Annotated in this window: 43 protein-coding genes and 1 tRNA gene; 17 read left to right on the top strand and 27 right to left on the bottom strand. The window is 42.9% G+C overall.

All coding sequences use genetic code 11. The features are described 5' to 3' along the window. From DC082_RS09245 to DC082_RS09235, 3 genes are all read right to left on the bottom strand, one after another. Positions 1-2,670: ESPR-type extended signal peptide-containing protein (locus DC082_RS09245; protein ID WP_275665827.1), on the bottom strand; the 2,670-nt coding region annotated here is incomplete at its 3' end. Positions 2,671-2,764: 94 nt separating this feature from the next. Beyond that, entirely contained in the window at positions 2,765-8,614 is a 5,850-nt protein-coding gene (locus DC082_RS10855; RefSeq protein ID WP_157957453.1) for an Ig-like domain-containing protein, read from the bottom strand. A 1,017-nt stretch (positions 8,615-9,631) separates the two neighbouring features. Then, on the bottom strand, positions 9,632-11,035 hold the full coding sequence (locus DC082_RS09235) for an ATP-grasp domain-containing protein (protein WP_109236731.1): 1,404 nt from the start codon (positions 11,033-11,035) through the stop codon (positions 9,632-9,634). Between the two features lie 254 nt (positions 11,036-11,289). Here DC082_RS09235 and DC082_RS09230 point away from each other — a divergent pair, with 254 nt between their 5' ends. The 3 genes from DC082_RS09230 to DC082_RS09220 are packed head-to-tail and all read left to right on the top strand — an operon-like array spanning position 11,290 to position 14,341. Further along, entirely contained in the window at positions 11,290-11,499 is a 210-nt protein-coding gene (locus tag DC082_RS09230; protein ID WP_094568539.1) for a DUF1656 domain-containing protein, read from the top strand. A 2-nt stretch (positions 11,500-11,501) separates the two neighbouring features. After that, positions 11,502-12,392, top strand: a complete 891-nt coding sequence (locus tag DC082_RS09225; RefSeq protein WP_094568540.1) for an efflux RND transporter periplasmic adaptor subunit — start codon at positions 11,502-11,504, stop codon at positions 12,390-12,392. A gap of 2 nt (positions 12,393-12,394) precedes the next feature. Further along, positions 12,395-14,341: an FUSC family protein gene (locus DC082_RS09220; RefSeq protein ID WP_109236730.1), complete on the top strand. Its 1,947-nt coding sequence runs from the start codon at positions 12,395-12,397 to the stop codon at positions 14,339-14,341. A gap of 109 nt (positions 14,342-14,450) precedes the next feature. Here the strand turns inward: DC082_RS09220 and DC082_RS09215 are convergent. The 5 genes from DC082_RS09215 to artP all read right to left on the bottom strand — a co-directional run bounded on the left by DC082_RS09215 (position 14,451) and on the right by artP (position 17,847). Then, positions 14,451-14,541 (bottom strand) — tRNA-Ser (locus DC082_RS09215). 116 nt (positions 14,542-14,657) lie between these two features. Continuing rightward, positions 14,658-15,323, bottom strand: a complete 666-nt coding sequence (gene artM, locus DC082_RS09210) for an arginine ABC transporter permease ArtM (RefSeq protein WP_094568544.1) — start codon at positions 15,321-15,323, stop codon at positions 14,658-14,660. 9 nt (positions 15,324-15,332) lie between these two features. Next, positions 15,333-16,028: an ABC transporter permease subunit gene (locus tag DC082_RS09205; protein ID WP_109236734.1), complete on the bottom strand. Its 696-nt coding sequence runs from the start codon at positions 16,026-16,028 to the stop codon at positions 15,333-15,335. Positions 16,029-16,159: 131 nt separating this feature from the next. Next, entirely contained in the window at positions 16,160-16,903 is a 744-nt protein-coding gene (locus tag DC082_RS09200; protein WP_109236733.1) for a transporter substrate-binding domain-containing protein, read from the bottom strand. A gap of 218 nt (positions 16,904-17,121) precedes the next feature. Further along, the gene (gene artP / locus DC082_RS09195; protein WP_109236729.1) at positions 17,122-17,847 is read right to left on the bottom strand and encodes an arginine ABC transporter ATP-binding protein ArtP; all 726 of its coding nucleotides are present in this window, start codon (positions 17,845-17,847) and stop codon (positions 17,122-17,124) included. A gap of 569 nt (positions 17,848-18,416) precedes the next feature. Between artP and DC082_RS09190 the strand changes: the two genes are divergently transcribed. Next, positions 18,417-19,262 (top strand): hypothetical protein, encoded by an 846-nt coding sequence (locus tag DC082_RS09190; protein WP_109236728.1) that lies wholly within the window; start codon positions 18,417-18,419, stop codon positions 19,260-19,262. Continuing rightward, positions 19,252-19,659, top strand: a complete 408-nt coding sequence (locus DC082_RS09185) for an Mth938-like domain-containing protein (RefSeq protein ID WP_157957452.1) — start codon at positions 19,252-19,254, stop codon at positions 19,657-19,659. Before DC082_RS09190 ends, DC082_RS09185 begins: the two co-directional genes overlap by 11 nt. 62 nt (positions 19,660-19,721) lie before the next feature. Here the strand turns inward: DC082_RS09185 and DC082_RS10850 are convergent, their stop codons facing one another. After that, positions 19,722-19,880 (bottom strand): hypothetical protein, encoded by a 159-nt coding sequence (locus tag DC082_RS10850; RefSeq protein WP_157957451.1) that lies wholly within the window; start codon positions 19,878-19,880, stop codon positions 19,722-19,724. 297 nt (positions 19,881-20,177) lie between these two features. Between DC082_RS10850 and DC082_RS10845 the strand changes: the two genes are divergently transcribed. Further along, positions 20,178-20,339, top strand: a complete 162-nt coding sequence (locus DC082_RS10845) for a hypothetical protein (RefSeq protein ID WP_157957450.1) — start codon at positions 20,178-20,180, stop codon at positions 20,337-20,339. A 160-nt stretch (positions 20,340-20,499) separates the two neighbouring features. On the opposite strand, the gene DC082_RS09180 is transcribed toward DC082_RS10845, so the two are convergent. The 4 genes from DC082_RS09180 to DC082_RS10660 form a co-directional block, all read right to left on the bottom strand. Beyond that, entirely contained in the window at positions 20,500-23,637 is a 3,138-nt protein-coding gene (locus tag DC082_RS09180) for a molybdopterin dinucleotide binding domain-containing protein (protein WP_109236732.1), read from the bottom strand. 84 nt (positions 23,638-23,721) lie between these two features. Beyond that, positions 23,722-24,804, bottom strand: a complete 1,083-nt coding sequence (gene nrfD, locus DC082_RS09175) for an NrfD/PsrC family molybdoenzyme membrane anchor subunit (protein WP_109236727.1) — start codon at positions 24,802-24,804, stop codon at positions 23,722-23,724. Then, positions 24,801-25,541, bottom strand: coding sequence for a tetrathionate reductase subunit TtrB (gene ttrB / locus DC082_RS09170; protein ID WP_109202293.1), 741 nt, complete (start codon positions 25,539-25,541; stop codon positions 24,801-24,803). Before ttrB ends, nrfD begins: the two co-directional genes overlap by 4 nt. A gap of 621 nt (positions 25,542-26,162) precedes the next feature. Then, on the bottom strand, positions 26,163-26,363 hold the full coding sequence (locus DC082_RS10660; RefSeq protein WP_133243705.1) for a hypothetical protein: 201 nt from the start codon (positions 26,361-26,363) through the stop codon (positions 26,163-26,165). 878 nt (positions 26,364-27,241) lie between these two features. On the opposite strand from DC082_RS10660, the gene DC082_RS09165 reads away from it, so the two are divergent. Then, positions 27,242-29,050, top strand: a complete 1,809-nt coding sequence (locus DC082_RS09165; RefSeq protein WP_229821664.1) for a sensor histidine kinase — start codon at positions 27,242-27,244, stop codon at positions 29,048-29,050. Continuing rightward, positions 29,047-29,658 (top strand): response regulator transcription factor, encoded by a 612-nt coding sequence (locus DC082_RS09160; protein ID WP_109236725.1) that lies wholly within the window; start codon positions 29,047-29,049, stop codon positions 29,656-29,658. The genes DC082_RS09165 and DC082_RS09160 overlap by 4 nt, the downstream gene beginning before the upstream one ends. 6 nt (positions 29,659-29,664) lie before the next feature. On the opposite strand, the gene DC082_RS09155 is transcribed toward DC082_RS09160, so the two are convergent. Together DC082_RS09155 and DC082_RS10840 are read right to left on the bottom strand one after the other, a co-directional pair. After that, positions 29,665-29,970 carry a hypothetical protein gene (locus tag DC082_RS09155; RefSeq protein ID WP_109236724.1) on the bottom strand — a complete coding sequence of 102 codons (306 nt, stop codon included), beginning with the start codon at positions 29,968-29,970 and terminating at the stop codon, positions 29,665-29,667. 106 nt (positions 29,971-30,076) lie between these two features. Further along, the gene (locus tag DC082_RS10840; protein WP_157957449.1) at positions 30,077-30,229 is read right to left on the bottom strand and encodes a hypothetical protein; all 153 of its coding nucleotides are present in this window, start codon (positions 30,227-30,229) and stop codon (positions 30,077-30,079) included. Positions 30,230-30,600: 371 nt separating this feature from the next. Here DC082_RS10840 and recQ point away from each other — a divergent pair, with 371 nt between their 5' ends. Next, a complete protein-coding gene (gene recQ / locus DC082_RS09150) occupies positions 30,601-32,433 on the top strand; it encodes a DNA helicase RecQ (RefSeq protein WP_229821657.1) in 1,833 nt (610 codons plus the stop codon). Positions 32,434-32,483: 50 nt separating this feature from the next. Here the strand turns inward: recQ and DC082_RS09145 are convergent, their stop codons facing one another. The 4 genes from DC082_RS09145 to DC082_RS09130 all read right to left on the bottom strand — a co-directional run bounded on the left by DC082_RS09145 (position 32,484) and on the right by DC082_RS09130 (position 36,431). Next, positions 32,484-33,743: a class I SAM-dependent methyltransferase gene (locus tag DC082_RS09145; protein ID WP_109236722.1), complete on the bottom strand. Its 1,260-nt coding sequence runs from the start codon at positions 33,741-33,743 to the stop codon at positions 32,484-32,486. Between the two features lie 120 nt (positions 33,744-33,863). Beyond that, on the bottom strand, positions 33,864-34,133 hold the full coding sequence (locus DC082_RS09140) for a hypothetical protein (protein ID WP_133243704.1): 270 nt from the start codon (positions 34,131-34,133) through the stop codon (positions 33,864-33,866). Between the two features lie 107 nt (positions 34,134-34,240). Continuing rightward, positions 34,241-34,726 carry an aminoacyl-tRNA deacylase gene (locus DC082_RS09135; protein WP_109236720.1) on the bottom strand — a complete coding sequence of 162 codons (486 nt, stop codon included), beginning with the start codon at positions 34,724-34,726 and terminating at the stop codon, positions 34,241-34,243. Positions 34,727-34,850: 124 nt separating this feature from the next. Beyond that, positions 34,851-36,431: a DEAD/DEAH box helicase gene (locus DC082_RS09130; protein WP_109236719.1), complete on the bottom strand. Its 1,581-nt coding sequence runs from the start codon at positions 36,429-36,431 to the stop codon at positions 34,851-34,853. A gap of 208 nt (positions 36,432-36,639) precedes the next feature. Between DC082_RS09130 and trxA the strand changes: the two genes are divergently transcribed. The 7 genes from trxA to DC082_RS09095 all read left to right on the top strand — a co-directional run bounded on the left by trxA (position 36,640) and on the right by DC082_RS09095 (position 45,799). Further along, positions 36,640-36,963, top strand: a complete 324-nt coding sequence (gene trxA / locus DC082_RS09125; RefSeq protein ID WP_109236718.1) for a thioredoxin — start codon at positions 36,640-36,642, stop codon at positions 36,961-36,963. A gap of 941 nt (positions 36,964-37,904) precedes the next feature. Further along, positions 37,905-39,006 (top strand): peptide chain release factor 2 gene (prfB, locus tag DC082_RS09120; RefSeq protein ID WP_109236717.1). Its coding sequence is split into 2 segments (ribosomal slippage): positions 37,905-37,979 and positions 37,981-39,006, totalling 1,101 coding nucleotides; the frame shifts between segments, so codons are not numbered across the junction. Positions 39,007-39,329: 323 nt separating this feature from the next. Beyond that, positions 39,330-40,655 carry an MFS transporter gene (locus tag DC082_RS09115; RefSeq protein ID WP_109236716.1) on the top strand — a complete coding sequence of 442 codons (1,326 nt, stop codon included), beginning with the start codon at positions 39,330-39,332 and terminating at the stop codon, positions 40,653-40,655. 156 nt (positions 40,656-40,811) lie between these two features. Further along, a complete protein-coding gene (gene radA, locus DC082_RS09110) occupies positions 40,812-42,170 on the top strand; it encodes a DNA repair protein RadA (protein WP_109236715.1) in 1,359 nt (452 codons plus the stop codon). Positions 42,171-42,391: 221 nt separating this feature from the next. After that, positions 42,392-43,639, top strand: coding sequence for a sugar transporter (locus DC082_RS09105; protein WP_109236714.1), 1,248 nt, complete (start codon positions 42,392-42,394; stop codon positions 43,637-43,639). Positions 43,640-43,778: 139 nt separating this feature from the next. Continuing rightward, complete coding sequence (locus tag DC082_RS09100) at positions 43,779-44,405, top strand: LemA family protein (protein WP_109236713.1); 627 nt, start codon at positions 43,779-43,781, stop codon at positions 44,403-44,405. Positions 44,406-44,503: 98 nt separating this feature from the next. Beyond that, the gene (locus DC082_RS09095; RefSeq protein WP_189363324.1) at positions 44,504-45,799 is read left to right on the top strand and encodes a TPM domain-containing protein; all 1,296 of its coding nucleotides are present in this window, start codon (positions 44,504-44,506) and stop codon (positions 45,797-45,799) included. A 457-nt stretch (positions 45,800-46,256) separates the two neighbouring features. Here the strand turns inward: DC082_RS09095 and DC082_RS09090 are convergent, their stop codons facing one another. From DC082_RS09090 to DC082_RS09070, 5 genes are all read right to left on the bottom strand, one after another. Beyond that, on the bottom strand, positions 46,257-46,787 hold the full coding sequence (locus DC082_RS09090) for a hypothetical protein (RefSeq protein WP_133243703.1): 531 nt from the start codon (positions 46,785-46,787) through the stop codon (positions 46,257-46,259). 101 nt (positions 46,788-46,888) lie between these two features. Beyond that, a complete protein-coding gene (locus DC082_RS09085; RefSeq protein WP_109236710.1) occupies positions 46,889-47,332 on the bottom strand; it encodes an ExbD/TolR family protein in 444 nt (147 codons plus the stop codon). A gap of 8 nt (positions 47,333-47,340) precedes the next feature. After that, complete coding sequence (locus DC082_RS09080; RefSeq protein WP_109236709.1) at positions 47,341-48,072, bottom strand: MotA/TolQ/ExbB proton channel family protein; 732 nt, start codon at positions 48,070-48,072, stop codon at positions 47,341-47,343. A gap of 213 nt (positions 48,073-48,285) precedes the next feature. Continuing rightward, on the bottom strand, positions 48,286-49,101 hold the full coding sequence (locus tag DC082_RS09075) for an energy transducer TonB (RefSeq protein ID WP_109236708.1): 816 nt from the start codon (positions 49,099-49,101) through the stop codon (positions 48,286-48,288). Positions 49,102-49,352: 251 nt separating this feature from the next. Continuing rightward, positions 49,353-51,572 carry a TonB-dependent receptor domain-containing protein gene (locus DC082_RS09070; RefSeq protein WP_109236707.1) on the bottom strand — a complete coding sequence of 740 codons (2,220 nt, stop codon included), beginning with the start codon at positions 51,570-51,572 and terminating at the stop codon, positions 49,353-49,355. 441 nt (positions 51,573-52,013) lie between these two features. Here DC082_RS09070 and DC082_RS09060 point away from each other — a divergent pair, with 441 nt between their 5' ends. Further along, a complete protein-coding gene (locus tag DC082_RS09060) occupies positions 52,014-53,441 on the top strand; it encodes an MFS transporter (RefSeq protein WP_109236705.1) in 1,428 nt (475 codons plus the stop codon). Between the two features lie 353 nt (positions 53,442-53,794). Here DC082_RS09060 and DC082_RS10835 read toward each other — a convergent pair whose 3' ends face one another. The 3 genes from DC082_RS10835 to tal all read right to left on the bottom strand — a co-directional run bounded on the left by DC082_RS10835 (position 53,795) and on the right by tal (position 56,637). After that, positions 53,795-53,947: a hypothetical protein gene (locus DC082_RS10835; protein WP_157957448.1), complete on the bottom strand. Its 153-nt coding sequence runs from the start codon at positions 53,945-53,947 to the stop codon at positions 53,795-53,797. 501 nt (positions 53,948-54,448) lie between these two features. Then, the gene (locus DC082_RS09055; RefSeq protein WP_094567737.1) at positions 54,449-55,339 is read right to left on the bottom strand and encodes a prephenate dehydrogenase; all 891 of its coding nucleotides are present in this window, start codon (positions 55,337-55,339) and stop codon (positions 54,449-54,451) included. A 212-nt stretch (positions 55,340-55,551) separates the two neighbouring features. Next, positions 55,552-56,637 (bottom strand): transaldolase, encoded by a 1,086-nt coding sequence (gene tal, locus DC082_RS09050; RefSeq protein WP_109236704.1) that lies wholly within the window; start codon positions 56,635-56,637, stop codon positions 55,552-55,554. Between the last annotated feature and the right edge of the window lie 561 nt (positions 56,638-57,198).

Here is a 57,198-nt window from a genome sequence, read left to right as displayed (position 1 = left end):
TTTTAGGTTATTGTCGATATTGGTTAATGCCTCACCTACGTTATCAGCCTTTTGACCACCCACTTCATAACTAGGCGCTTTGATAGAGCCATCTGCATTTACTTCAGCGCCACCACCTAAGGCATCCGTCACTCCTTTCAGCTGTGACACGTTTACAGCATCCGTATCCACCTTACCTGCGGTAACACCTGCTAAAGTACGTGTTCCTTCACCATTTGAAAAATCAAAAGTAGGAGCATCTTTCGCAAGCTCGTTATTAATGACGATCTTATCGCCCTCAAGCTTCACAAGACCTGCTTTACCAGTATTGATATTGGTGATCTTTTCATCTCGCTCTTTTAATTGCGCCATGTTAACAGCGTCATTATCGTCCGCACCGTTAGCAACGCCGGTAATTTTCTTGTTACCCGCATTGATACCATTTTTCGTAATACTTGGAGCGCCATTACCTAAAGTTAAACCTTGATCATTCAGCACAACCTTATCGCCGACTTTCACGCCATCGTTATTCACAACAGTCTGACCAGTCGTCACTGAACCTGTCTCACCAAGATCGATCTTTTCAGCAAGTTTAACATCGAGAGATTTAAGCACTCCCGTATCATCAACATCAGCAACAACACCGATATTCTTATCCGTTAACTTGCCTTCTGCACCCCCTTTAAGGTTAACAACTTCCCCTAACTTGACGCCACCTTTAACATCAGCATCATCTCCTGCAAATTTAAGACCACCCTCAACAACACCTTTTAGGTTATTGTCGATATTGGTTAATGCCTCACCTACGTTATCAGCCTTTTGACCACCCACTTCATAACTAGGCGCTTTGATAGAGCCATCTTCTTTTACTTCAGCACCACCACCCAAGGCTTGTGTCACACCCTTCAGCTGTGACACGTTTACAGCATCCGTATCCACTTTACCTGCGGTAACACCTGCTAAAGTACGAGCGACACCACCATTTGAGAAATCAAAAGTAGGAGCATCTTTCGCAAGCTCGTTATTAATGACGATCTTATCGCCCTCAAGCTTCACAAGACCTGCTTTACCAGTATTGATATTGGTGATCTTTTCATCTCGCTCTTTTAATTGCGCCATGTTAACAGCGTCATTATCGTCCGCACCGTTAGCAACGCCGGTAATTTTCTTGTTACCCGCATTGATACCATTTTTCATAATACTTGGAGCGCCATTACCTAAAGTTAAACCTTGATCATTCAGCACAACCTTATCGCCGACTTTCACGCCATCGTTATTCACAACAGTCTGACCAGTCGTCACTGAACCTGTCTCACCAAGATCGATCTTTTCAGCAAGTTTAACATCGAGAGATTTAAGCACTCCCGCATCATCAACATCAGCAACAACACCGATATTCTTATCCGTTAACTTGCCTTCTGCGCCCCCTTTAAGGTTAACAACTTCCCCTAACTTGACGCCACCTTTAACATCAGCATCATCTCCTGCAAATTTAAGACCACCCTCAACAACACCTTTTAGGTTATTGTCGATATTGGTTAATGCCTCACCTACGTTATCAGCCTTTTGACCACCCACTTCATAGCTAGGCGCTTTGATAGAGCCATCTTCTTTTACTTCAGCACCACCACCCAAGGCTTGTGTCACACCCTTCAGCTGTGATACGTTAACGGCATCTGTATCATTTCTCCCTTTTAAAATATTAACAAGCCTTCTTTCTGAATCACTCTTACCAAAAGAGACTGTATTTGCTTCATTAGCAATAGACGAGTGTCCAATAGCTACACTATTTTCTCCCTGCGCGCTAGCACTTTTCCCTAACGCTGTAGCTCCAGCTGATGTTGCTACTGAACTTATACCAATAGCAGTACTATTAACACTAGTAGCTTTAGCATTTGGGCCTAACGCAACTGAATTTTCAGCTGATTCTGAATTAAAACCAATACTTACACCTAATCTTCCCGATTTAGTTTCATTACCTATAGATATAGAACTATTAGAACTGGCTTCTGCATTTCTACCAATAGCGATAGCCCCTATATCTTTCGCTTTAGCATTAGCACCTATAGATAGGCTTTTTTCACCACTTGATTCTGCTAACCGCCCTATAGAAATAGAATTATCCCCTGAAACTATACTCGACTCACCAATAGCAATACCCCCTATGTTATTTACAATAGCTTTATGCCCTACTACTATCGAGGACCCGGCTTTAGCCTCTGCCCTAGCACCAAGGGCAACACTTTTTTCTAACTCTGCCTTCGTCCAAAATCCCAATGCAACAGATTCATCTCCCGCATCAGCTCTTGCCCCCATAGATACACCACCAAGTAAAGCTTTCGCATACCAGCCAATAGCTATTGTAGCTCGATAAGTTTCCTCATTAATGCCATTAGCATCTGCTCCACCGCCAATCGCTATTGATCCATTATTAGTTGCTTTTGCTTCATCAGCAGTAACGCCATTCTCTTTACCACTATCCGAGACTTTGATAGTATTCTCAGCCGCAGTCTGTATTTTTGGATAACCTGGATTAGCGACCAATAATAGAATAATAATTCCTACCATAGATCGTTTTATAACTACTGTTCTATTGGTGCTTTTTGATTGCCTTTTTTTTGAAGCTAACTCAGAAACTACTACATATGCATTTTTAGCATAACTCCAAATAACTCGATAAATTTTATTCATCGCTACTTAAACCTCTATTTAAAATCAAAAAAGGCTGACAAATAGGTTTCGCCAGCACTTTGATATTTCACTAATGTCTCTATTAAATAATTATTTAATTAGGATCGAGCAAATCATTCAATGGATCAACTACCGGTTGAACGTCAAAATCACTAGAATCAACTAAAGCATTAGTTTCATCCAATATTTCTTCGTCTACTGAAGATTCAGACTCTTCAAGCTCCAACTCATCTAATTGAACTAGCTCTGCATCTTCTTCAATAATTAGATCTTCTAAGTTTTCAAGATCATATAAGTCATCAGAATTTACTAACTCTTCTTTCAACTCAGTTTCAGCTAAGTCTAGAAGATCCTCTAAATCAACATGTTCTTCAGTTAAATCAATAGGATTATTAGAGAGATCCGTATCGATATAATCTACTTCTTCATCTAAAGTAAAATTATCTTCTATGTCAGAGTCAACAACTGCATGACCCTCAGTATCATCTAATATATTAGTAGTAATAACCTGATCATCTAAAGAAAGACCTTCTATCTTACTAGTGGTAATACGATTACTTTCTAAGTCAGGATTTAACTCATCCTCTTCAAATAATGCTCTAGCCATACGTGGCTTAAGGACTTTTTTCGGCACAGCGACTGTTTCCACATATCTAACATTAGCGGATCTAATTGTACCCGTAGCTTGAATAACAACTTGATAGGTACCAGAAGCTTTAAATGGTCCAGTAAAAACGATCGCCGAATCTCGCGTAATAGGCTTCGATGCTAATAACTTACCTGCATTATAGAGCTGAGCTGTACCTCTTGCTCCATTTGTAGCCATAGAAACAACAATATTACTAACTGATGATTTTTGGGCTATAGTAAAATTAGCTCTTGCCGTATCCCTAAGTGCTGGACCCGTTTGTATATTCATTCCGACTGTTTGCTGTGGTTTTTTCTCATATTGATAAACAATCTCATATTCCGGAGCAGGCACTTTAGCAAAAACACTTCCAGGTCTAGACTGATTATTAGCCTTATCTTTTAATGTTACACTTAAGCTTTGAGATTTCCCTATTGTGATAGGAATTTTAAATAGGCCATTAGCACCTACAATCCCTTTCCCAATAGCTATACCTTCACTGTTTCTTATTTGAACTGTAGCTCCTGGTTCACCCTTGCCACTCACCAGTTTCGCATCATTTGAGACAACCAAATCTGTTGGTGCATTAGGGGCAACCTTATCAGGAGTTCCTTTCAATATTTCAGGAGACTTATTTCCAGCTGCATCCTCTAAACCTACTTTAATATTCCTCCCATTAGTAGGATTCTTTAGATTGACCTTAAAGTTACCATTACTGTTAACCACGCCCGTAGCTATAACGGTACCACCACTATTTTTAATAATTACCTTAGCATTCGACTCACCATTACCCGAAACTGACTTCCCATCTGATCCAACAGATAGATTGGTCGGCGCATCAGGTGCAACTTTATCCGGTGTTGATTTAGTCACTTCAGGTGATTTGTTTCCTGAACCATCAACTAGCCCAACTTTAATATCACTGCCATTCGTAGGGTTCTTAAGATTAACCTTAAAACTACCATCACTATTGACAGTTCCTGTTGCGATCTCTTGGCCTTTGTTGTTCTTAATAACAACTTTTGCACCAGGCTCGCCTTTACCCGAGACTGACTTCCCATCTGATCCAACAGATAGATTCGTCGGTGCATCAGGTGCAACTTTATCTGGTGTTGATTTAGTCACTTCAGGTGATTTATTTCCTGAACCATCAACTAGCCCAACTTTAATATCACTGCCATTCGTAGGGTTCTTAAGATTAACCTTAAAACTACCATCACTATTGACAGTTCCTGTTGCGATCTCTTGGCCTTTGTTATCTTTAATAACAACTTTTGCACCAGGCTCACCTTTACCCGAAACTGACTTCCCATCTGATCCAACAGATAAATTAGTCGGCGCATCAGGTGCAACTTTATCTGGTGTTGATTTAGTCACTTCAGGTGATTTGTTTCCTGAATCATCAATTAGTCCAACTTTAATATCACTGCCATTCGTAGGATTCTTAAGATTAACCTTAAAACTACCATCACTATTGACAGTTCCTGTTGCGATCTCTTGGCCTTTGTTATCTTTAATAACAACTTTTGCACCAGGCTCACCTTTACCCGAAACTGACTTCCCATCTGATCCAACAGATAAACTAGTCGGCGCATCAGGTGCAACTTTATCTGGTGTTGATTTAGTCACTTCAGGTGATTTATTACCAGCGCCATCCTCTAGACCTATGGTTATATCATTACCGTCAGTCGGCTTATCGAGCTCAACTTCAAAGTTACCATCTTTATCGACTTCACCTTTACCAATCACCTTGCCATCTTGATCAGTGATGATCACTTCTGACTCAGGCTCACCTTTACCAGTCACTTTAGTGCCATCTTCAGAAACTTCAATCTCTGTTGGCTCATCAAGATCTGAATCGCTGTCGGAATCTGAATCACTATCGGAGTCTGAATCGCTGTCGGAATCAGAGTCAGAGTCACTGTCTGAGTCAGAGTCGCTGTCCGAATCAGAGTCACTGTCGGAATCAGAGTCGCTGTCTGAGTCAGAGTCACTATCCGAGTCTGAATCGCTATCCGAATCAGAATCACTGTCGGAATCAGAGTCGCTGTCTGAGTCAGAGTCACTATCCGAGTCTGAATCGCTATCCGAATCAGAGTCGCTATCCGAATCAGAGTCGCTGTCTGAATCTGAGTCGCTGTCTGAATCTGAGTCGCTGTCGGAATCTGAATCACTGTCGGAATCTGAATCACTGTCGGAATCTGAATCACTGTCGGAATCTGAATCACTGTCGGAATCTGAGTCACTATCCGAGTCAGAGTCACTGTCGGAATCTGAATCACTGTCGGAATCTGAGTCACTGTCTGAATCAGAATCACTATCCGAGTCTGAGTCGCTGTCTGAGTCAGAGTCACTATCCGAGTCTGAGTCGCTGTCTGAATCAGAGTCACTGTCGGAATCTGAATCACTATCGGAATCTGAGTCGCTGTCTGAGTCACTATCCGAGTCAGAGTCACTGTCCGAATCCGAGTCACTGTCGGAGTCTGAGTCACTGTCTGAGTCTGAATCACTGTCGGAGTCAGAGTCGCTGTCGGAATCAGAATCGCTGTCGGAGTCTGAATCGCTGTCTGAATCAGAGTCGCCGTCCGAATCAGAGGCGCTATCGGAATCAGAGTCACTGTCTGAGTCGCTATCGGAATCTGAGTCACTGTCGGAATCAGAGTCGCTGTCTGAGTCTGAATCACTGTCGGAGTCAGAGTCGCTGTCGGAATCTGAATCACTGTCGGAATCAGAGTCACTGTCGGAGTCAGAGTCACTGTCTGAGTCACTGTCGGAGTCAGAGTCACTGTCGGAGTCTGAGTCACTGTCTGAGTCTGAATCACTGTCGGAGTCAGAGTCGCCGTCCGAATCAGAGGCGCTATCGGAATCAGAGTCACTGTCCGAATCCGAGTCACTGTCGGAGTCTGAGTCACTGTCTGAGTCTGAATCACTGTCGGAGTCAGAGTCGCTGTCGGAATCAGAATCGCTGTCGGAGTCTGAATCGCTGTCTGAATCAGAGTCGCCGTCCGAATCAGAGGCGCTATCGGAATCAGAGTCACTGTCTGAGTCGCTATCGGAATCTGGGTCACTGTCGGAATCAGAGTCGCTGTCTGAGTCTGAATCACTGTCGGAGTCAGAGTCGCCGTCCGAATCTGAATCACTGTCGGAGTCAGAGTCACTGTCGGAATCAGAGTCGCTGTCTGAATCTGAATCACTGTCTGAATCTGAATCACTGTCGGAATCTGAATCACTGTCGGAATCTGAATCACTGTCGGAATCTGAATCACTATCCGAGTCAGAGTCACTGTCTGAGTCTGAATCACTGTCTGAGTCTGAATCACTGTCTGAGTCTGAATCACTGTCGGAGTCAGAGTCACTGTCGGAATCTGAGTCACTATCCGAGTCAGAATCACTGTCGGAATCTGAGTCACTGTCGGAATCTGAGTCACTATCCGAGTCAGAGTCACTGTCCGAATCTGAATCACTATCGGAATCTGAGTCGCTGTCTGAGTCAGAGTCACTATCGGAATCTGAGTCGCTGTCTGAGTCAGAGTCACTATCCGAATCTGAGTCGCTGTCTGAGTCAGAGTCACTATCCGAGTCTGAATCGCTATCCGAATCAGAATCACTGTCTGAATCAGAGTCGCTGTCTGAATCAGAGTCACTGTCTGAGTCTGAATCGCTGTCTGAATCTGAGTCGCTATCCCCTGGATTCTCAGGATCAGTAGGATCTACCGGTCTTTCAGGATTGGTAGGATCAACCGGATTCTCAGGATCAGTAGGATCAACCGGACTTTCAGGATCGGTAGGATCTACCGGATTCGCAGGATCAGTAGGATCAACCGGATTCTCAGGATCAGTAGGATCAACCGGATTCTCTGGATCAGTAGGATCTATCGGACTCTCAGGATCAGTAGGATTAACCGGACTTTCAGGATCGGTAGGATCTACCGGACTTTCAGGATCGGTAGGATCAACCGGATTCTCAGGATCAGTAGGATCTACCGGATTCTCAGGATCAGTAGGATCTACCGGATTCTCAGTGTCGGTAGGATCAACCGGATTCTCAGGATCGGTAGGATCAATTGGACTCTCAGGATCGCTCGGTTCTATGATAATAGTCGTTGAATCAGATTCATTACCCGCAGGATCTTTAGCGACGACATCATACTCTTCGCCATCTTTTAGACCATTCTCAACTTCAACTTCGAAGTTGCCATCTTCATCAACTTCACCACGGCCGACTTCCTCACCACCTTCATCAGTGATGATGATTTCAGCTCCAGGTTCGCCTTTACCTTTAACAGTTGTTGAACCATCTTCGTTATTGTTGATTTCAAGATCTTCAGGTTTGTTAGGTGCTGTTTTATCACCCACGATCGTCTCTGGCTTAGATTGGTTACCGGCTTTATCTTCCGCAACAACCTCATACTCTTCACCATCTTTTAGACCACCTTCAACTTCGATTTCAAAGTTACCTTCTCCATCAACTTCACCACGGCCAACTATTTCACCACCTTTATCAGTGATGATGATTTCAGCTCCCGGCTCACCCTTACCAGTTACAGTGGTGGAACCATCTTTATTATTATTGATTTCAAGGTCCGTTGGCGCATCAGGAGCTGTGGTATCACCTACAACTTTTCCGGCTTCAGATTCATTGCCTGCGGGGTCTTTAGCGACAACATCATACTCTTCGCCATCTTTTAGACCCTTCTCAACTTCCACTTCAAAGGTCCCATCTTCATCGACGTTACCTTTACCAACTTCATTGCCCTCTTTATCACGGATAATGACTTCAGCTCCCGGCTCACCCTTACCAGTTACAGCGGTGGAACCATCTTTATTATTGATCTCTAAATCTGTTGGAGTATCGGGCTTATTAACATCACCCTGACCAGAAAAACGTCCTCCGCTAGAACTCGACGAAGACATTGCAAGCATTCCACCCAAAATACCGATACCCAATAAAGGCAACATCCATTTAGGCATCTCTGCGCCTGAGGCTGCTCCCCCTACAACTTCTGACACTAAAGCAGGATCTACCGCAACTTCTACAAATCCATCTCCATTAAGCCAAAACAATTGAGAATCTTCGTCTTCAAAGACTAACTCACTGTGGACTCCCTCTTTATTCTCATTATAGAATCCATAGAAAACGACCTTTTTTCCCGATACAAATGTCAATATCAAGTTATTACTATCACGCTCAACTTTAGTAATATCTTGCGGACTCCCTTCTATCTTAATAAGATGAGGTGTTAATAATGTTTGGTCATCTAAAGAAACATTTAATGGTTTAGCACCATCTACCCGCTCGATCAATATCATTTTCATAAATTCCACTATGTAGTTTCTAGTTAAAGATTAATTTTATTTAATTAAGTTTTAATTGGCGTTTATAAATAAAGAAGATCAAAGATTAAAAAGTTATCAAACTGATAGGAAACAGTATGCGTAACTCACTCTCTAAAAACAGATAGGAGGCTCAATCAGATTCATCGGAGATCTTATCAGTATGCTAAAACGTCCTTATAATAAGGAGATTCTTATATTCACCATTAGTTTCAATTTACGTTCAAAACAATCACGATTGCTTTAACGACTCAAATCTTTACTCTTAACAAAACAATAATTAAAGTACTTATATAGTCTTTTATTTTAAAATAACAATATTTATTGTCAACAATTGAAAAATTTTTTGATCCCCAATGTGGGCAAGAAAACAAAATTTAACAAATAAATTCCACCATAAAGTAAGCAATTATGCGCCTATAGAATACTTTTTACATTTTTTATAAACTATACGTTACGATAGAGCCCATATATAATGATCAAAAAAAGCACAATAAATAACAAAAAAATGCAGATATATTTAAAGTGAATATTATTATTTAACAACACTCTGTCTTAAAATCATTATATTAGTAATACTAGGTGTCAGTAATTCCCCTTCATATTAATTAACAACTACCCCCTACACCAACAATATATAGAGATGTTTATTGAGAGATATCTGCATATATCACTCAATAATAATGAATTTTTTACATTTAATCGATAAACCACATATATCCCCTTTAATTATATTAGAATATATAATGTTATATAAAACATCATCAGTTTAATAAGCATCCCATGTTGAGAGAAAAGATAGATGAATTATTATTTGAGGAGCCTTAATATTTTTGTGCACTAGGCATCTCAAATAAAATTAAATATTTGAAAAATATTTAAACCTTGCATTCCAAGTACCACTTAATTATTAAGTAGTACTCAGTGATTGAAACGAAACAAGATTTTCTTGAAACTCCCTTTAGATTGCTAAAGAGTAGAAATAAACCAAATCATACTTTAAGATAAGACAAAGCTCCATGTGGGTATTTTTGCCTGATCACACATAAAAATATGCATTTTTCTCGTTACTTTTTCCCACGCAACTCTCACGTGCTTTAAAGCCCTATCAGATTTCATCCAATTTCTCATAGCTGCATTAATTTCAAAAATAACCACTTCTGGTCTATCAAAGTCCTGACTAAGTGCAAAATCGACACCTACATAATCTAATCCACTTTTTTGCAAGAGTGTTTCTATTACACTCCAATTAAACTCTCCGACTACAGCCTCAGGAGAGTCACAAAACTGTTTTTCTAACTCAATTAACCAAGGATTCTCTTTTATCAAAGTTTCTGAATTATCTAAATGTACATTAAAATCATTACCCGCAATGAAAAGATGAATTGGATACAATTTTCCAGCAACAAAAAAAGCTCTATATTTAGGAAATAAGCTTACATCTGGTAGCCTATCATCCTTAAAAGAAACATCTATATATTCAATAAGATAAATATCTTTTGGTATTTGAGAAACAATAGTTTCAAAATCAGAAAAATCATGCTGATCTATTGATTCTATTAGATGCATATTCTTACCACCTTGGTAGCCAGATAAGCGAACAATAAGTGGGAATTTTAATTGATGCTTTTCAACCGCATCTCTAATAAGATCATGACAATTTTTATTAACGTTTTCCAATCTTATATTTTTAGGATAAAGGATGTGAGGAATACCATTAAAACGCTGATAGTTATTATCTCTTGAAGTCGCCAAAATATCATTAGGATGGTTAATCACTGGAACATTTGGAAATGCAACACATATCGCAGTAGCCTTACAGAGCGCAACGTTACATCTCTCGGGATCGGTAATCGAATTATAAATAACATCAACAGAAATTTTTTGTCTTTTTAATTCATTTAGAGCAACATCGACATCATCAACACGTAAAATAATTTTCTGAATATCCTTATCGAGCACAGACATAAGATTATTATGTCCATCTGGCATATGGAAAGATTGACGCTGTGCGTTAAAATTAAAGGATCCTGAAGCAAATGTTTGCAAAACAAGAACTTTTAACTTACCCTCTCTACTCTTCGAAATCACGTTCTCTCTCGAATATTGAAGTGCATATTCAGCACATTTCTCCTCATCTTTTAACTGATAGAAAAGGCTAGCCACAAGGCCTTTCTCTAAAGAAATAAGTCCTTCATTTTTTTCTTTATCCAAAAAAAGATCTAGAAGAGTTTTACGATTTCCTGTATGCATAGCTGCCGTCATCAACCACTTTAAGTTTTTCTCTACCAAAACTTTTTGCTGTAGCAAATAACTCCCTACTTCAAAGGCCTCTCTATAATCTCTATTTTTTATCGACTTTTCTAATAAAGAATTAAGAGCCACATTTAATTTTTGATCCATTCCCAATTTCCTATAAATTTCTTACATTTTTTATTAAAAAAACACCTAAATTACAATTTTAATATATATCACGCCTTAATTAGTAGTATTACTTGCTTTTAAATATCTATCAAAGTATATATTTAACAATAAGGATATAGATAACAAACACAACTTCCTCCCTCTCCCATCCCTTCGATAATGATATAATGCAACATCAGTTACTTGAGCTAAAAATAGTCACTGAGTAAACCATATCTATATCGGGAGAGAAGATGAAAGAGTTGGTATTTGGGTCATTAATATTTTTGCCCGGCATCTTAAAAGTATTAGTTTTGGGCTTTTTTATCTGGCTTATTGCGCGCGGATTTTATCGAAAAAAGCTCTACTCTAGTGGAATTTGGCATCCAAATCTCGTCGATATTACGATCTACTTTGTCTCGCTTTATCTGAGTCATTTAATCTTTCTGTTCCTACAAGGTTGATTATGAAGAATGCTTTAAAACGCTATTTAATTACCGTTATTGCAGCACTTGTGCTGATCGTTGTCGCTTTTCAGTTATGGAACTTCTACGTTTTAGGCGGATGGACACGCGATGGAAAAATTCGGGCCGATGTCATTCAAGTATCGGCACAAGTCTCTGGTAAACTGATCGACCTGCCTATTAAAGATAATCAATTAGTTAAGAGAGGTGAGCTTCTCTTTGAAATTGATCCGATCGATTATGAGATCAATCTTCGAAATGCAGAAGCACAATTAGAGCAACTACGCATACGTCAGGAACAAGCCGCATTACAATATGAGCGTAGAACCAATCTCGGTAATGTTGCTGCAATCTCAAAAGAACATCTTGATGATGTTAAATACAACCTAGATCTGCTCAATGATCAGGTACAGCAGGCTGAGATTGCGGTAGAAAAAGCAAAGCTCGACCTCAGTCGTACCAAGGTTTATGCTGAAGTCAGTGGCTATGTCACCAATATGAATATTCGTGAAGGGAGCTTTATTCCAGCTGGACAACCCCTCTTTGCGCTTGTCGATAAAGATAGCTTTCATGCTGTAGGCTACTTTGAAGAGACCAAACTCCCCTATATTGAAGTTGGACGCCGCGTTGAGATTATCCCCTACAATGGCGGAGAAAAGATGTATGGCTATATTACTGGATATGGTCGAGCGATTTTTGACCAGAGCGCACAGACAGGTGAACAGTTATTACAAGCAGTTAAGCCGAATTATCCGTGGGTAACTTTAGCACAAAGAATCCCGGTAAAAGTCGCTTTTGAAGAGAGTGATGAAGAGTTAGAGGCACATAATCTTATCGCCGGGACGACAGTCACTATTATCGTTTTAGATGAAATGCATGAGTCTAAAAAATAGCCATGAGCCAGACAAACATCCAAGAATCTAAACTCAAGGTACTCCTTAATCAATTAGGTCACTATTTTGCCGGCCTCAATTACTCTTACGGATTACGTGTTGCCGTTGGCGTTGGAATCGCCTGGTTTATTGCGTTTAGATTACAGACCGATAAACCCTACTGGTCTATCATGACAGTGATTATTGTCTCTCTACCAATGCAGAGTATGCTGGTTGAGAAATTTTTAGCACGCTTGATCGGAACCCTTGTCGGCGCATTTGTCGTTACACTCCTTGCGACTGTGGCCCTCGATGATCAATGGCTATTTACCATCTACATGGCCTTTTGGCTCTCAATTTGTGCTTACTTAGCAAGTATCAAGAGCTCGATGGTAACTTACTGCTTTGCATTATGTGGCTATACTTCTGCTATTTTAGGGTTTGCGCTCTCAATCTCCCCCTCTTCATATATGGTCTTTCAGATCACTCAAGCACGAATTTTAGAGATCTTAATTGGTCTGGTAACCGCCTTTTTTGTCTCGATGTTATGGCCTTCACATTTAGAACGTATCATCGTCAAGCAGAAACTTCGCCTACAACGCTCTAATGTTAAACGGCTCTATCAATCCCTGTTAACCGCTGATTTTGATCCTTTAAAATTTAATAAAGTCTATGAGAAAACTTTATTAGGCTTGATGGATTTTCGAGATCTGATCTATCAAGAGTTTTTATCAGTATCGACAGAACGAGAAGATAATCAGATGATCTATCACTACACCTACCGTTTGATGCGAGCGATGTCCGGCGTTTTAGTCCTTCAATCCATTAAGCAAGATCTTTTAAAATCAGATCAATTAGCAGTAACAGAATACCTAAATCAGCTTAACCAATGGTTTGCCACTGCCGGCATCACTGAAGAGAAACTAAAACGCAAACCGAAAGCACCTGATGCACTATTAAAAACAGCAAAAGGCGCTGAATTTGTCACAAAACTCGATGAGAAATTTACTGAGTTTTATCAGACTCGCTTAGATCAACCGATCGATGAAGATCTCTATATGCCGGATCGAAATATCCACTACAGCGATCGAAAAGAGGCACTTATCAATAGTGGGAGAACATTTATCAGTATTCTTTTTGGAATGTTTTTCTGGATGGAGACCCAATGGGATATGGGATATATCCTCTTAATATTGATCGGGATTATCTGCACCTTAGGGGCGACTTACCCCATGATCACAAAACTATTAACAATCACATTTGTTTTAACTCTGCTACTGACCATACCGATCTCTTTTATGTTGAAATTTGGTCTTCTGATTCAGGCCACAAGTATTGTCCCGGCGATGATGATTATTCTCCCCCTCTACTTTATCGCATCACTTATCCGGGCAAGCTCTATGTTAGGATTTTTAATCGGCTATGGCTTTCTATTAGCTTCTAGCTTCCTAATTGGATTTTCCAACCCGATGAGTTTCGATATCAATGCTTTTCTCAATCAAACTTTTGCACTCTTAGTTGCGATCGGAATTATATTATTGATATTCAATATTATTCGTCCTACCTCTAATGAGCGTAAAATGGTGCGATTCCAACAAGATATAATGCAGCAATTTTCTCAGTTGGCGAATCATGTTTCGCTTCAAGCAATCAAAAACTATGAAGCACTTTTAACAAGCGCAGTTCAACAAGCAAAAGTGATTCCCGATATTCAAGAAAAGAGTCGATTTTTAGCACACTGCTTTTTAACAGTCGTCATTCTCAAAGAGCAACTAAAGCTACAAAATGCCGGCATAGAGTGGATAATTCCTGATAATCTAATTACTGCTATTAAAGAAGAGAGAATCGATGAAGCGCTACTCATCGTCAATCAATTAGAAGAGAAAGCACCACAGGAAGAGCAATTAACCTACTGGATACTGCATTGCGCCCTAACCTCTTTTAATCAGTTTTTGGAGGGGATGGATTAGATATTAAGTTTTGAGGTCACTCTCACTAACAGTGCTGGCGTCCCTATCGATGCTCAAAAAAACCTAGACAGCAAAAAGCCCCTAAAATAGGGGCTTTTAACGCATCGTATGGCGGAAAAGGAGGGATTCGAACCCTCGATACGCTATTAACGTATACACCCTTAGCAGGGGTGCGCCTTCAGCCGCTCGGCCACTTTTCCTTTTGTTTATTCGCTAGCTCTGTAGTGAATAGACGTACTATTATAGTAATTCTTTCCAAGATGTAAAGCGTTAAAATTGATCAATTACTCTTTTCGCCTCGATCTTGAATCTTTTATCAATTTTCAAATGCTAATGCTCTTCGCTCCATCAGTTTTGCAATCATGATGAGAACAACATTCACCGCAAGATAGATCACGCCTGCCATAGCATAATATGTGATGGAATCATACGTCTGCCCTGTTAGCTCTCTTGCTCTTCCCATAATATCTAGAAGTGTAATTCCCTGTACAAGAGATGTACTTTTGAAGATCAAGACAATCTCATTAGAATAGCTCGGTAGAGCGCGTCTAAGTGCTAGCGGAATCAGAATCTTCATCGCCTCAAAACGGCTCATGCCTAATGCTAAACAAGCCTCCCATTGGCTCTTAGAGATATTTTTAACCGCTCCATAGAAGAGCTGGGCCGTATAAGCAGCTGAATTCAAGGAGAGCGCTAAGATTGCACAGAACCAAGCTTCTGAGAAGAGAGACCAGAGGAAAGACTCTCTGATAAAGGTAAATTGCCCGGGCCCTGTATAGAAGAGAAAGATCTGCACTAAAAGTGGCGTGCCGGTAAAGAAGATAATAAAACCGCGTGCAATCTTTGCCTGCCAACGATTCTCCCATAGCGTTAAGATTCCCGTTAAGAGAAGCGCTAAAATAAACCCTAAAAAGAGAGCCGCTACCGTTAAGCCTAAACTGAGCGGAACCCCTTCTAAAATAAAGATAAAATGATCTAACATGCTCTCCCCCTATTTCGCCGGCTCATGATCATACTTGGTAATTCGATTGTAGAGAAGATCTTGTAACTTCTGACTCACTAAAGAGATCACAAGATAGATCAACGCCGCCATCGTATACCAGGTAAATCCATCCGATGTTGCACTATAGATATAATCGGTCTCTTTCATCAATTCATGAACACCAATCAAGGAGACAAGCGCGGTATCTTTTAATAGAACCAACCACTGATTACTTAAGCCCGGAAAGGCATGGCGCCACATCTGCGGCATAATAATATAGAAGAAAGTTGCCGGCTTAGAGAGCCCTAAAACAGCACCGCTATGCCACTGCTCTTTAGGAACGGCAAGTAGTGCGCCTCTAATCGTCTGCGATGCGTAAGAAGCATAAATTAACGAGAGCGCAAATGCACCTAAACCAAAGAAGAGATACTCCCCATAACTATCGAGAATTGAGAAGTAGAGATCGATCACTTGGGGTGGCCAAATCTCCTCATACTCCAAAAAGAGATAAGGAAGCCCCAATCCGATCAAGAAGATCACAATCAACTCCGGCAGTGAGCGAATAATCGATACAAAAAGAGTGACACTCCACCTAACAATTCGCCATCGGCTCAACTCTAAAATCGCTAAAATATTTGCCCAGAGAAATCCCATCACTAATGAGATAATCGCCAATAAAATTGTCGCTTTTGCCGCTACTAACATCGCTGCAAAATATTGACTGTTAAACAGATCAAAAATAGTTGTTAGTTCACTCACACTCTTCCCTCAAATTAAACAAACAAAAAGCGATGAACCTTCCATCGCTTTTTTCGCAGTTACGCATCTCACTGCCACTACTGCTGCTCAAACCATTTGTTGTAGATCTCATCATACTTACCGCTCTCTTTAACCTCTTTGAGCGCTTCATTGATCTGATCTAATAATTTCGTATTACGTTTGCCAACGCCGATACCTAAACCTTGGCCGAAGTATTTAGGATCTGTCACCTTCTCTCCCACCATTGTGAAGTTATCATTCTCTTTCATATAATCATTCACAACTTCACCATCACCAAAGACAACATCTACACGACCAATCGTCAGATCGCTCATAGCTGCAGGATATTGAGGATAGACAGAGACATTCGCCCCCTTGTAGGTATCGCGAATATATTGTTGATGCGTTGAACCAGAAAGTACTCCAATTTTTGCATCTGCCACATCTTTGATCTGGTCTGCTTTATCCTTTGTTGTGATATAGATAGAGTAGTTTTGATAATAAGGGTCAGAGAAAGCAAGCTGTTTTGCACGCTCTTCAGTGATATCCATTCCTGAAATAACAGCATCATAACGACGTAAACGAAGATTAGGAATTAACGCATCAAACTCCTGCTCTGAGTAGACACACTCTTTCTCTAAAACGTTACATACTTCATTCATAAGATCGATATCAAACCCTAATAACTCATTATTCTCACCCTTATACTCAAAAGGTGGATATGCAGGATTGGTTCCAACCACTAATTTATCTTGTGCATAGAGGGTTGTTGAACTCAATAATCCTGCGGCAACAAGTAGTAATCCTAATCTCTTTTTCATAATATTCTCCATCTATCTCTATTGTTATTTTCGATCTGTTCTTACAGCTTTTAATCTCTTTTTGGATCTCTCTTTGAGATCTTTTTGCTATCTTTATTGATCTCTTCAGGCATCATTGGGCGCTTGAAATACAACTTGATATGATAGCGCATCTGCAGCTGATGATGCCGGCACCTTCGCCCTCCTCATCATATCGCATCTATCATAAAATGAGGAATTTAATGGGAGAGATATTGCTTAAATTGCTCTGTCTTTGGCGTTACAAACATTGAGGCATCTCCCTCTTCGACAACGCGCCCATTTTCCATATAGATCACATAGGTAGCGATACGTTTTGCAAAATCGACATCATGAGTTACGACGATTTGTGTAATTCCTGTTGTCGATAGCTCTTCAATAATCGCTGCAACTTGCGAGGTGATCTCCGGATCGAGTGCCGCGGTTGGCTCATCAAAGAGAAGCACTTCGGGCTCCATCATAAGCGCCCGAGCAATAGCAACTCGCTGTTGTTGTCCGCCGGAAAGCTTTAGTGGATAACGTCCATCTAACCCTTCCAATTTAAGAGACTTTAGCGCTTCTAAACCTTTCTGTTTCGCTGCCTCTTGGCTCATTTTTCCAAGTTTTACCGGCGCGTAGGTTAAATTTTGTAGAACTGTACGATGGGGCCAAAGATGGTATTGTTGGAAGATCATCCCCACTTTTTGACGCAATTCTCGAATGCTTTTTTCGGAGATCGACTGAGAGAAATCGAAATCAAATCCTGCAATCTCAAGCTCTCCCTCTTTTGGGCGCTCGAGTAGATTGAGGATACGTAATAAGGAGCTCTTCCCTGCGCCACTCGGCCCTAATAAAACAACGATCTCTCCCTCTTTCGCTTTAATAGATACATCGAAAAGTACTTGCGTATCGCCATAAAAATAGTTTAAGTGTTTCAGTTCAATCATTCTTCTATTATCTCTTTTCAGCCCGCAGGAACTTTGCAGAAGCCCTTATATCGCTTTTAGCAAAAAATTCGCAAAAGAGCGCATCAATCCGGGTGCGCTCACTCATTAGAATTATAAAATCTTCTTTTCAAACCTGTCTATTTTACGGTATTTTTTTCTTTCATGCAGAATCTTTTCATCATCATTTTCATTATAAAACAGGGGAAAAAGAAATCTCCCGGCAAATCTCTGCTAATATAAAATCTTTGCAACTAAAGACTACTCAATTGATGCAATATTGATGAAAACTCTAGCGATATAACTGATGAAATAACTCGTAAAATAACCGGTAAAATAATCAGCAATGGAGCAGTCAAAATAGAGGTCGCAAATAGTAATAAGTGGTTGGTCATGAATAGTTAATAAATCGTATAGTTAATGATTCATTATTTAAATCATAAACTTATAAGTCATCAACTTATGGATCATCAACTTACAGACCATAAAGCTTATAGATTATAGATGAGTCAGTATTAACTGGTAGATAAGTAACCTAATTAAATAGCAGATAGAAACAGATAGATCGTGATATGAAAAAAGCGCTTGTTGAAAAATTTTTAGATTCCCCCCATAAGCGGATTGCTCTGATGGGGATGAGTGGTGTAGGAAAGACCCATCTCTCCAAAAAGCTTCCCCCATCGGAATGGTTTCACTACTCAATTGATTATCGAATTGGCACACATCACCTTAAAGATGAAGTGAATGATTTTTTAACGCTTGAAGCGATGAAAAATCCACTCTTAAAGAGCTTAATTCAAAATCGAGCGATTTCAGTTGAATCTAGACTCTCTATTAGTAATCTCGCGCCTCTTTCTGCTTATTTGGGAATGGTTGGTAATCCTGCTGAAGGAGGACAACCTCTGGCTCAATTTCTCGATCGTTTAGAGCGCCATCGTCTTGCTGAGATAGGTGCAATTGCCGATGTTCCCTACTTTATGGAGCGTGCAGAAAAGCTCTATCAGCGCCCTAACTTCATTATCGATACCAGCGGTAGCTTTTGTGAAATCCAAGATGAGAAGAGTTGGGAGCTAATCGGTCAAAATGCGTTATTGATCTATATAAAAGCTTCAGAAAAGGCGAAAAACTATGTGATCGAGCGCGCTCAATCACACCCTAAGCCGCTCTACTATCAAGCTTCATTCCTCTTACCTAAAATTGAGGAGTATCTCAAAACTCATCAACTTCAATCAGAGTCGGAGATTACGCCGGCACATTTTACCCGTTGGATCTTCCCTCAACTCATTGAACATCGGCTTGAGCTCTATGAGATGATTGCGGAGCGTTATGGTGTTACGATCGATGCTGAAGCGCTCTATCACGTTAAAGATCAAGATCAATTTTTTGCACTTATTAAGGAGTCTATCGATGCCCAATAATAACCCTGCCGGCGCCACTATTCAGCGTGAAACGACAGATAATCTCCATATCAAAGGTTATGCCCCACGCTTCTTTCGACTCAATGACGAGAGTGAATGGCATGAGCCGATTATGCTCCTTAACAAAGAGGTATTGCACGGAGAAGACTATTTACCGGCAACATTTGAGCAATTAACAGAAGCTCATTTTGAAAAGTGGCTTGAATTGAAACCCACTGTTATTTTGATCGGCTCTGGCAATCAGATGCAATTTCTCGATCCTCAATGGCGAGCTTTCTTCTATCAACGCGGAATTGGTATTGAGACAATGGCCACAGAATCCCTCTGCCGGACATTTGCTATTTTAGCCGCTGAAGATCGCAATGCTTTAGGTGTCTTTTTTCCAATTGAGAAATAAGTCATTAAGTCATTACATTAATCAATTGAGCAATTGAGTAATTAAGAAAATAAGAAAGTCTGTTAAGCGGCGGGAGAGAACCATCGCACTCTTATCACAACTGCATGCCCGCTGATCGGCATCTTCAATGCCGAGAAGTCAGATCGATATAGATCAGAATGGAGCAATATTTGCCGGTGATTAAGATCGCCTACTTGCCGGCATGCGATTGATGAAAGCATGCAGTGGTGATCCCCGGCAACTCATCAGCTTCTGCTATTTAATTGATTCAACCCATAAGAAAATCTGTTGAGTGGCGGGAAAGAACCATCGCACTCTTATCACAACTGTATGCCCGCTGATCGGCATCGATGATGCCGAGAAATCAGATCGATATAGATCAGAATGGAGCGATATTTGCCGGTGATTAAGATCGCCAACTTGCCGGCATGCGATTGATGAAAGCATGCAGTGGTGATCCCCGGCAACTCATCAGCTTCTGCTATTTAATTGATTCAACCCATAAGAAAATCTGTCGAATGGCGAGAGGGAACGATCGCGCTCTTATCACAACTGCATGCCCGCTGATCGGCATCTTCAATGCCGAGAGATCAGATCGATATGATCTATACGAGCGATACTTACAGGTAGCAATAAAGACTGCCATCTGCCGGCGCGTGATTGATGGAAGAACGCGATAGTAAGATCCGGCAGCGTTCAGCCCTTTTAGAACTAAAAAATAAAAACCACTCAAAAAGAGTGGTTTTTATAATGAACCAAAGGTTGTGAGTTGGTTCATAATAGTCCGCTGTAGGGTGTGAGCTACAGAAGATCTATTTCCGTTTTATGTTTCAGTCTTATTTACAGTTTTACGATTCTCGCAGGAATACCTTGTCGAACCGCAGCGCCTGTTGTCCAATCAAGCCATGGCGCAGGAATCGGTCTTGAAGGGTCGGCAATTGCTAAATCATTTAAGTTGAGTCCGCTACCTACATGTTGACTAAACTGCATCGGTACCCCATCGATCATATGTGCTCTTGCCCCAACATCACGACGACCATAACCATGCTCAATCGCTAAAACACCCGGCTTCACACCATCAAGAACCATAATTTGAGATTCTTGAGCCCCATTAGGAGATTCAATCCGTACACGATCCCCATTTTGAACATTGAAGCGAAGTGCATCTTCCTCACTAATCGCGACAAAGTTAGTCGGCTTAATCATCCGTAAACGCAGTGTTGAACCGGAAGTACTACTCACAATATTCGATTTAAATGAGGTTAATGCTAATGGCCACTCCTCTTTTGAGAAGCGCTCATAAACCGAACTACCATCTGAGAAACGGGGCGGATAGTAGGTTGGCGTTCCACTATAACGCTCCCCATTCGCAAAGTGACGATGAACACCTACTGTCTCATTCCAGAGCTGTAGCGTCGGCGTCCATTTTTTCGTCATCTCATCCCCTTTCCAACCGGTATCGAAGTCGGCAAAGCGTCCACCACGCGCATAGACATAGGCAACACGCATCTGCTCTTCTGGCTTCAAGACACGCTCAATCTCACCTTTGATGCGTTTAACACCCGTTAACTCCATCTCTTCACGATTTGACTCCGGTACAGCAGATCCATCAAATGCCATATTTGCCGCCGCACGCAGATAGAAATCTTCCGCATTATGAACCGGATGACTATTTCCCTCATAATCTTTAATCGCATTCTCACCAAAGCCAGGTAATCCCATCTTTTTCGCCACTTCAATAAAGAAGAGCTCCATCGAAATTGGACGACCCTTTGCATCTTTCTCGACACGTGGCTCTACAATCGGCCATCTTGCTGTAGAGGTCTTAAAGGGAACGCCTGCCCATGCGCTACCGAAGCCCCAGCTCTCAAAGTTATGAGTATCGGGAACGATATAATCCGCCATCGCTGTAGTTTCATTGATAAAAGCATCAATCGCCACAAAGAGTGGTAAGACTTTAGGATCTTTTAACTTATCGAGCAGTAACTGTCTAAAGCCGGTAATACCATAGACCGGATTGGTCATATTACTGATCCACGCTTTGAGTGGATAAGGATCTGCATTAAGCGCTGAGATCAACATCTCTGTCGCCTGCCCTCCGGCAAAAGGATACCAAGGACGACTCGCCGGGTAAGGATTCTCACCACGCGCTACCTTCTCTTTATACTCGGTTGATGATTCATAAGGGCGTTTCGCGCGACCAATCATAATGCCTTTCGGCTGCACCATACCATCAAATTTTGTAAAATCGTAACGCGGACCCGGTGCGTAATCGGCATATTTCCCACCATTAACATGCATTCCACCCTTATAGTTCATATTGCCGATTAAAACATTGAGTGTTAAGAGTGACCAAGTATTGTAGAAACCATTACCGCTCATCATGCCACCATGAGTAATAATCGCAGCTTTATGTCCATGACTGGTAAATTTACGCGCCAATCCCTCAATCGTTGAGACCGGCACACCACAAACCTCACTATACTCCGCCAACGTCATCTTATCGGCAGAGTGTTTTAACATCGTAAAGCTTGTTGCAACCTCAACCTCTTCCCCATTTGCGAGTGCTACTTTGCCCTCATAATAGAGTTTACCGCGAAGTGCTTGATCGACATCCTTCAACTCACCCGTTACCGCATCCACCGCTAAGATAGGACTCGATGCTCGATCACCCCCCTCAATATCGGCAAGACGCAACATCTGACCATAAAGAGGACTCTTCTCATCAACAATCACAAGATGGGTCGCATTAGAGTGACTCACAGCTTTCGCCGCTTCCATTCCTGCAGCTCCTGGCACAGTGAGATAATCTTCGTTATAACGCTTCTGATCGATAATGTAGCGAATCATCGCCATCGCCATTGCCGAATCGGTCCCCGGAAGAATAGAGATCCAGGTATTATTCTGCGTTGCGAGCGTATTTGTCATCGGCAAGTTTGGCGCAACAACTGCATAACTAAACTCAGAAGCCTCTTTCGTTCTCGCACCAGCTAAGAGGCGACCTTGACGTTTAAAAGGATTCCCCGATTGTGCCGGCGATGTTCCCATAAAGATTGCAAATTCAACATTCTCAAGATCTGGCTTAGCATGGGCATTTTTTGCCATATCATTCATCAATGCGCCTGATCCTAAACGATAAGCAAGACCACAATAGGCCCCATGCGCAGTGAAGTTGCGCGTACCGAACGATTCGTTCGTAAAGCGCTTAACAAAGAATTCACGCCCTTCATTTCCGGCATTTGAGACTAAAAGTTGATTCGCCTTAACTCCAAATTCTGGATTTTGGGGATCGATCAAGGTCTCAAGATCACGAATATCTTTAAGCCCATCTACATGTCCTTCACCAAAGAGATCGCCACCATTGACCACTTCATCGATCAATTGCTCAAAGCTGATGCGCTCCCACTTCCCTTCCCCTCGCTTTCCAACACGTTTTAATGGCCAGAGAACACGATAAGGACTTGAGACAGATTCTCCCATCTGCGCACCACGCGCACAAGCCGTTGAACGATCATTAATGCCTTGATCGCCCCCTAATTTCACCCATGCCTCATCGATCGGCATATCGTAATTAAACTGCTCTTCACTCGAAAGTGGGTGGTAAGGGTTTCCGGCGATACGAATCACCTCATTCTTCTCCTTATCAACCCGCACCCGCACGCCACAAACGGTCCAGCATCCAAAACATTGGGTATTGGACATCGCTTGTTGCTTGTTCTGGATAAATTTACCATCTTCGATATGCCCTTCCACATTGAGCGCATCACCAAAGATCGCATTTTTGGTCGGTTCTGCAGAAGTACCGGTGACGAGACCCTTCACCATATTCTTTGCCGTATTACTATAACCGACCGCAAATGCCGCTAAACCACCGGCTGCCGCAACCCCCTTAACAATGTTACGGCGCTTACGGCGTGCATCATCCTCAACATTGCCTGTCTCTTCATGAGATTCTATCGCTTCTCTTGCGACATCCATCTCTTCGATACCTTTTTTCAATTTATCATCACTCATCTTATTACTCCTATGGGTAGCAGCTACTCGATGCTCCCCCACAATTGATTATTTAACAGCTTTAAAGGTTAACCAGCGATCTTGAAGGAGGCTCCACACAACAATAACAAGCGTGAGCCAGAGTCCAAAGGTTGAAAGAATGCCTAAGAATCCGCTAAATCCCCAATCGAGATGGTAAGGATTAATCACCACATTATATTTCGGTAATGTTTGTGATTGCATTAAGATCGCCCAGCGGATCGTCCATGCTAATGAGAGCGAACCGAGCGCTAGAAGAAGATCGATCCAGCGACAATTGATACGGCGCTTGTTAAAATTCACTAAGGTGTAGATCATCAAAACTAACCAATAGATCAGTAGACTTAAACCGATCGTAAACCAGACAGACCCTTTCTCGGGGAGGGATCTAAAAGCAGCACCTGCCGGCGTATCGCTCATCGCCCAGCCGATTAAAGTGAAGGCAACACCGATCAATCCGACCAATTGGAAGCGACTTAAAATCGCCGTATGATCTTGTCGTTGCGACCATCTTGAGGAGAGTGAATTCCACGCTTTAACACACATCGGTACCGCTTGAAATGCCGTAAAGAAGAGGACCCAAGGTAACCATGGTGTAAACCAGATCGGTTGTGAACGAAGCACATTGATCTCTTTACCGGTATAGAGAAGGATCATAAATGCGGTCACTAATAATCCCATCGAGGTCCATTGCAACCAGAATGAAGGATTGATGTTGCCCCAGTGAAGCGCTCTAAACCACTTATATGTTCCCTCTTTCGTACTATTTTCTCTTAAAAGAAGGAGAAATTGGATAATGAGAAAAACGATAAAGAGGGGGACAAAGACAGCTCCGATCCACATCCATGACCAAGGTGCCATCTGGATATAGAAGTTAATAAAACGCCCCGGCTGATGAAGGTCGGCTAAAAGTGCGATAGGTCCGACAATGCCGGCAGTGATCCCAAAACCCATCACCAATAGTTCAAGCCCTTTAAGCTCACCATGTTTCCACCATCTTAAGATCACGGCAATAAGGGCTGCTGAAGCGGCTAATCCGATAAAAAAGAAATATTGCACTGCCCATGGAAGCCAGGCAATCTCTTGAGGTAATGTCAGTAATTCACGAATCATAATACAATCTCCTGCCATAACATTGCTTGACCTTGAACTTGCGATTGGAATGCTTCATCTAGTCCAATATAGAAGACTTGGGGAATTGTTCCCTGCTCCGGCTTTAAGACCTTGATCTCATCGGCAAACTCCACAAGCATTTTGCTAATTAAGCTATTAGGATCTTTCATATCCCCAATAATTCGCGCGCCACCGACACAAGATTCCACACAGGCCGGCAATAACCCTGCTTCTAATCGATGTGCACAGAAGGTACATTTATCTGCGGTTCCTGTCTCTTCATTGATAAAACGAGCTTCATAGGGACAAGCTTGAACGCAGTAAGCACAGCCGACACAGATCTTATTATCTACCACAACGATGCCATCTTCGCGTTGGAAAGTGGCTTGAGTTGGGCAGACAGGAACACAAGGAGGATTATCACAATGATTACAGAGTCTAGGTAAAACAACGTTAGTTGCTTGATCCTGCTCATAGCTGATCACCTGATATTGACGTACCGTTGTTCTAAATTGTCCCGCCGGCATCTGATTTTCTACCGTACAACTCACAGTACAAGCTTGGCAACCAATACAACGACGAAGATCGACAATCATCCCGTAGCGCTTATTCGGGTCACCCTCACGGCGAGGGGGTACGCGCTTCTCTGCGGCTCGCGCCTCTTTTAACGACACTACAGCAGCTCCGGCAGTTAAAGCGCCTAGCTGCTTAAGTAGATCACGGCGTGTAATATCCATCTAAACTCTCCTTTCATCTCTACTCTGGAATTAAGAGGATGATCTTCCTCTCTCTACATCCAGTAGTCGATTTGACATGCATTCCCAATTGATTGAATCTGCTACTACTTCGAATAACGTGGGTCACCCCACAAATTTTTTCATGCTCTTATGATCGCGACTTTTGTAAAGCCCCTCTATTGTGGTAAACCACATACCTGCTAATAAATTGATCTAGAGCAAGTCTCTCAAACTCGCTTTTTTGAGATTTTTTTGAGATTTTTTTGATGAAAAGAGTCAGATTCCCCACTATATTCAATAACTAAAAGAACAGGTTGTCACATGCCGGCGCGTGATTTGTGGAAAAGCGTGACGGTTATATCCGGCACCTTATTAGCCTCTGAAGCTTGATTATTTCAAGTCATAAGAGTTCAAACCATAAGAGAATTTGTTGAACGGCGGGAAAGAACGATCTCTCTCTTACATCAACTGCATGCCCGCAGGCTGGCATCCTTGATGCCGAGAAAAAAGTATTAAAAAACAACCTATTAAAAATGATTATTGCCGGCAATAGAGATTGTCATCTGCCGGCGCGTGATTTGTGGAAAAGCGTGACGGTTATATCCGGCACCTTATCAGCCTCTAAAGCTTGATTATTTCAACCCATAAGAGTTCAAACCTTAAGAGAATCTGTTGAACGGCGGGAGAGAACGATCTCGCTCTTACATCAACTGCATGCCCGCAGGTCGGCATTCTTGATGCCGAGAAAATATCCTGATAATCGAATGATTGCCCACTGCCGGCGCGTGATTTGTGGAAAAGCGTGACGGTTATATCCGGCACCTTATCAGCCTCTGAAGCTTGATTATTTCAACCCATAAGAGTTCAAACCTTAAGAGAATCTGTTGAACGGCGGGAGAGAACGATCTCGCTCTTATATCGACTGCATGCCCGCAGGTCGGCATCCTTAATGCCGAGAAAATATCCTGATAATCGAATGATTGCCCACTGCCGGCGCGTGATTTGTGGAAAAGCGTGACGGTTATATCCGGCACCTTATTAGCCTCTGAAGCTTGATTATTTCAAGTCATAAGAGTTCAAACCATAAGAGAATTTGTTGAACGGCGGGAAAGAACGATCTCTCTCTTACATCAACTGCATGCCCGCAGGCTGGCACCTTCAATGCCGAGAAAAAAGTATTAAAAAATAACCTATTAAAAATGATTGTTGCCGGCAATAGAGATTGTAATCTGCCGGCGCGTGACTTGTGGAAAAGCGCGACGGTTATATCCGGCAGCGTTCAGCCTCTTTTGTTACAACGAATAAAAATTTTTCAAAATCAGTATCGATATGGATCAGAATGGAGCGATATTTTCCGGTAATTGAGATCAGCAACTTGCCGGCATGCGATTCATAGAAATATACAATGGTAATCTTCGGCGACTCATCAGCTTCTATTGTTTGATTGTAATTATTTGATTGCCTGATGTTTCAACAAATAGGAGAATCCCTAGAACCTCGTTATAATAAGAAATTGGGCGCGTTTTCTTGATGCAATCGCTCTCAAACTCTTACTCTATGATCACTCTATGAAGATGCCGAAATTTCTATTGACCAACCCTAAAGGAGCGCGATTGTTGCCGTTATCTCAATCACTTCGATTTCGACCACTTCCATCAATAATGTTGATGCTGCTTAAAGGATTAATATTGGTGATATTAATGCTCGGCATCATAAACCCTACGGCTCTTGCGGCTTCTAAATCAACCGCAGATACAATATCGAACCGACTACCAGAAGCGCCTTATCATTGTTCACCTATGGGTGACCGAACAGATCGCGACCACCGATCCCGCGTAACGATTGGTGTCTTAGCGCCCTACGGTGATGTTGCGGCTGAAAAAGAGTGGTGTCCCTGGATTACGGCGCTCAATCACGAGATGCCCGATCTTCACTTTGTCCTTAAACCACTACAGCTCAATAATATTGAGTCTGAAGTGACCAGTGGCGCGATCGATCTACTACTCTCCCATCAAGGTGTTTTTATGAATCTTCGTTCAAAAGCCTCCATGCGTTGGATGGCAAGTCTTGAAGAGAATATTCATCTAGAAGAGAGTCATGCCAAAATTGGAAGCGCTATCTGGGTAAAGGAGGAGAGCCCAATTCAGACACTCAATGATCTTCGCGGTAAGAGAGTCGATGCAGTGAGCCAAAATGCATTGGGAGGCTTTCTCCTTGCTTACCATGAGATGATTCAAAACTCACCAACATTAGCCAAAGAGATCGCCTTTCAATATCGCGGTTACCCAATAGAAGCACTCTTTGACTATTTAGCAACAGATGAAAATGATGCCATTATTGTTCCCGCCTGCCTCTATGAACGTCTTGAGCGTCAAGATATTCTCCCTGAAGGGAGCTTTCGCCTCATCAATCCTAAAGAGATCGATGATTTCACCTGCCAGACCAGTACCAACCTTATGCCGAGTTGGTCGCTAGCAGCCCTCGATGGGATCGATCAAGAGACAGCAAAACGAATTCAGAGCGCCCTTTTTCGATTTAATGATCCCGATCTTCCCTCCTGGCAACTCCCCTATACGCTGGCGGAGATCAATCAACTAGCGGCTGATATTAAACATTATGAGGAGCGAGAAACTCTCTTTGAAACCCTCTTTCGCTTAGCGATCACCCATAAGATCTGGCTTCTCTTCTTTGCCCTCTTTCTTCTGATTCTTCTCATTAACCACCTCTGGCTGAGTTATGCCGCAACTAAACGCCGTAAAGCGCTCGATAGTGCCTATAAAACGATGCATGATTATGAGATGATGCTCTCAAAAGCAGATCGTATGAATATTTTAGGCGAGATGGCAAGCGGTATTGGCCATGAGCTCAATCAACCCCTCTCTACCATTCGCAATTATGCTGAGGGAAGTATTATGATTCTTAAAAAGAGTGACCAACAGCATCCCCTCTTAACTCCGCTACATAAGATCAATGAGCAGGTTTCTCAATGTCACAATATTATTAAGAATCTACGCTCATGGGCAAAGCCGGAGGAGAATAGTATTCGAGAGGAGGTTAATCTCCGTGCATTTTTAGAGCAGATTATTGAAATTACCCGACTGCGGATGCATGGTCATATCGATATTCAGGTCGATATCCCCGATTATTTCAATATTGTGATCACCCCTTCTATTTTGGAGCAGGTTTTAGCCAACTGCTTGATGAATTCCGCACAAGCAGGTGCTACAGTGATCGATATTCGTCTTAAGATCTACCCACAATATATTAAACTCTTTCTCTTCGATAATGGTCCCGGTTTTACACAAGCAGAGATCGATGCCCCCTTTGTTCCCTTCCGCACCTCTAAAAAAGATGGGTTAGGTTTAGGCTTAGTGATCTGCCAGCGCCTCATTGAGAGCTTAGATGGTAAATTACGAATCGATAATCGCCGCGATGGTGCAAGAGGCGCTGCCGTGAGATTGATCTTATCGCGAGAACTCATCCCGACCGATCAAAAGGAGCCACAATGAGTACTTTAACTGTCCATATTGTTGATGATGAACCTGATGTTCGCGAATCGTGCCAATTTTTGGTATCTGCCCTCAATTATCCAACTGAGCTTTGGGAGGATGGTCGTGCTTTTATTGAAGGGGTCGACCTCACCTTACCAGCGATTGCGATTGTCGATCTACGCATGCCCAAGATGTCGGGAGATACGGTTATTACGATGCTAAAAAATTATCAAAGTCCCATCGGCGCCATTATTCTCACCGGCCATGGTGAAGTCTCAACAGCCGTAAAGACGTTAAAAGAGGGTGCTGTCGATTTCTTGGAAAAACCGATCGATCTCGATACCTTAATGAATGCGCTTAAAAATGCCGAGAAGGTGACACTCGCTCGAGCAAAACATAATGAATTACTCTCTCGATATGCGCGTCTAACAGAACGGGAACAACAGATCGCCGCACTTGTCTATGAGGGATTAACAAATAAGGAGATTGCGCAACGAGAATCGATCTCCGTACGAACGGTTGAAGTGCAGCGTGCAAGTGCGATGAAAAAATTAGAGACCGAATCTCTTGCGGAATTTATCTCTACCCTCAATGAGGTCGATAACCTCCTCAAGCCGAGTGAGTAGAAAGATCTAGAGATAATCTCCGGCAATAGAGATCACCACCTTCCGGCGCGTAGTTTCTGGAAAAGCGAGATAGTGAGATCCGGCAGCCTTTAGCCTCTGATGTTTAATTGCTTCAAGCAATAAGAGAGTCTGTAGTGCGGCGGGAGAGAACGATCTCGCTCTTATTACGAATGCATGCCCGCAGGTTGGCATCTCTGATGCCGAGAAAGTTTTCTGATAATCGAATAATTGAGACCGCAACTTGCCGGCATGCGATTCATAGAAACATGCGGTGGTGGTCTCCGGCAACTCAACAGCTTTTGTATCAAACAACAAGTATTAGTACCCGGTGATTAAAATCGCCCTCTGCCGGCGCATAGTTTCTGGAAAAGCAAGATAGTGAGATCCGGCAGCGTTCAGCCTCTGTTATTTAATTGCTTCAAGCAATAAGAGAATCTGTTGAGCGGCGGGAGAGAACGATCTCGCTCTTATTACGAATGCATGCCCGCAGGTTGGCATCTTTGATGCCACGAATGAGTATCGATAGGGTAATAATTGTTACCGATGATAGAAGATCATCATCTGCCGGCATACGATTTCTGAAAGCATGCAGTGGTGATCTCCGGCAACTCAGCAATCTCTTTTGTTGTCATTAATGAAACCTGATAATGTTTTCGGCGATAGAAGATCCCCACCTGTTGGCGCGTAATTTTTGGAAAAGCGAGATAGTGAGATAGTGAGATCCGGCAGCGTTCAATCTTTTTGTTTCAATCAATGATTCTTAAGAAGGTTTTTAGAGTGGCGAGAACCAACCATTTTATTCTTTTCACCACTGCATGCCCGAAGAATGGCATCTTAATGACAAATTGTTTTATCTATTTGAAACAATGAATCAGGAACTGCTATATACTTGAGAGGGCAATTCTGCTACTGTTGATACGGTTTTATTGAGGGAGTATTTCATTGACTGCCACGTCATTGACACAACAAGCAAAGGAAGCGCTAGCGAAATATTTTGGCTATAGTGAGTTTCGTCCTGGCCAACAGCGCCTGATCAATGCCATCTTATCGGGAAAAGACGCGCTCGGAATCATGCCGACGGGTGGTGGAAAATCTCTCTGCTATCAGATCCCGGCACTCCTACTTCCTCACGTGACGCTTGTGGTCTCCCCACTTATCTCGTTGATGAAAGATCAGGTCGATTCTCTTACCGAAATCGGTATTCCGGCAACCTTTATCAATAGCACGCTCGATGAGGAGACCTTTGTTCAGAGGCTCATTGCGATTCGGCAAGGTCGTTATAAGTTGATCTATATCGCCCCGGAACGACTCAATAGCCATCTGATTCGTAACCTATTCTCCGCCGTTAAAGTGAGCTTTATCGCAGTCGATGAAGCGCATTGCATCTCTAAATGGGGACACGATTTTCGCCCCGCCTATGGAGAGATTATCGATTTTCTCCACCAACTTCCCTATCGCCCTCCTGTTGGCGCCTACACAGCAACAGCTACAACCGATGTAATCGAGGAGATCAAAAAGCTACTGCAACTCCAAGATCCCGTAGAATCGATTATCAGCTTCGATCGTAAAAATCTGATCTTTGAGGTCTTAAAGATCTCCAATAAACGAGATTATATCCTCAACTTTATTCGCCGATTCTACCCCAAAGATTCAGGCGTAATCTATTGTGCGACTCGGAAGAATGTTGAGTTGCTCACCCAATTTTTACAAGATGCCGGCATCAATGCTTTAGGCTATCACGGTGGCATGAGCAGTGAAGAGCGAGAAAAGCATCAAAATGCCTTTATCTATGATGAGGTGGAGATTATTGTTGCCACTAATGCTTTCGGAATGGGGATCGATAAATCGAATGTTCGCTTTGTGATCCACTACAATATGCCCCAAAATATGGAGGCCTACTATCAAGAGGCAGGAAGAGCCGGCAGAGATGGAGAGCCTGCACATTGCCTACTACTCTACTCGCCTCGGGATATCTCTAACCAGAAATATCTCATTGAGAATAATGAGTTTCTGATCGATCCTGAACGAAAACGAATTCTCTACCAAAATCTACAATCGCTCATCGATTATTGCCACTCTGAAGAGTGCCTTCGCGCTGAGATTTTACGCTACTTCTCTGAAACCCCCACTTTCGAAAGTTGTGATAATTGTGGCAACTGCACCAATACGACACCGAAGATCAATATCACCATTGAGGCACAAAAGATCCTCTCTTGCGTCTATCGAGTAGAACAAAATTATGGTATTACAACGGTCACACAAGTCTTAAAGGGCTCGAAAAATCGCCAAATTATTGAGCGTGGTTTAGAGAAGGTCTCCACCTATGGCATTATGAAAGAGTATCCAGAACGGACGATTCGAGAGATGATTATGACATTAATCGCTCGCGGCTATCTCTATCAAACACCTGATGCGCGCCCTATTTTACGGCTAAAAGCTGCTGCTAAAGCGATCTTAAAGGGGGAGAAGCAACTCTTCTATCGACAAGATCTTATCGCTCATCGCACTGTTACCGATCCCGGCAGTCACTATAAATCCCCCTTCTATGAGCCGCTCAAAGAGCTCCGCCTCTCCCTTGCGCGTGAACGAGATATTCCGGCATATGCGATCTTTACTGATGCTACTTTACGGGAGATCTCAGAAAAGCGCCCTAAAACACCAGGGGAATTTCTCAATATTAGGGGTATCGGCATGAAAAAGCTCGATCAATATGGATCACTCTTTATTGAAAAGATTAAAGAGTTGGAAGCAGCCGAGAAAGCCTCTGCTAGTTAACTGATAACTAATAACTGATAACTAATAACTAATAACTGAAAAATTAAAGACTAAAGATGATGTGCATAATCGTAGAGGGCAAAACCTTGTAATGCTTCATCAAAATTTTTACCCACAGCTAGGACCTTAAAACGCTCCCCCATCTCTTCAGGATGGACGAGTTGCTGTACTTTTTGGGAGAGCTCATACCAGCCGATATCGTTCTTATCCCCCTTTTCTGCTAAAGCCTCCTGCTCTGCTTTCACCATCTCTTGCAGGCCATTACCCATCAAGAAGTAGGCTTGTGCAGTATATCCAAGAAAAGTTAAGCCCATCTCCACAAGAAGCGTTGCAACCTGGGTGAAATTAACATTAGCGGTAAGATCTTGCAGCCCTGGGTAGAGATAGAAATCTTCATGAGCACGATGTTTATAGTGAGCAATCAAGGTGCCGGTCGTGCGCTCTGGGCGATAATATTCTCGCTCGTCATAGCCGTAATCGATAAAGAGCGCAACCCCCTTCTCAAGATGCTCAAAGAGCGGCGGCAACCATGATTCAAGCGTAGGACAATACTCCGTCTCCGTCCCCTCTAAGAGAGTATATCCTTTATCAAGCAGTGATTGATAAAATTGTCGCAGTGAAGCATCAGCAGCTCTCAACTGAGAGATAAAACGGACACTACGGCTCTCCTCATCAATTTCAATATCTACATCGATATAGTGGGGCTGACCATCCTCAATTTTAAAGCGCTCAACCGCTAAAGCATCCAATACCTCATTAGCGATAATCACCCCATTCCATGCCGTTTGTGGAGGAGCATCGAGCCATTCCACCTGATCGATATACTCCGGCAAACTCTCTGCAATGAGGGCTCTTTGTCGTGCTTTTAGATCAGGAGAGACCTCCAAAATAAGATAACGCGTTGGCAATTGCTTCGTTACTTTTAAGGCTAAAAGAAGATCACGCGCCATTGTGCCATTGCCGGCACCAATCTCTAAAATATCAAAGGTATCGACTTGAGAGTTCTTGGTAGAAGATTGCATCAAGCGCTTAATCTCTTCTACTTGATTTGCCAATGAGCGAGAAAAAAGATCAGAAACCAGTGGCGCGGTAATAAAATCTCCCGCTTCACCAAAAACAGCTTGAGGTCCGGTATAGTAGCCGAGCTTAGGATGATAGAGTGCTAAATTGAAAAAGCGCGAAAATGGCATCGGTCCCTTTTCACGAATTTCAGCAATTATCTCTAATGCCAACTCAGTTGAGAGTGCTAATGCCTCTTCTGACGGAACCGGTAACTCTTCTTCAATCTTTTGATGACTAAAACGTTGCACTCATCTTCTCCTCTATAAACTTTTACAAATGGCGACTTTAGACTTTAGACTTTAGACTTTAGACTTTAGTTTAGATTTAAAGGTTATTTAAACTGATTATGTAAGTCTGCTGCTTAAACATTAAAGCGCATCAACTTTACCAAACCCGCGACTATTACGCTCAACCTTCACCATCTGCCCTGGGAAGATATCGACATTTCCAGGAACAATTACAGGAATATGTCCTCGATCTTCTGTCTCGACACTAATTTCAGAATCTCCCGCTTCATTCACCATAATTGAAGCGACTCGCCCCTTACCACGATAGCTTCCTTGTCCATCATTGAGTCCTGCGGCACAACCGGTTACGAGTAAGAGAAAGCTACAAACGAGTACTACTTTTTTCATCATCTTCATCCTTAATTTATGATATTTATTCTGAGTTTCATTCTGGATTTTACTCTGAATTTTATTCTAGATTTTACTCTGATTTTCATCCTTATATCTCATCTTCCCCATCATTTCGTCACCGAAATCGGAGTAACGCCAATATAGGTTAATAGATCCGGAGTAATCTTAATATTGACACCTCGCTGACCACCATTGATATAGAAGCTCTCTAACTGAAAAATACTCTCTTCTGCATAGATGGGAAGATCAGCCTTAATCCCAAAGGGAGATGTTCCCCCAAATTGGTAGCCCGTCCATTTATGGGCATATTCATAAGGTGCCGGGCGAATACTTTTTACCCCTAAAATTTTTCGTAACTTTTTAGTATCGATGGTGTGATCGCCATGTTGCAAAACCATATAGCCGTGATGCTTCTCATCCATAAAGACGATACTTTTAATCACTTCATAAGCAGGAACACCGAGAAAATTAGCCATAAATTCGGCAGTTCCCTCAATCTTCCCGGTACATTGAAATAACTGATATGGCAATTGATGCCGATCTAGATAGAGCGTTGCCGGCGTCTTCACTCGTTCCGATTCTGCTCGTTTCATCGATAACTCCTCTAATCTCTAAAAGAAGAGATCTCTCTTACCAAAGACCCTAAGGCTCGATAAGAGAGATCTATCTGTTCCATTTTACTTATCTGCTGACTGATTTGCTGAATGATTCGCTGACTTAGTCACCTTGAGGTGCCGGAGAATCTGCTTTAGGTGCGCGATTATTGCGTGGTCCACTATTACGGCGTGGACGACGAACATTGCGACGTGGGCGACGTTTCGGTGCTGAAGATTGCTCTTCACCATGACGATTGGAACCCTCTGCCTCGGCAGTAGGTTGTGCGCTCTCTTTTTGAGGTGCTTTTTCAGGGGTATTCTCAGACGCTTTGTCCGCTACTGGTGATTGCCCTTTATGCTCTTCATTGCGCTCATGACGTTCATTACCCTTCTCTCCTTTCTCATCATCTTGACGACGGCGACGCGGCGTTCGACGTGCTGAACGATTATCACGCTCATTACGATCTCCCGTACGGCGATTGTTGCGCGGGGTTCTTCCTCTACGATCACGACGTTTCGGCGCTTCCACCTCCGGTGTAATTAAGAGCTCTTCTGTGATGCTCTCAACGGGAATCTCCTCTTTGATGTAATCTTGAATATCCATCAATGAGTAGACATACTCTTCGCAAGCAAAGGTAATTGCAGTTCCTTCTGCCCCGGCACGCGCCGTTCTTCCGATACGATGAACATAATCTTCCACATCTTGGGGAAGGTCATAGTTAAAGACATGCGTCACATCAGGAATATGGAGTCCACGTGCAGCAACATCTGTTGCCACCATAATAGAGAGTTCCCCATTTTTAAACTCTTCGAGTAACTTTTCACGGCGATTTTGTGGAATATCTCCTGAGAGAACCGCCGCCTTATAACCATTGGCATTGAGCGATTCAAAGACCTCATCCGCCGCACGCTTGGTATTCACAAAAACAATGGAGCGCTCTGCTTTCTCATGCTTTAAAAGACCAAAGAGGAGCTTGATCTTCTCATCTGATGCAACATGATAGAGTCTTTGGGTAATGCGCGATCCTGTCAACTGCTCTGACTCAACCTTAATCAGTTTCGCATCATTCATATGCTCATAAGCGAGCTCTAAAATTCGTTGAGAGAAGGTGGCAGAAAAGAGCATATTTTGACGCTTTTCCACTTTTGGCATCTGCCGGAGAAGGAAGCGAATATCGCTAATAAAACCGAGATCGAACATTCGATCTGCTTCATCGAGAACAAAGACCTCAACATTACGAAGGTTCAGTTTTTTCTGCTTAAAATAATCTAAAATTCGGCCAACAGTACCGATCACAACATCAGGATCTGCTTCTAATGCCTCATTCTGTGTGCCGTAAGAAGCACCGCCATAGAGTAATGCATATTTCAGACCGGTATAACGCCCGAGCATCTCCGCATCGCTATGGATCTGCACTGCCAATTCTCGCGTTGGAGCCATAATAATGGCATAAGGGCCTTTCTTGCCCTCTTCTACCGGCACAGTCATGAGGTGATTTAAGGTCGCTAATAGGAAAGTTGCAGTTTTCCCTGTCCCTGTTTGCGCTTGGCCGGTGACATCCTTCCCTGCTAATAGATCGGGGAGTGCCTTCTCTTGAATTTCGGTACAGTAGACATAACCGTTATCTTCCAAGCTCTCTTTCAGTGAATCATGTAAATTTAAATCTGCAAACTTCATAGAAGTTAATAGTGGTTTTCCCATAGGTATTGACCTGAGTCCTCAGTTAATCTGTTCTTCAATAAATTATTCAATAAATTATATTAATGACAGTGGTTGAAATTTTTATCACATTCGAACCTTGTCATTTCCCCATTTTTCGGGTGTAATACCAAGGTATTATCATATTTTATAAAGAAAATTCCAAATCTAATTTTGGATATCTTGATCCATTTCTCAGGGGAGAGTAACAATGAGTAATTTAGTAAATGCAACTGATGCAACCTTTGAAGCGGAAGTTTTAAAAGCAGAACTTCCTGTTCTCGTTGATTTCTGGGCTGATTGGTGTGCGCCATGCCGTATGATTACACCAATCGTTGAAGCCGCTTCAGAAGAGTATGCAGGTAAATTAAAAGTGGTTAAACTTGATGTACAAAACAACCAAGATACCGCTGTTAAATTCCAAATTCGTGGTATTCCTGCATTAATGATCTTCAAAAATGGTGAGATCGTTGGTCAACATGTTGGTGCGCTTAACAAAGCACAATTAGCACAATTTATCGATAGCCATCTCTAATAGATGAGTTATTTTGATGGTGAGAATTCTCTACTCATCTCATGTGAAATGTAAAGAGAGTTCACTATTTCGCCAGAAACGATAGCAAAAGATTTAAAAGCCGGTCATAGTGCCGGCTTTTTGTTGCCCATTTTTAGATCGGCATCTTCAATGCCGAGAATCTTCTAGTAATCGAATGATATTTGCCGGTGATTAAGTTCGCCTACTTGCCGGCATGCGATTCATGAAAGCACGCAGAGGTGATCTCCGGCAACTCATCAGCTTTTTCTTGTGATCATTGAAATAAGATAATGTTTCCGAGCAATAGAAAATCGCTCTCTGCCGGCGCAAGATTGCTGGAAGTACGCGATAGTAAGACCCGGCAGCGCTCAGCCTCTTTTGTTTAATGGATTCAACTCATAAGAGAATCTGTTGAGTCGCGGGAGAGAACCATCTCACTCTTATTACAACTGCATGCCCGCAGTTCGGCATTTTCAATGCCGAGAATCTTCTAATAATCGAATGATATTTACCGGTGCGGTGATTAAGTTCGCCTACTTGCCGGCACGCGATTCATGAAAGCACGCAGAGGTGATCTCCGGCAACTCATCAGCTTTTTCTTGTGATCATTGAAATAAGATAATGTTTCCGGGCAATAGAAAATCGCTCTCTGCCGGCGCAAGATTGCTGGAAGTGCGCGATAGTAAGATCCGGCAGCGTTCAGCCTCTTTTGTTAATCAAAGCCTCTATAAAGATACTTTTCATTTATCAGTCGTCCTTAAATCACGTATAATAAGCTCCTTTAAACATTTTTATTACAAGCCTTTTAGTTAAGAGAATCCTTTTACACCCTCCTCTTCATGATTCTTTATCTTAACAATGCTTGTATCTATTCCCCCTCACTACTGATCTACGAGCTGAAGGATCAATCAACTTATAAGATAGATGGAGTAATTATCTAGATGGAACTTATCAATACACTCAATCACACTATTAAAGATCTTTCCGAGAGAGCCGCTGACCTTCGGAGGTATCTTTGACTTCGATCTTAAACAAGAGCGCCTGACTGAAGTCTTAATGGAGTTAGAAGATCCCAACATCTGGTCCGAAAATCCAGAAAAAGCACAAAAATTGGGACAAGAACGCGCAACGCTCGATGACTTTGTCAATGGAATGTTAGCGTTACAAAATGGGCTTGATGATGCTAAAGATCTCGTTGCCTTAGCAAAAGAGGAGAATGATGAAGAGACGCTTTTGATGATTGAGGCCGATCTTCTTGAGTATCAAAAAAAGATTGAGCAATTTGAATTTAAACGCATGTTTAGTGGCGAGATGGATGGCAATAATGCCTTTATCGATATCCAAGCCGGTGCTGGCGGTACCGAAGCGCAAGATTGGGCCTCGATGGTGCTTCGCATGTATCTTCGTTGGGGTGAGCATCATGGCTTTAAGACAGAGCTATTAGAAGCCTCTCCCGGCGATGTTGCCGGCATCAAATCAGCGAGTATCCGCTTTGAAGGCGATCATGCTTTTGGCTGGTTACGCACCGAAACAGGGGTTCACCGCTTAGTGCGAAAGTCACCTTTTGACTCCAATAATAAGCGCCATACCTCATTCTGCTCTGTCTTTGTCTCCCCCGAGATCGATGATAATATTGAGATCGATATTGATCCTTCCGATCTTCGTGTCGATGTCTATCGCGCATCAGGTGCCGGCGGACAGCACGTTAACGTGACAGAATCAGCGGTTCGTATTACCCATATTCCCACCGGAGTGGTTGCTCAATGTCAAAATGAACGCTCACAACATCGTAATAAAGATGTCGCGATGCAACAATTACGCTCTAAACTCTATGAGTTAGAGATGCAGAAGAAGCGAGATGCCGCAGAAGCATTGCAGGATTCCAAAGCGGATGTGGGCTGGGGAAGTCAGATCCGCTCCTATGTTCTCGATCAAGCGCGCATTAGAGATCTTCGTACCGGCTATGAGGTGGGAAATCCACAACCTGTCCTCGATGGTGATCTTGATGACTTTATCGAAGCGAGCCTGAAAATGGGGCTATAATGTGATTATTCACCATCACGATCGATAACAACTCCGGCAATTGAGACAAACAGTGTTATATAGGTGAAACTATGCACCTAATAGCAAACAATTTCAAAAGGAAGATGCTACAATAGCCCCCGGAACGAAAAGAGAGAAAGAGCAGTCTTACCCGCTGCTCTCTTTTTTCGCTAATTATTATACTTTTTTATAGTATGTTTAATAAGAAATAATGACGTAACACTCGATCGATGATCGATAGTCGATGGTCGATGATCAAAAAAACTCACAATATTCACACTCAATAGAATAGATAAAATAAGCTACTAGGAATTGTTAAAACGATGTCAACAATAGAAAATCACGCTGAGAATCGAGACGAAAATCGAGAAAATTTAACGCCTCAACCGAAGAGATGGTATTACGGCTGGACCATTGTCATTGCCGCGGCACTCTTAACAATGTTTACCGTTGGAATGCGCATGAGTATCGGCCCTTTTGTGATTCCAATGAGTGAAGGCTTAGGAATGAGTCGCAGCACCCTTTCAGCAGTGATTGCTTTTGGAATGCTGATCTATGGCTTTGGAATGCCCGTTGCCGGTTTCTGCGTCAATCGTTATGGGACGCGCATAACCTTAATCCTAGGGGCAATTATGGTCTCTATCTCACTCATCTTGACAGTCTATAGTCATAATATCTGGATCTTTGCCCTAAGCTATGGCGGACTTCTCTCCTTTGGGCTCGCCTTTACAAGTCCTGTTGCTTTTACCCAATTGATCAGTAGTTGGTTTATTGCTAAAAGAACAATGGCGCTCCTCTTTCTCTCCACCGGTTCGATGGCGGGAATTGCGATATTAACCCCTCTCTTTAGCCAAACTATCCAATCCTTTAGTTGGGAGAGTACCTTGATCGGCTATGCCATTCTCTTCACCATCGCCACTCTCTTTGTTGCCTTTGCCATTATTCGCGGCACACCACCACAATATGGTGATTTAATAACAGAGAGTGAAATCAAAGCGCATCAAGCGAAGATCGCAGCTCGCAACAAGATGATGAAGGGAGAGAGCTATCGCTTGCGTGAAGTCTTCTCAACACAACCCTTTTGGTTGCTCGTGATCGGCATCTTTGCTTGTGGCTTTAGCATGTCTCTTTTAGGAACCCATGCCGTACCGATGTTAATCGATCATGGTTTTAGCCGAGATGTGAGTGCTTTTGGTGTCAGCCTGATCGGTCTTGTGGCAATCTTTAGTACCGTGATGCTTGGGAGAATCAGTACCCATGTGGATCATAAATATATGTTAGTGGCAATCTATGCTGTTCGCGGTGTTGCCTTCTTTTTGCTGGTGATGGTGTTAGCGCCTTGGCAACTCTATACCGTTGCCATTGTGGGTGGCCTTGTCTGGGCCGGCAATATGGGCATCTCTTCAGGAATGCTTGCCGATATCTATGGCGTTAAATTGGTGGGGATTCTCTATGGTCTCGCCTTTATTGGTCATCAAATTGGCGGGACATTAAGCTCTTGGTTAGGCGGTTGGGCTTATGAGACCTATGGCTCGCACTATATCACCTTCTGGCTAGCAGGATTCTTCCTCATTGTGGCAGCGATCGCTTCCATGATGCTCCCTAAAAAAGCACAATATGAGAGTTCCATCGCGAAAATAGCCCGATAAGATATGAGTAAAGATGCGAGAGAAAGTATAAGAGAAGATTAATCGGACTTAAGCGCTTATGTTAAACTCTCCCTTCTGATCCTGCTCCATCGTGATCCTGCATCACTTTCTAAATAAGGGTCATGATAAGTTTCTAACATCTGTAAGGAGAAGTATATGAGCCGAGCTAAAACCCAATTTGTCTGTCGTGATTGTGGTGCGATTGCCCCAAAATGGGCGGGACAATGCTTAGATTGTAAAGCGTGGAACTCTATCGAAGAGATGATGGTAGAAACAACTCCTACGCGCCTCTCGGGCTACTCCGGAACCGCCGGCGCTACAGGCGTGCAGATCTTAACAGATGTACAAAAAGAGGAGCTAACGCGCTTTTCTACCGGTCTCAATGAACTCGATCGCGTCTTAGGAGGTGGCTTAGTCTTTGGATCTGTTGTCCTAATCGGTGGCGACCCCGGGATTGGTAAATCGACAATCTTGCTACAAACCTTAATCCATCTTAGCCATCAAGGGAAGAAGGTTCTCTATGTGACGGGAGAGGAATCACCGAGTCAGGTTGCACTACGTGCTGAGCGCTTACAGCTCGATGGCTCTAAACTACAACTTCTCTCCGAAACGAATGTGGAGAAGATCCTTCGTGTTGCCGAGCCGATGGATCTTGACGTTATTGTAATCGACTCTATTCAGACCATTTTTACAGAACTTCTCAACTCTGCGCCCGGTAATGTGGGGCAAGTGCGGGAGAGTACTGCCCTTCTTACGCGATTTGCAAAGCGAACAGGAACATCGATCTTCCTAGCAGGTCACGTGACAAAAGAGGGGGCAATTGCCGGCCCGAGAGTCTTAGAGCATATGGTCGATTGCGTTCTCTATTTTGAAGGAGAGGTCGATTCTCGCTTCCGTATTATGCGCTCCTACAAAAATCGTTTTGGTCCTCTCCATGAGATTGGTGTTTTTGCCATGACGGAGACAGGCCTTCGCCCGATCAGCAACCCTTCGGCAATCTTTCTCTCACGTCAACCAGATCGAAGTTCCGGAAGTGTCATTATGGTGACCCGAGAAGGTACGCGCCCCCTCCTGATCGAGATTCAATCTTTAGTCGATGATTCTCTCGGCGGTCAACCACGACGCGTCACTTTAGGTTTAGAGCAGAATCGACTTACCATGCTCCTTGCCGTTCTCCATCGTCATGCCGGTATTGCCATGCTCGATCAGGATGTCTATGTCAATGCCGTCGGTGGTGTAAAGGTGACAGAAACCGCTTCTGACCTTGCAGTGATTGCGGCCGCATTTTCGAGCTTTCGTAACCTAATTCTCCCATCCGATCTTGTGGTTTTTGGAGAGATCGGTCTTGCCGGTGAAGTTCGCCCAGTTCCCCATGGTGAGGAGCGACTAAAAGAGGCAGCAAAACATGGCTTTAAACGCGCTATTGTTCCAATGGCGAATAAGCCGAAACATCCGATCCCCGATATGGAGGTGATTGGTGTTACGAAGATCAACGAATTGATGGATCATCTCTAATGAATCATCCCTAATAGATCATCCCTAACCGATAAGTCGATTGATTCAGTTAAGTGATGCCATTGAACCTTAGTCAAACGAGGAAATCGGCTGCGCAATCGGCTGATTAAATCCCCCTTTTCTTACCTCTCATCTCTGAAGTGGGGTAAAATAGAGCTATTAGTAACAGAGACGATCTGTAGGGCTGATTTAAAACCACGCATAAAGGGAAGATCTCATATATGACAGCACCATCGACTGTAACGATAGAGCAGCAACAGAGAGAGAATCAACACTTCAATCTCGCCTGGATTCGGGTTATTGCCCTTGCCATTGCTGCCTTTGTCTTCAATACGACAGAATTTATTCCGATTGCACTTCTCACCGATATTGGTGCTAGCTTCGATCTACCGGCAGAAAAGGTGGGGATTATGATCACCATCTACGCTTGGGTTGTGGCGCTCGCTTCACTCCCCTTGATGCTTCTGGTAAGTAACTTTGAGCGAAAACGGCTCCTCACCTTTATCTTTATTGTTTTTGTCATCAGTCATCTGGTGACCTTTATGGCCTCTAGCTTTACCATCTTAATTGTTGGGCGAGTCGGTGTCGCTCTCTCTCATGCGGTCTTCTGGTCTATTACCGCAGCACTTGCGATTCGAGTTGCGCCTTTAGGGAAAAAATCGCAAGCCTTAGGGATTTTAGCGACAGGAACGGCACTTGCGACCGTTTTAGGTATTCCGCTCGGGCGTATTATTGGGCAGTTGGTAGGATGGCGCTACACCTTTTTAATTATCGGTATTGCCGCTCTTATTACACTTATTGTGCTCTACATCGTCTTACCTCGCTTACCTAGCCAAAATGCGGGTTCCGCTAAGAGTCTTCCAATTCTCTTTAAGCGCCCTGCACTTGTAGGTATATTTATCTTAACGGCGATTGTCGTCACAGCACACTTTACCGCCTATAGCTATATAGAACCTTTTAGTGAAAGCATTGCAAAGATCTCTCCGAATAAGATTACAATCTTACTCCTTATCTTTGGAGGTGCCGGTATTTTAGCGAGCATTATCTTTAGTAAACTGAATAATCAACATCCGCTTTCCTTTCTTCCACTCTCAATTTTAGGGCTTTCCATCTCGCTACTCTTGATCATGCCAAGTACACATCTTGTCGATGGGCTCCTCTACCTCTCCCTTTTTTGGGGTATCTCCATGACCTGTATCGGTTTAGTACTCCAGCTCAAGGTATTAGAGCTCGCCCCGGATGCAACCGATATCGCCATGTCGATCTTCTCGGGCATCTTCAATATTGGGATCGGCGGCGGCGCTTTAGTAGGAACCGTTGTGATTAGTAAAATGGGACTTTCGAGCATCTCTTGGGTCGCTTTTGCGATCAGTCTTGTGGCGCTTCTATTGACGCTCTTCCTCTTTATTCGCTATCGCACAACCTTTATTAAAGCGAGCCAAACAACAACGGATGTCATTATCCACTGATAGTGATGATCGATTGATGATTGATTGATTGATGATTGATTATCAATATTTGTTAAATTTTTAGATCTGCTAGATCTGTTAGAGATTATTAATATTCATACAATATTTTCATACAACATTAATGGGAACTTTACTCTAAATGAATGATCATACGCCAACTTTAAAAAGCCGACGTCCTCTCAACTGGGCCTTTATCCCTATCGCGCTGATCGTGATTATCCTCGGCATTATGACTGCCGGCTACTACAATAGTGTACAAAATCTCGATGAAGAGCAGAAAGCTGCAGCCGCTGAAGTGATCAACCAATATAAACGCCGTGCCGACCTTATCACCAATCTCTCCAATACGGTCAAAGGTTATGCCAAACATGAATCACAAATCTTTACCGATATTGCCAAAACACGAGCCTCTCTCAATAAGATGGCGGTCTCACCTGCTGATTTAGAAGATCCTGAAAAGAGAGTCGCTTATGAGAAGGCAGAAGCGATGTTAGGAACGCAGCTCTCACGACTTCTCATCTTCGTGGAGAATTATCCCGATCTTAAAGCGAGTCAACTCTACCAAAACTTGATGGTTCAACTTGAAGGAACAGAGAATCGGATTGCTGTAGCACGAAATCGCTATATTGACGCCATTCGTAACTACAACACCACCATTCGCCGAGTTCCCTATCTCTTTGTGGCAAGAATCTTCGGCTATCAGCCTATTCCACAATTTAGTGTCGATGATCCAACGATCGATCAAGCGCCGGTTGTGGAGTTTTAGAGGATTGCAGAGAGTTTGTAGATCAGTTCTCTTTAATTTATAGAGAATTGTGAATCTCAAAGTGGCAATCGGCTATTGTAACGAAATTAGGGAATATGATGAAGAGAAGAAGAGAAGAGATCAAAAAGCAATATAAAGCGGAGAAGATGGGAGTAATGATAGGTCGGCAAGCAATAAAAAAAACCTATCTGCTCTTAACGCTCTTCCTCTCACTTATTCTTTTTCTACCATTTCAAACGGCCTGGTCTGCATCTTCAGCCGATCTTAAAAATAGGCTGAGTCAACAAGAAAAGACTCTTCCCCTATTAGATGATGGCGTAATGGATTATGCCGGACTCCTCTCTCCTACTGAAAAAGCGGAGATTAATCACAAAATATGGGCTCTTGAGAAGAACTCAGGATCACAACTCGCTGTTCTTATTCTCCCTGATCTTCAAGGTCATGAGATTGTAGAATATGGGGTTACCATTATGGAGAAATGGCAACTTGGGCGAAAAGGGGTTGATGATGGCGTTCTGCTTCTCATCGCATTACAAGAGAGAGCGATGCGTATTGAGGTGGGATATGGGCTTGAGGGGGCAATTCCCGACCTTATTGCCGGTCAGATCTTAAATCAATATCTTACCCCCGCATTTCGTGCCGGAAAATTTGCCGAAGGGATTGAACTCGCCGTCGATGCCATCATTGCTCAAATTGAGGGAGAACCACTCCCCTCGCTCAAAGAGGTTCCCTTATCGGCTTCTAGTAATCATGAAGAGCTCGTCGATTGGGATTTAGCGTTCACCATTATTGTGATGGTGGTAATGATCATAGCGCCCTTTCTCCTCCCGATAATACAGCGATTACAGCAACGATCGAGAGGTGTTTCTAATAAACAAAAAGAGGTTCTCTTTGAGAGTCATGATCCACATAATTCGCCGATCAATCATTCTAGCGATCTACAGCAAGATTCTCTTAAAACGTGGGCAGATCATTATCGCTCTCAAAATCAGAGGCACTCATACTCAAGCAGAGAGCCTTCTACCCCATCCTCAAAAAGAGAAAGCAGACATACTTCTTCTAAAAAGGTTAAAAAAATCAGTTGGATGGAAGCTTTCTTCCGCTCACTTCCTAGTGCGATCTTTATCGGATTTTTTACCTCTATCGCATTTCATCTTGCCATAGGGATCTTGATAGGACTTCTTCTCCTACTCTTTCAGACTGCAGGCCTTGCGCTAGGTTTTATTCGTGCGCCGATTAAAATTCAAGGCGGTCGTGGTGGCCGAGGCGATGGAATGGGTGGAGGTTATCGAGGAGGAGGCTCAAGCGGTAGTAGCGGCGGTGGGAGAAGCAGTGGCGGCCGAAGCGGTGGTGGCGGTCGAAGTGGCGGTGGCGGTGCAACAGGGGGTTGGTAAGTTCGGCAGTGTTTATCCTCTTTTGTTTAATTGATTCAATCCATAAGAGAATCTGTTGAGCCGCGGGAGAAAACTATTTCGCTCTTTTCACAACTGCATGCCCGCAGGTCGGCATCTTTGATGCCGAGAAATAGTATCGATATGGATCAGAATGGAGCGATATTTGCCGATGATTGAGATCGCCTACTTGCCGGCACGCGATTCGTAAAAGCACGCAGAGGTGATCTCCGGCAACTCATCAGTTTTTTTGTGATCATTCAAATAAGATAATGTTTCCGGGCGATAAAAGATCGCCCTCTGCCGGCATGCGATTTGTAGAAACATGCAGTGGTGATCTCCGGCAACTCATCAGCTTTTTTGTGATTATTCAAATAAGATAATGTTTCCGGGCGATAAAAGATCGCCCTCTGCCAGCGCGTAGTTTTTGGAAATACACGATAGTAAAATCCGGCAGTGTTTAGCCTCTGTTACTAACTAACTCAATCCATAAGGGAATCTGTTGAGCCGCGGGAGAGAAGTATCTCGCTCTTTTCACAACTGCATGCCCGCAGGCTGGCATCTTTGATGCCCGATGCCGGCGCATGATTAATGGAAGAGCGCGATAGTAAGATCCGGCAGTGTTCAGCCTCTTTGGTTTAATTGATTCAATCCATAAGAGAATCTGTTGAGCTGCGGGAGAGAACCATCTCGCTCTTATCACTACTGCATGCCCGCAGGTCGGCATCTTTGATGCCCGATGCCGGCGCATGATTAATGGAAAAGCGCGATAGTAAGATCCGGCAGCGGTCAGCCTCTTTTGTTTAATTGATTCAATCCATAAGAGAATCTGTTGAGCCGCGGGAGAGAACCATTTCGCTCTTTTCACAACTGCATGCTCGTAGGTCGGCATCTTTGATGCCGAGAAATAGTATCGATATGGATCAGAATGGAACGATATTTGCCGGTGATTAAGATCGCCTACTTGCCGGCATGCGATTCGTAGAAACATGCAGTAGTGATCTCCGGTAACTCATCAGCTTTTTTGTGATCACTCAAATAAGATAATATTTCCGGGCGATAAAAGATCGCCCTCTGCCGGCATGCGGTTGATTATGGTTGCGCACTGCCTTCTTCTGGTAGAGAAACAAAACCGATATTTGCTAATCCTACCTTACTTAAAATCGTCACAATTTTTGCAACCTCTTGGTAAGGAACGGATGAATCAATATGTAACTGAATCATCGGGGCTTTCTCACTTCCCTCTTTAATCGCCGTTAAGCGTAAAAGCGCTGCATCAAAATCGATCGCTTCATCATTGATAAAGAGCTCATTATCAGCATTGATCGCAATTAAGACCGGTTTTTCTGGATCTTGAACAACAACTTCCTCTTTTAGATCGACCGCTTCAGGTAGTTTCAATTTGACCGATTGCGTCACAAGTGGCGCCGTTAAGATAAAGATCACCAAAAGTACCAACATAATATCGATAAGGGGAACCATGTTGATCTCGGCTCTCGATTCATATCCCTTATCGCGTAAACGTCCAAATGACATATCTCCCCCTACACTTCACTATTCGGTGATGTTGCCGTCTCTTGAGCCGTTTTAGATTTCTGCTGTGGTGAGCGATCTAATATCGATAATAATTCAAAAGCAAAAGAGTCGAGATTTCCCATCTGTAGGCGATTACGACGAACTAACCAACTGTGCGCCATAACTGCCGGAATCGCAACCGCTAAACCAAGACCTGTCATAATCAATGCTTCCCCAACAGGGCCTGCAACTTTATCGATCGTACCTGCGCCTGTTGAGCCGATCTCAATTAAGGCGTGATAGATCCCCCAAACGGTTCCGAAAAGTCCGACAAACGGTGCAGTTGCGGCGATAGTTGCCAAAATCGTAACACCATTTTCAATAGTGAGCTGAATCTTATCGAGCGTTACGCGCAAAATAGAGGTGATATACTCCTTGCGGCTACTATTGCTCTGAATATTATCAAGCCCTGTTTGATAACGATGTAGCGCTTGGAACCCCTCTTTTGCAAGGAGCTCTTGTGGTGTTGAAGGTTTAGAAGAGATCAATTTAGCAGCTTCATTAAGTGTCTTAGCATGCCAAAAATCGAACATAAATTTCTTACCCTTAATACGATCAACAATCCCTTGAAAGAACTTTAAAAAGATCACCAACCAAGAGAGAATCGACATAATAATAAGGATGACAAAGAGCGTCTTTGTCACAAGATCTCCCTGCTCGATAAAGCTGATAAATCCTAAATTTTCTACCACAGGTTCCATTTTTTTCCTTTCTGTCTTAATGTCATCGATAAAACTGTCATCGATAAAATCTGATCTAATAATCGATCCGTAGGAACGGCAATGCCACTGATCTTCGCATCCTACGCTATCTACCTATCTATTGTTAAACTCTACTGCTTCATTTTGTTACTTATTATAGGGAGCTTTCCCCAACCTTTCATCCTTTTAAGTTTAAGACTCAATCATAGTGAGTTACATCTTAAAGAGATATTGAATTTTTACCTGAATCGGAGTTGCCACTCCATTGATTCGATAAGGCTTTAAACGAATTCCTTGCGCTGCTTTAACAGCTGCTTTATCTAGAAGATCATGGCCCGATGAGCGTGCAACACGAACATTTTGTGCAGCACCATCACTATTGATCGAAACAATAAGATCAACCTGCCCCTGCATCTTACGCTGTCTTGCTGCACGAGGATAGTTGGGCGTCGGCTTACTCAAGACATTGACTTCACTCTCACTATAGACCGCTTTTGCACTCTGAACGCTCCGCACACTCTCAGCTGCTTTTTGAGGCTTTTTCACCGCTTTGGGTGCCGCTTTTTTAGGGGCCTGCTTGGGACGATTCTCTACTACTTTTGCCGCTTTTGTTTCAGATCGCTCATTCGTTGCAATGACAGGTGGCGCCTCCTTAATGGGCTCTGGCGTAACAACCGGTTCAGGCTCGACCTTTGGTTCTGGAACCACTTCTGGCTCTGGAATCACCTCCGGCTCAGGAGTTGCCTCATTGTTCACCTCTTCGATCACCTCTTCAACAACTTCAGATTCAACAGCTTCCGCCTCAACCGCAGAATCTTCCGCATTCCCTTCCGCTTCATCAATAATGCCCGCCAGTTGCACATTATGCATCGTCAACATTGAGGCATCACCCTCTTGCATCACAATCTGTTGGGAACTACCAGCAGCAGTTAAACCCATATAGACACCTGCGTGAACCAAGCTGACGCAGAGCAGTGCTACAATTAATGTTATCTTATTGCCATTATTGATCATGTTAACTTTTGTCATTGAATCAATCGTTTCACCACCTGTAAGATCGCGATCAGCGCCTCATTCAGTGTAACGATTAAAGTGGTTAAAAAGTAGTGCCTTAAAGTATTAGCTATTAGCCATTAGCATCAGCATTAGCCAAAAACGATTACAAAATGCTTAAAGGGCTATTTGAGTGCCAATCTTATAAAAAGCAGTAAGATTGGCCTCAATAGCGGCACTGATAAAAACCAGTGCCGATAGATCTTCGAAAATCTTTTATAGATTCTCTAAAACTCATAGTTAAGTTTTAACCAGAGTTTGCGTCCCTCTTCTACACGAGCGTAGCGGTTCTGATAGCCTTTTCCACGCGCCCCATAAACTTCTGGAGCTTGATAATCGATAAAGTTTTTGTTGAAAAGATTATTAACACCAAAGTTAATAGAGAGGTCTCGTGCAGGTTTATAACTTGCACCAACATTGACGAGTGCATAAGAGCGATAGTAGAGCTTCTTATCAAGCGCAAAGGTTGTCGCTTTACCTTTTTCATCAACGCCATGCCCCATCTCTAAGCCTCGATACTCTTTAGCACGGAAAGAGGCCTCTGCCCAAAGACTCCATTCTGGTGCAATCTTCCAATCCCCTTTTAAATTGACCATATGACGGGGTGTTTTGCTAAAAGGAATACGACGTCCGGCATCATCACGATAACGGCTCTGGGTATAGGTGTAGTTTGCACTTAAAGCTAAGTTTTCTAATACTTGATAACGTGAACCTAGTTCAACACCATACAACTTGGCGTCATCCAAATTTTGATATTGACTAATTTTACTCGCATCTGGCCAATCATTATTTAACTTCTTGCAACGAGCACTGTTATCATTTTTACAGATCTCTACTGTATCGATCTTATCCTTAAATCGCGTATAAAAGGCTGTCGCATTAAAGTTAAAGTCATCTAAATTAGTATAAGAAAAACCGAGCTCTGCGGAGGTTGAGGTTTCAGGTTTTAATTCTGGATTCCCTAAAATAGGGGCTGTTCCTTGCCCTGTAACCATAACAACATCATCATGCATTTGCTGAAGATCAGGCGCTCTAAAGGCACGGCTAACACCTCCCTTAACCTGCCAATTGTCATCAATATTCCAGACAAGATAAGCACGAGGACTAAAATGGCTACCAAAATCCTCATTCTTATCATAACGAAGACCAAAAGTGGCAATCAGGTCATCATTAATCATCCACTCATCTTCCGCAAAGAGCGCCCATTGATACTGCTTAACATCTAAAGGTGATTCAACTAGGTTGTCTTTCAATGCTTGATGACGATACTGCATCCCTGCACTGATAAAGTGATCTCCTAAAGCGAACATCCATTTGTTATCGAAGATAATATTGCTATATTTAATATCGCGCGGTAAACCATCATGAGGTTTTGCTGGTTTCGAAATAGGATTTAGGCGCCCGAGTGTTTTCGTTTGATCCCAAAGGAGCCCTGATTCCACAACTACAGCATCTAAATCGATTCTATGAGTAAGACCAACTCGGTCTCGTGTAAAGCGAAGATGGTCAGAGTATCCTCCCCCCGCTTTCCCAGGTTTTACATCTTTATGGAGCGTTCCTAACTGCCCTTCACTATTATCGTAACGCTGTACCCCACGATCGTAACTGAGGACAAACTCTTGATTCTCCGGTGTAAAACTTAAACGCGCGCCATAATTGAAATTACGACGTTCCCCAAAGCCCCCTAATTTATAGAGAGGCGTATATTCATCTTTCGCAGACTGATAAGTCCCTTTGGCATTACGTTGTGTCTGAAAACTCCCCATTAAGGCTAAGCCTAAAAGATCGGTCTTAATCGGTCCACCAAGATAGAAAGAGGTTGTATTACCACCAGGATATTGACTATCTGTGGGCTCTTCTATCGCAACACTGACCTGTCCGCCCCATTTATCGGGAACTTTCTTGGTGATTACATTCACAACACCACCTAGGGCATCAGAACCGTAGAGCGTCGACATCGGGCCTCTCACTACTTCGATACGCTCAATAGCCGAGCTTGGAGGGATAAAGGCTGAATCCACATCCCCAAACCCATTTGGACGTGCTCCCGATGTATTTTGACTCAGGCGCTGCCCATCGATCATCATCAAGGTATATTTACTCTCTAATCCTCGAATACCAATGTCAACCCCACCCGTTTTGCCACCGCGCGTGACATTCACCCCTTCAATGTCTCTTAATACATCACCAATATTGGTAAAGGGTTTTTCATTAATACTCTCCTGACCAATCACAGAGATCGATGCCGGTGCATCTTTAACTTCTTGCGCAAAACCTGAAGCTGTGACAACAAGAGAGCCTAGATCTACTGCATTAGCTAACTCCGACTGATCGACCTTGCTCTGTTCAAGAGGGATTTCATCAGCTTGCGCTGTCCATAGAAGTGTTGAGGTTGCCGCCATCACAAGTGCAAGGCGCAACCGTTGGGAGAGTATATTTCGACGCATGAATACCAATTCCTTATTAATTCATAAGATAAAACAGAATAAAACCACTAAACCTAATCATAAATTTCATAAAATTTTGTGTGAAAAGACGATTGAGCTCTTAAATCCTCTAGATCATTATATGATGTTAATCATTATCATTATGATTACTATCAGCGAGTGTTATCTTTTCACTAATAAGAATTATTATCATTCTATTTCACATTGTCAATGGCAATGATAACTATTTTCAATTGCACCTAATAACTGATTAAGATTCAGCCAAGATATGCGCTCTTTTTTTACATTTATCGATGATGCGTTATGATATAGGGGCTTGAAGTTACTCCTATTTCTATCGAATGAGCCTTTTTCAAGTAGAAACATCCTTATAAGTGCTCAATTAATAATCAACAATCATGAATCCCTATCATGGGTCTTCCTTCTATAGAGCTAAAATTTATGCGGACAATTACCACATTCTCTTCTCTCTATCTCGCAACACTCTTCATGCTCTTTGCAAATGGTCTATTGACGACCTATTTAGCACTCGATCTTGAAGCGCGTGGCATCACCGATATCTTAATCAGTAGCCTCACCTCAGCCTACTATGCCGGCTTAGTCATTGGTGCAAAATTGGGGCATAAACTGATTGCACGTGTGGGGCATATCCGTAGTTATGTTGCTAGTGCTGGTGTGACGGCGGCAACGGTTATTCTTATTGGTCTACTCGATTATATTGAGTTTTGGCTCGCTGCCCGTTTTATTATGGGGCTGATGATGATGGTGCAATATATGGTGATTGAGAGTTGGCTCAATGATCAGGCAGAACCGACACAGAGAGGAATCGTCTTTGGGATCTATATGGCGGTCAGCTCCTTAGGGGTTCTTCTTGGGCAAGTTGCGCTCACAGTGATTGAACCGATCGATATTCGTATTTTAATGATCGTTTCGATGTTCTTTTCACTCTGTCTTGTTCCGCTTGCAGTCACGCGTGCTATTCACCCAACACCACTAAAAGCGGCGCCACTCAATATAGGGTACTTTATAAAGACACTGCCACAAGTGCTGATTATCACGCTCTTTGCCGGCATGATGGTGGGTTCTTTCTATGGTTTAGGGCCCATTTTTGCAACACGTTTAGGGCTCAATACTCAAGAGGCAGGAAGTTATATGGCAATCGCTATTGCCTCATCACTCATTATTCAGTGGCCATTAGGGCTTCTCTCTGACCGGATGAATCGTCTTCTTCTGATCACAATTGTGGCGATTCTACTTTTAACGCTCTCGATTTTGATCAATCTCCCTTGGATCACTAATCTCTATATCGGTCTTATTAGCTTCTTTGCTATCGCTCTACAATTTACCCTCTATCCTCTCTCCGTTGCGATTGCCAATGATAATATTGATGAGGATAAGCGGGTCTCTCTGAGTGCTATTTTGTTGATGCTTTTTGGCGTTGGCGCTGCTATCGGTCCTTTGATCTCGGGCTATCTGATGGAACGTTATGATGCGAGAGGACTCTATCTCTTTACCCTTGCTATAGCGATTGCTATCATCTGGATGAATCTTCTCAAGGCGAGTCGTCGTCTCAAAACCGATGTGGAAGATTCCCTTCCCCACGTTATTCTCCCCGATGGACATCTCTCCCCTATTGCGGCAGCAACTTTAGACCCACGTATCGATGAGGATGCCGTTATTGAAGCGATGCATAATGAGGAGGCTGAAGAGATTAAAGAGGCCTTAAGAGAGGAGATCGAAGCTGCTGAAATTGAGAAGAAGAAATCGAAAATCGAACGCAATGCTCTACTTCCCTTCGGTGAATATAGTTACGCTGCCTTCCTACAAGAGTATGGCGCACCTGTAACGCCTAAAGAGAATGATGAGTAGAGATTGCCAACTTGCCAACACGAGCTTTATAGAAGTATTTAGTAGTAAATATAATTTCCGGCGATTGAAGATCGCCCTCTGCCGGCGCGAAATTGATGGAAGTATGCGATAGTGAAATCCGGTAGCGTTCGGCCTCTGTTGTTTGATTATTTCAAGCAATAAGAAAATCTGTTGAACGGCGGGAGAGAACGATCTCGCTCTTATTACGAATGCATGCCCGCAGGTTGGCATCTTTGATGCCGAGAAAGTTTTCTGATAATCGAATAATTGAGACCGCAACTTGCCGGCATGCGATTCATAGAAACATGCGGTGGTGGTCTCCGGCAATTCATCAGCTTCTATTTTTAATTGATTCAATCTATAAGAGAATCTGTTGAACGGCGGGAGAGAACCATCTCGCTCTTATTACGAATGCATGCCCGCAGGTTGGCATCTTTGATGCCACGAATGAGTATCGATAGGGTAATAATTGTTACCGATGACAGAAGATCATCATCTGCCGGCATACGATTTCTGACAGCATGCAGTAGCGATCTCCGGCAACTCAGTAATCTCTTTTGTTGTCATCAATGAAATCAGATAATGTTTTCAGCGATAGAAGATCGCCCTCTGCCGGCGCGAAATTAATGGAAGTACGCAATAGTAAGATCCGGCAGCGTTCAGCCTTTTTGTTTCAATCAATGATTCTTAAGAAGGTTTTTAGAACGGCGGGAGCCAACCATTTTATTCTTTTCACCACTGCATGCCCGCCAACTGGCATTTCTCAATACCGAAAAATAATTAAACGCAATTTAAACAGCTCTTAAACAGCTTTTAAACAATATGTGCCGGCGCGAAATTGATGGAAGTACGCGATAGTGAGATCCGGCAGCGTTCAGCCTCTGATGTTTAATTGCTTCAAGCAATAAGAGAGTCTGTAGAACGGCGGGAGAGAACGATCTCGCTCTTATTAAGACTGCACGCGCCCGCAGGTTGGCATCTTCAATCTGGCATCTTCGATGCCGTATCTACGGCTCTTTGTAGAAATTATCCCGAGCATGTTTAGCGCGAGCAAAGACCTTACGCAATAGTTCACGATCTTCATCTTCTAATGCATGGCGTAGAGCATCGATCTTCTTCTGATAAGCAACTAAGACTTCTAAAATCGATTCTCTATTTTGCAGACAGATATCTGCCCAAAGATCGGGATCTGATGCTGAGATACGAGTAAAATCTCTAAATCCCCCCGCAGCAAATCGGAAGATCTCGGCACGATCATCAAGATTCGCTAAGGTATCGACCGTTGCATAAGCTAATAGATGCGGAATATGAGAGGTTGCGGCTAAAACCTGATCATGATGCTTAACGCCCATCTCTTCCGTCATCGATCCCGCTGCTTTCCACATATCATGAATTGTTCTAACAGCATCGTGACTATTCTCTAAATGGGGAATCACCAATGTCCGGCGATTATCAAAGAGGGAATCGAAAGAGTTCTCAACACCATGCTTCTCTGTACCGGCAATAGGATGCGCTGGTACAAATCGTTCTGGAAGATAACCGAGTTCCGCCTCGATACTCGCTAATACCGATCCTTTTGTTGAGCCGACATCGCTCACAACCGCACTCTCTTTAAGATGAGGCGTAATCTCCTTCATGATCTTCCCCATCGCTGTAATCGGCGTTGCGAGGATAATAATATCGGCATCTTTTGTCGCTTCAACAGGATCAGTATAGATCTCATCTGCAACCCCTAACTCATAAGCACGCTGTAATGCTGCTTCATCGCGATCATAAGCAATAATCTTACCGACAGAGTTACTACGCTTTAACGCGCGTGCAAGTGAACCACCAATGAGACCAATCCCCATGATGGTAATTCGCTCTTTAAAAAAAGGCTGAGAGAGTTCTATCTTCATACTGTCCTACTTTCCAAAAAATCATCAAGAAATCAACAAACTCTATGAGTCTACTCGATTTCTTTCAATATTACATCCTCACTTTACCCGGTAGAGTGAGAACCCACCCCGTTTAGCGCTTATTATCTTATCAAAACTCATCTTATCAAAACCCGATCAGAATAAGATTAGAATGAGATTAGAATCCGATTAACATCCGATTACGGCACCATTTAGAGGCGCTGCTTCTCAATGGTTGAGAGAAGTGAATCAAAAGCTGTCACAAACTGTTCAACACCAGCAGTTTCAAGCGATTGGCAGATCTCTTCAAGATCGATATCGAAATCTTTCAATTCAGCTAAGCGAATTTTTGCCATCTCAAGATCACTCTCAAGCTGCGGATAAGGTGTCACACTCTCTTCTAAAAATGCATTATAGGTCTTAGGCGGCATCGTATTGACCGTCTCTTTTCCCATCAGATGATGCACATACATTGTCTCTTGATAACTCGGATCTTTCACTCCTGTTGAAGCCCAGAGCAATCGCTGAGGTTGCATTCCCGCTTTTAAGAGTGATTTAACACGTTCATGCGTCATCTCTGTTAAGAAGTGTTGATAAGCCATCTTCGCATTATCAATCGCAATATGCCCTTTAAGATGGGGTGCTGTAGTCGCGATCTGACTATCGATTACTGCATCAATTCTGGAGATAAAAAAACTCGCAACAGAGGCGATTTGCAAAATAGGAAGCCCTACTTTCACTCGTGCTTCTAAACCTTTAAGGAAAGCTTCTAAAACTTCACTATACCGTTTAACAGAGAAGATCAAGGTTACATTGACGTTGATCCCTTCGGCAATAAGTGCCTCAATCGCAATGAGACCTGCTTTAGTTGCCGGTACTTTAATCATTAAGTTAGGGCGATCGATCTCTTCCCAAAGCGCTTTTGCTTCAATAATTGTGCCATTAGCATCATTTGCAAGGTCAGGAGAAACTTCTAAGCTAACATAGCCATCTCTATAGCGCGTCTCTTCATAGGTTGGGAGAAAAAGATCACAAGCGGATTGGATATCCTCGATCGCTAATTTAAAGAAGAGCTCACGTGCTGAAAGCTCATGATTAGCAGGATCTTGGATCGTTGGAAGATAGGCTTCACCGCCGGCAATTGCTTTTTCAAAAATGGCAGGATTAGAGGTCACCCCTAGTAATCCCTCCTTTTTGATCATTCTTGCAAGCTCACCATCGTGACCTAACATCTTACGCTCAATATTATCAAACCATACACTTTGGCCTACAGCCGCTGCTTTACGAATATTTCCCATAACTGAATATGCCCTTATTGATCTACTTATTGACCTACTTACTGATCTACTTAACGACTAACTTCTCACGACTAAAATTGTAATCCGTTACTCAACTACTTACTACTCAATTGATTGCCATTTACACTCTCTTGAAACAGCTTATGAGCTTCTATTGAAGCTCTTATTTAATCACGACTATTTAACAACAGCTATCTTCCCTACTAATATTCCTACTATTTATACAAATCAAACAACAGAGACTGAACGCTGCCGGATCTTACTACCGCGCTCTTCCTAAAAACTACGTGCCGGCAGATGATGATCTTCTATCACCGGCAACGATCATTGCCCTATCGATACTCATTCTCGGCATCAAGGATGCCGACTTCTGGGCATGCAGTTATGAAAAGAGCGAAATCATTCCCTCCCGTCATTCAACAGCTTCTCTTATTGCTTGAAGCAATCAAACAACAGAGACTGAACGCTGCCGGATCTTACTATCGCGCTCTTCCTAAAAACTACGCGCCGGCAGATAATGATCTTCTATCACCGACAACGATCATTACCCTATCGATACTC

The sequence above is a fragment of the Ignatzschineria indica genome (assembly GCF_003121925.1).
Lineage (GTDB): Bacteria > Pseudomonadota > Gammaproteobacteria > Cardiobacteriales > Wohlfahrtiimonadaceae > Ignatzschineria > Ignatzschineria indica.
This window is presented reverse-complemented; position numbering and strand designations above follow the sequence as displayed.

Excerpts from the sequence above, each read along its gene's own strand:
- DC082_RS10855 (WP_157957453.1), bottom strand. The coding sequence starts at position 8,614 with ATGAAAATGATATTGATCGAGCGGGTAGATGGTGCTAAACCATTAAAT.
- DC082_RS09235 (WP_109236731.1), bottom strand. The coding sequence starts at position 11,035 with ATGGATCAAAAATTAAATGTGGCTCTTAATTCTTTATTAGAAAAGTCG.
- DC082_RS09230 (WP_094568539.1), top strand. The coding sequence starts at position 11,290 with ATGAAAGAGTTGGTATTTGGGTCATTAATATTTTTGCCCGGCATCTTA.
- DC082_RS09225 (WP_094568540.1), top strand. The coding sequence starts at position 11,502 with ATGAAGAATGCTTTAAAACGCTATTTAATTACCGTTATTGCAGCACTT.
- DC082_RS09220 (WP_109236730.1), top strand. The coding sequence starts at position 12,395 with ATGAGCCAGACAAACATCCAAGAATCTAAACTCAAGGTACTCCTTAAT.
- artM (WP_094568544.1), bottom strand. The coding sequence starts at position 15,323 with ATGTTAGATCATTTTATCTTTATTTTAGAAGGGGTTCCGCTCAGTTTA.
- DC082_RS09205 (WP_109236734.1), bottom strand. The coding sequence starts at position 16,028 with ATGTTAGTAGCGGCAAAAGCGACAATTTTATTGGCGATTATCTCATTA.
- DC082_RS09200 (WP_109236733.1), bottom strand. The coding sequence starts at position 16,903 with ATGAAAAAGAGATTAGGATTACTACTTGTTGCCGCAGGATTATTGAGT.
- artP (WP_109236729.1), bottom strand. The coding sequence starts at position 17,847 with ATGATTGAACTGAAACACTTAAACTATTTTTATGGCGATACGCAAGTA.
- DC082_RS09190 (WP_109236728.1), top strand. The coding sequence starts at position 18,417 with ATGAAAAAAGCGCTTGTTGAAAAATTTTTAGATTCCCCCCATAAGCGG.
- DC082_RS09185 (WP_157957452.1), top strand. The coding sequence starts at position 19,252 with ATGCCCAATAATAACCCTGCCGGCGCCACTATTCAGCGTGAAACGACA.
- DC082_RS10850 (WP_157957451.1), bottom strand. The coding sequence starts at position 19,880 with ATGCTTTCATCAATCGCATGCCGGCAAGTAGGCGATCTTAATCACCGG.
- DC082_RS10845 (WP_157957450.1), top strand. The coding sequence starts at position 20,178 with ATGGCGAGAGGGAACGATCGCGCTCTTATCACAACTGCATGCCCGCTG.
- DC082_RS09180 (WP_109236732.1), bottom strand. The coding sequence starts at position 23,637 with ATGGATGTCGCAAGAGAAGCGATAGAATCTCATGAAGAGACAGGCAAT.
- nrfD (WP_109236727.1), bottom strand. The coding sequence starts at position 24,804 with ATGATTCGTGAATTACTGACATTACCTCAAGAGATTGCCTGGCTTCCA.
- ttrB (WP_109202293.1), bottom strand. The coding sequence starts at position 25,541 with ATGGATATTACACGCCGTGATCTACTTAAGCAGCTAGGCGCTTTAACT.
- DC082_RS09165 (WP_229821664.1), top strand. The coding sequence starts at position 27,242 with ATGCTCGGCATCATAAACCCTACGGCTCTTGCGGCTTCTAAATCAACC.
- DC082_RS09160 (WP_109236725.1), top strand. The coding sequence starts at position 29,047 with ATGAGTACTTTAACTGTCCATATTGTTGATGATGAACCTGATGTTCGC.
- DC082_RS10840 (WP_157957449.1), bottom strand. The coding sequence starts at position 30,229 with ATGCCGGCAGATGATGATCTTCTATCATCGGTAACAATTATTACCCTA.
- DC082_RS09140 (WP_133243704.1), bottom strand. The coding sequence starts at position 34,133 with ATGATGAAAAAAGTAGTACTCGTTTGTAGCTTTCTCTTACTCGTAACC.
- DC082_RS09135 (WP_109236720.1), bottom strand. The coding sequence starts at position 34,726 with ATGAAACGAGCAGAATCGGAACGAGTGAAGACGCCGGCAACGCTCTAT.
- DC082_RS09130 (WP_109236719.1), bottom strand. The coding sequence starts at position 36,431 with ATGGGAAAACCACTATTAACTTCTATGAAGTTTGCAGATTTAAATTTA.
- trxA (WP_109236718.1), top strand. The coding sequence starts at position 36,640 with ATGAGTAATTTAGTAAATGCAACTGATGCAACCTTTGAAGCGGAAGTT.
- DC082_RS09115 (WP_109236716.1), top strand. The coding sequence starts at position 39,330 with ATGTCAACAATAGAAAATCACGCTGAGAATCGAGACGAAAATCGAGAA.
- radA (WP_109236715.1), top strand. The coding sequence starts at position 40,812 with ATGAGCCGAGCTAAAACCCAATTTGTCTGTCGTGATTGTGGTGCGATT.
- DC082_RS09105 (WP_109236714.1), top strand. The coding sequence starts at position 42,392 with ATGACAGCACCATCGACTGTAACGATAGAGCAGCAACAGAGAGAGAAT.
- DC082_RS09100 (WP_109236713.1), top strand. The coding sequence starts at position 43,779 with ATGAATGATCATACGCCAACTTTAAAAAGCCGACGTCCTCTCAACTGG.
- DC082_RS09095 (WP_189363324.1), top strand. The coding sequence starts at position 44,504 with ATGAAGAGAAGAAGAGAAGAGATCAAAAAGCAATATAAAGCGGAGAAG.
- DC082_RS09090 (WP_133243703.1), bottom strand. The coding sequence starts at position 46,787 with ATGTTTCTACGAATCGCATGCCGGCAAGTAGGCGATCTTAATCACCGG.
- DC082_RS09085 (WP_109236710.1), bottom strand. The coding sequence starts at position 47,332 with ATGTCATTTGGACGTTTACGCGATAAGGGATATGAATCGAGAGCCGAG.
- DC082_RS09080 (WP_109236709.1), bottom strand. The coding sequence starts at position 48,072 with ATGGAACCTGTGGTAGAAAATTTAGGATTTATCAGCTTTATCGAGCAG.
- DC082_RS09075 (WP_109236708.1), bottom strand. The coding sequence starts at position 49,101 with ATGACAAAAGTTAACATGATCAATAATGGCAATAAGATAACATTAATT.
- DC082_RS09070 (WP_109236707.1), bottom strand. The coding sequence starts at position 51,572 with ATGCGTCGAAATATACTCTCCCAACGGTTGCGCCTTGCACTTGTGATG.
- DC082_RS09060 (WP_109236705.1), top strand. The coding sequence starts at position 52,014 with ATGCGGACAATTACCACATTCTCTTCTCTCTATCTCGCAACACTCTTC.
- DC082_RS10835 (WP_157957448.1), bottom strand. The coding sequence starts at position 53,947 with ATGCCGGCAGATGATGATCTTCTGTCATCGGTAACAATTATTACCCTA.
- DC082_RS09055 (WP_094567737.1), bottom strand. The coding sequence starts at position 55,339 with ATGAAGATAGAACTCTCTCAGCCTTTTTTTAAAGAGCGAATTACCATC.
- tal (WP_109236704.1), bottom strand. The coding sequence starts at position 56,637 with ATGGGAAATATTCGTAAAGCAGCGGCTGTAGGCCAAAGTGTATGGTTT.